The organism is Actinoplanes palleronii, assembly GCF_016862315.1.
Lineage (GTDB): Bacteria > Actinomycetota > Actinomycetes > Mycobacteriales > Micromonosporaceae > Actinoplanes > Actinoplanes palleronii.
The window spans coordinates 56,690-114,080 of the sequence record NZ_BOMS01000031.1; the positions used below are offsets into that span (position 1 = coordinate 56,690).

Annotated in this window: 49 protein-coding genes and 1 pseudogene (2 of these 50 cut by a window edge); 26 read left to right on the forward strand and 24 right to left on the reverse strand. The window is 70.5% G+C overall.

The window, feature by feature from the left end; translation table 11 throughout:
• The 3 genes from Apa02nite_RS11660 to fxsA form a co-directional block, all read right to left on the reverse strand.
• Positions 1–103, reverse strand: the start of a protein-coding gene (locus tag Apa02nite_RS11660) for a putative bifunctional diguanylate cyclase/phosphodiesterase (RefSeq protein WP_203825063.1). 1,577 nt of this gene lie to the left of the window's left edge; the window shows 103 of its 1,680 coding nt (coding positions 1–103); it begins with the start codon at positions 101–103; the stop codon falls past the left edge of the window.
• A 215-nt stretch (positions 104–318) separates the two neighbouring features.
• On the reverse strand, positions 319–1,752 hold the full coding sequence (locus tag Apa02nite_RS11665; protein ID WP_203825064.1) for an aKG-HExxH-type peptide beta-hydroxylase: 1,434 nt from the start codon (positions 1,750–1,752) through the stop codon (positions 319–321).
• A 14-nt stretch (positions 1,753–1,766) separates the two neighbouring features.
• Positions 1,767–1,955 (reverse strand): FxSxx-COOH cyclophane-containing RiPP peptide, encoded by a 189-nt coding sequence (gene fxsA, locus Apa02nite_RS11670; RefSeq protein ID WP_067689041.1) that lies wholly within the window; start codon positions 1,953–1,955, stop codon positions 1,767–1,769.
• Between the two features lie 336 nt (positions 1,956–2,291).
• On the opposite strand from fxsA, the gene Apa02nite_RS11675 reads away from it, so the two are divergent.
• Positions 2,292–2,690, forward strand: a complete 399-nt coding sequence (locus tag Apa02nite_RS11675) for a hypothetical protein (protein WP_239164259.1) — start codon at positions 2,292–2,294, stop codon at positions 2,688–2,690.
• A gap of 19 nt (positions 2,691–2,709) precedes the next feature.
• On the opposite strand, the gene Apa02nite_RS11680 is transcribed toward Apa02nite_RS11675, so the two are convergent.
• The gene (locus Apa02nite_RS11680) at positions 2,710–2,994 is read right to left on the reverse strand and encodes a DUF427 domain-containing protein (protein ID WP_067689050.1); all 285 of its coding nucleotides are present in this window, start codon (positions 2,992–2,994) and stop codon (positions 2,710–2,712) included.
• A 248-nt stretch (positions 2,995–3,242) separates the two neighbouring features.
• On the opposite strand from Apa02nite_RS11680, the gene Apa02nite_RS11685 reads away from it, so the two are divergent.
• Both Apa02nite_RS11685 and Apa02nite_RS11690 read left to right on the forward strand, forming a co-directional pair.
• Positions 3,243–4,379, forward strand: a complete 1,137-nt coding sequence (locus tag Apa02nite_RS11685) for a hypothetical protein (RefSeq protein ID WP_239164260.1) — start codon at positions 3,243–3,245, stop codon at positions 4,377–4,379.
• Positions 4,376–5,794, forward strand: a complete 1,419-nt coding sequence (locus tag Apa02nite_RS11690; protein ID WP_203825065.1) for a hypothetical protein — start codon at positions 4,376–4,378, stop codon at positions 5,792–5,794. Before Apa02nite_RS11685 ends, Apa02nite_RS11690 begins: the two co-directional genes overlap by 4 nt.
• A 235-nt stretch (positions 5,795–6,029) precedes the next feature.
• On the opposite strand, the gene Apa02nite_RS11695 is transcribed toward Apa02nite_RS11690, so the two are convergent.
• The 4 genes from Apa02nite_RS11695 to Apa02nite_RS11710 form a co-directional block, all read right to left on the reverse strand.
• The gene (locus Apa02nite_RS11695; protein WP_203825066.1) at positions 6,030–7,856 is read right to left on the reverse strand and encodes a GAF domain-containing SpoIIE family protein phosphatase; all 1,827 of its coding nucleotides are present in this window, start codon (positions 7,854–7,856) and stop codon (positions 6,030–6,032) included.
• Between the two features lie 291 nt (positions 7,857–8,147).
• Positions 8,148–8,987, reverse strand: coding sequence for a bifunctional DNA primase/polymerase (locus Apa02nite_RS11700; protein ID WP_203825067.1), 840 nt, complete (start codon positions 8,985–8,987; stop codon positions 8,148–8,150).
• Positions 8,988–9,008: 21 nt separating this feature from the next.
• Complete coding sequence (locus Apa02nite_RS11705; protein WP_203825068.1) at positions 9,009–10,019, reverse strand: beta family protein; 1,011 nt, start codon at positions 10,017–10,019, stop codon at positions 9,009–9,011.
• Positions 10,020–10,055: 36 nt separating this feature from the next.
• Entirely contained in the window at positions 10,056–11,351 is a 1,296-nt protein-coding gene (locus Apa02nite_RS11710) for an AAA family ATPase (protein ID WP_203825069.1), read from the reverse strand.
• 94 nt (positions 11,352–11,445) lie between these two features.
• On the opposite strand from Apa02nite_RS11710, the gene Apa02nite_RS11715 reads away from it, so the two are divergent.
• The 6 genes from Apa02nite_RS11715 (at position 11,446) to Apa02nite_RS11740 (ending at position 22,126) form a co-directional block, all read left to right on the forward strand.
• Entirely contained in the window at positions 11,446–11,817 is a 372-nt protein-coding gene (locus Apa02nite_RS11715; protein WP_203825070.1) for a hypothetical protein, read from the forward strand.
• A gap of 1,284 nt (positions 11,818–13,101) precedes the next feature.
• Positions 13,102–13,770, forward strand: a complete 669-nt coding sequence (locus Apa02nite_RS11720) for a hypothetical protein (protein ID WP_203825071.1) — start codon at positions 13,102–13,104, stop codon at positions 13,768–13,770.
• A gap of 313 nt (positions 13,771–14,083) precedes the next feature.
• On the forward strand, positions 14,084–18,307 hold the full coding sequence (locus tag Apa02nite_RS11725) for a PDDEXK-like endonuclease domain-containing protein (protein WP_203825072.1): 4,224 nt from the start codon (positions 14,084–14,086) through the stop codon (positions 18,305–18,307).
• A gap of 339 nt (positions 18,308–18,646) precedes the next feature.
• Complete coding sequence (locus Apa02nite_RS11730) at positions 18,647–20,332, forward strand: EAL domain-containing protein (protein WP_203825073.1); 1,686 nt, start codon at positions 18,647–18,649, stop codon at positions 20,330–20,332.
• A 207-nt stretch (positions 20,333–20,539) separates the two neighbouring features.
• On the forward strand, positions 20,540–20,998 hold the full coding sequence (locus tag Apa02nite_RS11735) for a MarR family winged helix-turn-helix transcriptional regulator (protein ID WP_203825074.1): 459 nt from the start codon (positions 20,540–20,542) through the stop codon (positions 20,996–20,998).
• A 42-nt stretch (positions 20,999–21,040) separates the two neighbouring features.
• Positions 21,041–22,126, forward strand: coding sequence for an S-(hydroxymethyl)mycothiol dehydrogenase (locus Apa02nite_RS11740; RefSeq protein ID WP_067700728.1), 1,086 nt, complete (start codon positions 21,041–21,043; stop codon positions 22,124–22,126).
• Positions 22,127–22,165: 39 nt separating this feature from the next.
• Here the strand turns inward: Apa02nite_RS11740 and Apa02nite_RS11745 are convergent, their stop codons facing one another.
• Complete coding sequence (locus tag Apa02nite_RS11745) at positions 22,166–23,542, reverse strand: MGH1-like glycoside hydrolase domain-containing protein (protein ID WP_203825075.1); 1,377 nt, start codon at positions 23,540–23,542, stop codon at positions 22,166–22,168.
• Between the two features lie 200 nt (positions 23,543–23,742).
• Between Apa02nite_RS11745 and Apa02nite_RS11750 the strand changes: the two genes are divergently transcribed.
• The 5 genes from Apa02nite_RS11750 to Apa02nite_RS11770 all read left to right on the forward strand — a co-directional run bounded on the left by Apa02nite_RS11750 (position 23,743) and on the right by Apa02nite_RS11770 (position 30,741).
• A complete protein-coding gene (locus tag Apa02nite_RS11750) occupies positions 23,743–24,027 on the forward strand; it encodes a hypothetical protein (RefSeq protein ID WP_203825076.1) in 285 nt (94 codons plus the stop codon).
• Positions 24,024–25,130, forward strand: coding sequence for an FAD-dependent monooxygenase (locus Apa02nite_RS11755; protein WP_203825077.1), 1,107 nt, complete (start codon positions 24,024–24,026; stop codon positions 25,128–25,130). The genes Apa02nite_RS11750 and Apa02nite_RS11755 overlap by 4 nt, the downstream gene beginning before the upstream one ends.
• 133 nt (positions 25,131–25,263) lie before the next feature.
• On the forward strand, positions 25,264–27,024 hold the full coding sequence (ctaD, locus tag Apa02nite_RS11760) for an aa3-type cytochrome oxidase subunit I (protein WP_067700737.1): 1,761 nt from the start codon (positions 25,264–25,266) through the stop codon (positions 27,022–27,024).
• 167 nt (positions 27,025–27,191) lie between these two features.
• Entirely contained in the window at positions 27,192–28,580 is a 1,389-nt protein-coding gene (locus tag Apa02nite_RS11765; RefSeq protein WP_203825078.1) for an MFS transporter, read from the forward strand.
• Between the two features lie 1,324 nt (positions 28,581–29,904).
• On the forward strand, positions 29,905–30,741 hold the full coding sequence (locus Apa02nite_RS11770) for an LLM class flavin-dependent oxidoreductase (RefSeq protein WP_203825079.1): 837 nt from the start codon (positions 29,905–29,907) through the stop codon (positions 30,739–30,741).
• A 149-nt stretch (positions 30,742–30,890) separates the two neighbouring features.
• Here Apa02nite_RS11770 and Apa02nite_RS11775 read toward each other — a convergent pair whose 3' ends face one another.
• From Apa02nite_RS11775 to Apa02nite_RS11785, 3 genes are read right to left on the reverse strand one after another with little or no spacing between them, the layout of a single operon-like run.
• The gene (locus tag Apa02nite_RS11775; RefSeq protein ID WP_373872907.1) at positions 30,891–31,436 is read right to left on the reverse strand and encodes a GNAT family N-acetyltransferase; all 546 of its coding nucleotides are present in this window, start codon (positions 31,434–31,436) and stop codon (positions 30,891–30,893) included.
• Positions 31,437–31,440: 4 nt separating this feature from the next.
• Positions 31,441–32,022, reverse strand: a complete 582-nt coding sequence (locus Apa02nite_RS11780) for an isochorismatase family protein (protein ID WP_203825080.1) — start codon at positions 32,020–32,022, stop codon at positions 31,441–31,443.
• Positions 32,023–32,031: 9 nt separating this feature from the next.
• Positions 32,032–33,318 carry a nicotinate phosphoribosyltransferase gene (locus Apa02nite_RS11785; RefSeq protein ID WP_203825081.1) on the reverse strand — a complete coding sequence of 429 codons (1,287 nt, stop codon included), beginning with the start codon at positions 33,316–33,318 and terminating at the stop codon, positions 32,032–32,034.
• Positions 33,319–33,436: 118 nt separating this feature from the next.
• On the opposite strand from Apa02nite_RS11785, the gene clpS reads away from it, so the two are divergent.
• From clpS to Apa02nite_RS11810, 5 genes and pseudogenes are all read left to right on the forward strand, one after another.
• A complete protein-coding gene (gene clpS / locus Apa02nite_RS11790; RefSeq protein ID WP_067700751.1) occupies positions 33,437–33,727 on the forward strand; it encodes an ATP-dependent Clp protease adapter ClpS in 291 nt (96 codons plus the stop codon).
• Positions 33,728–33,747: 20 nt separating this feature from the next.
• Positions 33,748–34,248 (forward strand): DUF2017 domain-containing protein, encoded by a 501-nt coding sequence (locus Apa02nite_RS11795; RefSeq protein WP_067700753.1) that lies wholly within the window; start codon positions 33,748–33,750, stop codon positions 34,246–34,248.
• A 62-nt stretch (positions 34,249–34,310) separates the two neighbouring features.
• A pseudogene (locus Apa02nite_RS11800) lies at positions 34,311–34,810 on the forward strand (M67 family metallopeptidase).
• Between the two features lie 56 nt (positions 34,811–34,866).
• Positions 34,867–35,181: a MoaD family protein gene (locus Apa02nite_RS11805; protein ID WP_203825082.1), complete on the forward strand. Its 315-nt coding sequence runs from the start codon at positions 34,867–34,869 to the stop codon at positions 35,179–35,181.
• A gap of 5 nt (positions 35,182–35,186) precedes the next feature.
• Positions 35,187–36,152 (forward strand): PLP-dependent cysteine synthase family protein, encoded by a 966-nt coding sequence (locus tag Apa02nite_RS11810; protein WP_067700756.1) that lies wholly within the window; start codon positions 35,187–35,189, stop codon positions 36,150–36,152.
• A gap of 15 nt (positions 36,153–36,167) precedes the next feature.
• Here Apa02nite_RS11810 and Apa02nite_RS11815 read toward each other — a convergent pair whose 3' ends face one another.
• Positions 36,168–36,554: a hypothetical protein gene (locus Apa02nite_RS11815; RefSeq protein WP_203825083.1), complete on the reverse strand. Its 387-nt coding sequence runs from the start codon at positions 36,552–36,554 to the stop codon at positions 36,168–36,170.
• Positions 36,555–36,827: 273 nt separating this feature from the next.
• Between Apa02nite_RS11815 and Apa02nite_RS11820 the strand changes: the two genes are divergently transcribed.
• The 4 genes from Apa02nite_RS11820 (at position 36,828) to rdgB (ending at position 40,289) form a co-directional block, all read left to right on the forward strand.
• The gene (locus Apa02nite_RS11820) at positions 36,828–37,574 is read left to right on the forward strand and encodes an MBL fold metallo-hydrolase (RefSeq protein WP_067700762.1); all 747 of its coding nucleotides are present in this window, start codon (positions 36,828–36,830) and stop codon (positions 37,572–37,574) included.
• Positions 37,575–37,638: 64 nt separating this feature from the next.
• Positions 37,639–38,853, forward strand: coding sequence for a glycosyltransferase (locus Apa02nite_RS11825; RefSeq protein ID WP_203825084.1), 1,215 nt, complete (start codon positions 37,639–37,641; stop codon positions 38,851–38,853).
• Between the two features lie 10 nt (positions 38,854–38,863).
• Complete coding sequence (gene rph / locus Apa02nite_RS11830; RefSeq protein ID WP_067700769.1) at positions 38,864–39,592, forward strand: ribonuclease PH; 729 nt, start codon at positions 38,864–38,866, stop codon at positions 39,590–39,592.
• Between the two features lie 82 nt (positions 39,593–39,674).
• Positions 39,675–40,289: an RdgB/HAM1 family non-canonical purine NTP pyrophosphatase gene (rdgB, locus tag Apa02nite_RS11835; RefSeq protein ID WP_067700772.1), complete on the forward strand. Its 615-nt coding sequence runs from the start codon at positions 39,675–39,677 to the stop codon at positions 40,287–40,289.
• Between the two features lie 87 nt (positions 40,290–40,376).
• On the opposite strand, the gene Apa02nite_RS11840 is transcribed toward rdgB, so the two are convergent.
• Positions 40,377–41,015 (reverse strand): TetR/AcrR family transcriptional regulator, encoded by a 639-nt coding sequence (locus Apa02nite_RS11840; protein WP_239164261.1) that lies wholly within the window; start codon positions 41,013–41,015, stop codon positions 40,377–40,379.
• Positions 41,016–41,080: 65 nt separating this feature from the next.
• Here Apa02nite_RS11840 and Apa02nite_RS11845 point away from each other — a divergent pair, with 65 nt between their 5' ends.
• Both Apa02nite_RS11845 and Apa02nite_RS11850 read left to right on the forward strand, forming a co-directional pair.
• Positions 41,081–41,374, forward strand: a complete 294-nt coding sequence (locus Apa02nite_RS11845) for a hypothetical protein (protein WP_067700781.1) — start codon at positions 41,081–41,083, stop codon at positions 41,372–41,374.
• Positions 41,374–42,237 (forward strand): class I SAM-dependent methyltransferase, encoded by an 864-nt coding sequence (locus Apa02nite_RS11850; RefSeq protein WP_203825086.1) that lies wholly within the window; start codon positions 41,374–41,376, stop codon positions 42,235–42,237. The genes Apa02nite_RS11845 and Apa02nite_RS11850 overlap by 1 nt, the downstream gene beginning before the upstream one ends.
• Positions 42,238–42,341: 104 nt before the next feature.
• Here the strand turns inward: Apa02nite_RS11850 and hutH are convergent, their stop codons facing one another.
• From hutH to Apa02nite_RS11900, 10 genes are all read right to left on the reverse strand, one after another.
• Positions 42,342–43,877, reverse strand: a complete 1,536-nt coding sequence (gene hutH, locus Apa02nite_RS11855) for a histidine ammonia-lyase (protein ID WP_203825087.1) — start codon at positions 43,875–43,877, stop codon at positions 42,342–42,344.
• Positions 43,874–45,094, reverse strand: a complete 1,221-nt coding sequence (gene hutI / locus Apa02nite_RS11860; protein WP_203825088.1) for an imidazolonepropionase — start codon at positions 45,092–45,094, stop codon at positions 43,874–43,876. The genes hutH and hutI overlap by 4 nt, the downstream gene beginning before the upstream one ends.
• The gene (locus tag Apa02nite_RS11865; RefSeq protein ID WP_203825089.1) at positions 45,091–46,383 is read right to left on the reverse strand and encodes a formimidoylglutamate deiminase; all 1,293 of its coding nucleotides are present in this window, start codon (positions 46,381–46,383) and stop codon (positions 45,091–45,093) included. The genes hutI and Apa02nite_RS11865 overlap by 4 nt, the downstream gene beginning before the upstream one ends.
• Complete coding sequence (locus Apa02nite_RS11870; RefSeq protein WP_203825090.1) at positions 46,380–47,534, reverse strand: allantoate amidohydrolase; 1,155 nt, start codon at positions 47,532–47,534, stop codon at positions 46,380–46,382. The genes Apa02nite_RS11865 and Apa02nite_RS11870 overlap by 4 nt, the downstream gene beginning before the upstream one ends.
• Positions 47,527–49,167 carry a urocanate hydratase gene (hutU, locus tag Apa02nite_RS11875; RefSeq protein ID WP_373872909.1) on the reverse strand — a complete coding sequence of 547 codons (1,641 nt, stop codon included), beginning with the start codon at positions 49,165–49,167 and terminating at the stop codon, positions 47,527–47,529. Before hutU ends, Apa02nite_RS11870 begins: the two co-directional genes overlap by 8 nt.
• 15 nt (positions 49,168–49,182) lie before the next feature.
• Positions 49,183–50,028 (reverse strand): MurR/RpiR family transcriptional regulator, encoded by an 846-nt coding sequence (locus Apa02nite_RS11880; protein ID WP_067700805.1) that lies wholly within the window; start codon positions 50,026–50,028, stop codon positions 49,183–49,185.
• 539 nt (positions 50,029–50,567) lie between these two features.
• A complete protein-coding gene (locus Apa02nite_RS11885) occupies positions 50,568–55,106 on the reverse strand; it encodes an AAA family ATPase (RefSeq protein WP_203825091.1) in 4,539 nt (1,512 codons plus the stop codon).
• Positions 55,103–55,516: an effector-associated constant component EACC1 gene (locus tag Apa02nite_RS11890; RefSeq protein WP_203825092.1), complete on the reverse strand. Its 414-nt coding sequence runs from the start codon at positions 55,514–55,516 to the stop codon at positions 55,103–55,105. The genes Apa02nite_RS11885 and Apa02nite_RS11890 overlap by 4 nt, the downstream gene beginning before the upstream one ends.
• Positions 55,517–56,009: 493 nt before the next feature.
• The gene (locus tag Apa02nite_RS11895) at positions 56,010–56,444 is read right to left on the reverse strand and encodes an RCC1 domain-containing protein (RefSeq protein WP_203825093.1); all 435 of its coding nucleotides are present in this window, start codon (positions 56,442–56,444) and stop codon (positions 56,010–56,012) included.
• On the reverse strand, positions 56,401–56,742 hold the full coding sequence (locus Apa02nite_RS11900) for an RCC1 domain-containing protein (RefSeq protein ID WP_203825094.1): 342 nt from the start codon (positions 56,740–56,742) through the stop codon (positions 56,401–56,403). The genes Apa02nite_RS11895 and Apa02nite_RS11900 overlap by 44 nt, the downstream gene beginning before the upstream one ends.
• A 512-nt stretch (positions 56,743–57,254) precedes the next feature.
• Between Apa02nite_RS11900 and Apa02nite_RS11905 the strand changes: the two genes are divergently transcribed.
• Positions 57,255–57,391, forward strand: partial view of a hypothetical protein gene (locus tag Apa02nite_RS11905; RefSeq protein ID WP_203825095.1) — the start only. The gene runs 490 nt beyond the window's last position; 137 of the gene's 627 nt are visible here — the first part of the coding sequence; the start codon lies at positions 57,255–57,257; its stop codon lies off the right edge, out of view.

A 57,391-nucleotide genomic window follows, 5' to 3' on the forward strand; every position in this document is an offset into this window, starting at 1 on the left:
CCGCAGCGTTCGCCGCGGGCCACACCAGCAGTACCAGCGAAGCCAAGACAACGACGTCGTCGACGACGCGCCGCATCCGGTCCAACAGTGCTCTGCGAGCCACGATCCACCTCCGGCCGCTCAGATCGGTCCGGTCGCGGCGGGGCTGAGTGATCGGGCCCTAGTTTCGGTCCCGCAACCTGCCGCAAAGCCGCAGGTCAACCGACTTGCAACCAGCCATCGGCGGTAGCGCGTTCCGCTGCACGTGCAGGCGGGATGTCCCGCGGGTTTCGCTGTTTCGGCCCGGATCGTTTCGCGGTTTCGGTCCGCGGGTCCGGCTCAGGCCGAGAGCCAGGCGGCCAGGTCCGCGATGTCCGCTTCGGGCACGGCCAGCGCCGCGGCCCGGACCAGCTCCGGCCGGCGGCGCAGGGCGAGATGCGGCGAGACGAGGGCAAGGCCGCTCCAGACCGTCTCCTCGTCAAGATCCAGACCTGTTTCGTACGATCGGAGCGCGCTCGTCCACCGCCCGTCCAGGCAGGCCAGCTCACCGTCCGGCGCGTCGGCCGGCCGGTCCCCGCGCAACACCGCCCGGATCAGGCGCAGCCGGGCGCTCGGCCGGGCCGCCGGCGCGGTCGCGGTCACCGTGGAGTCCACCGCGGGCGCCGGGTGCCCGGCCCGCCACGCCCCGGCCAGGGCGGTGACGTCGTCTGGGGCGACGGTCAGGTTCCGCAGTCGCCAGCGGGCCCGGTGATCGGCTCGGGCCAGGCCGGCGAGGCGCACCACCTCGGTGTCGACCGGCTCGGTCAGCCAGGGTTCGACCTCGTCCCGCAGTGCGGTCACCAGCCGGGCCCCGGCCGGGGTCAGCACGCCGCCGCCGAGCAGTTCCCCGGCGGTCTCGTACACGGCCACCCGCCAGCGGGCGAACTCGAACGCCGCCTCGGTCCCGCCGGCGCCCCGGGCGAGTTCGGCGCGCCAGAACCGGGTCACGGCCAGGAACGCGTAGACCCCGTGCAGAACGCCGTAGGCGGGTCGCGGGTCCTCGCGCCACGGCGAGTACCGCAGCCCCGCACCCGGCTCGACCAGCTCGAACAGGCCGTGCACCGCGTTCAGGACGCTGTGCTGGGTCTCGTGCAGCAGGGCCACCGCGAGCCCGGCGCCGGTGACCGGCGCGGACATCGCGATCGCGCCGAACGCCTCCGCCGACGTCGCGCTGACCCCCTCGGCGAGCGGATCCGGCCGGGCCGGGACGATCACCCGCAGCACCTCGGTGAGCAGGCCGGCCGCCGCCGGGTGCCCGGTGACCAGGATGCGCCAGGCCGCGTCCAGGCTGGCCCGCCAGTGCGCGACCTCGCCGGGGGCGAGCGGGCCGGTCGGCGCCAGGCCGAGCAGGTGCCGGAACGGGGTGCTGTCGTCCAGGCGGACCGCCAGCGCGCGCCCGGCGTGCGTGACGGTGAGTGGGTGCCCGGCCGGTGCCGGGAGGTCACCGAGCGCGTTCGCCCAGCCGGGTGCACGCTCGGAGCACACGGTGGCCAGGACTCGGGCCGCCCACAGGCCGGTCATCGGATCGGCGGCGCGCGTACCGAAGGCGGCCGCGGTCATCGTGCCGGACCGTACGTACCAAACAGGGTTGTCAGGAACCGCGCGCCGCAGCTGCAGCAAGAGGAGCAGATGGCGGCTCAGCTGCGCTCTGCGCAGCAGGCCGAGAGTGCCGGACGAGGGCCGGCCGGCGCCGAGGTCGGCGAGGTCGGCGTCGGCGATCCGGAACGGGCGCAACGGGAACCGGCCGGTCAGAGCGCCGAGTTGAAGCCGGCGATCTGCTCGCTCGGGCCGGCCAGGTCGTCGGCGAGGCGGCGCAGGCAGTGGGTCAGCGCTGAGTCGTCGCGGGCGACCAGCTCGGCGAGGGTGGAGTCGGAGACGTCGATCATCGCGGATCGCCACTCCGGCGTGGGTCCGTCGTCCGGCTGACTCGTCTCCACGGCACCCCCTCGATCGTGGTCGTCGATGCGTTGCCTGAAGGTTACGACGGTCGTCGGGTCGAGTGAGCGCCGGGAGTCGCTACGGTGGGTGCTCGCGGGAGTGGCGTGGCCGTGATCTCATGGGACGTCATCATCGCAAGTCGGTAACGGAGGGCTAAAACGTGCTGGGTGGAGATCTGGACGCCGGTAGGGCGGCGGATGCGGTCGAGGCGGCCGAGTTGGCCGAAGCCGAGGCTCCGGTGATGCCGGCGGCACCGCCGTTCCCGTCCTTCGCGGCCGTTCCCACGCTGCCGCACCAGGTGCCGGGCAACGGCTTCGAGAGTGGGAGGGACAGCCGTGCACGCTGAACCGGGCCCCCGGCCACGCCTGCCGCAGCGCGGGCCTGCGCCGCTGGTCGAGCAGATGGACAACGCCGAGCTGGCCCGGATGGTCGAGGCCGAGCACCCCTATCGCGGCCGCGCGCTCTTCGAGCTCAACGACCGGGTGGCGACCGACGACGACGCGGTCACCAAGGTGGCGATGCTGACCCGGCTCACCTCGCTGCGCCGGGCGCGGCTCTTCGACCGGGTGTCGCTGGCCTGGTCGGCGATCATCGCGCTGCTGGCCGCGGAGACGACGAACGCCCGGACCGAGGCGTATGCCGCCTTCCGGGCGCTGGATCCCGAGGAGCAGCACGACATGCTGGACTATCTCGAGGTCACCGCGATCGAGGAGGCCCATCCGCGCATCGCGTGAATGGGCCTCGCGAATGGGACTAGATCTCCACCTTCACGTCTTTGCGGAAGGCCACGCGGTCGCGGACCGCTGACGCGTCCGGTTTCGGATCCGGGTAGTACCAGGCGGCGTCCGCCGCCGTCTGTCCCTCGGCTCGCAGCGTGTAGTACGACGCCTTGCCCTTCCAGGGGCAGACGGTGTGCGTGTCGGAGGGGATGAGCACGTCCTCGCGCACCGAGGCTCGCGGGAAGTAGGTATTCCCCTCGAGCACCACGGTGTCTTCGCTCTCCGCGATCACTTCGTCGTTCCAGATGGCCTTCGGCATGTCCCGAACCTAGCGCGCCGTCGGGTTTGTGACTGATATGCGCGTTTTATTCACCTCTCGCGGGTGAAACGTGGTGCGATTGCCGCCGCCGGGTACAAAGATCTACAGTCTCATTCTGTTCAGCCCCTTGTTCAGTCCTCGTTCAGCCCTTTTGTTCAGCCCCGACTCGATCTCCGAAGCCCCGACTCGATCTCTCCGAAGTCCTGACGCGATTTCTCCGTAGTCCTGACGCGATCGGAACGGCTCTGATGACCCGGCTTGACCAGCTGCGCGGCCCTGCCAACAAGGCCAAGCGCCACAACGCGCGGACGATCTCCGCCCTGACCGGCAATCCGGGCTGCGACCGGCGCGCCGTGCTGGACGCGGCCGGCATCGACAAGGTGAAACTCGCCGAGGTGATCGGCTTCCCGGGCCGCTTCGGCCAGTCCCGGTTCGCGCTGACCCGGGGCAACGCGTTCGAGGCGCGGCTGAAGGCCGACGACTGCGCGCTGCTGCGCTCGGTGCTCGGCGCCGGCGACGCCGAACTCGGGTACCAGGACCTCGGCGCGGACTCCGACGACACGCTGGGCGACCGGCACGACCGTACGGTGAAACTGCTCGCCGAGGCGAAGGCGGCGCTCATCGACCACCCGCTGCTCACCCTCGAGGTGGCCGGGCAGACCGTCTACCTCGAGCCGGACCTGGTGGCCTACGCGCACCACGGCCGCCTGCAGGTCGTCGAGATCAAGTCGTTCGCGATCGTCGACGGGCAGGCGGAGAGCGCCAAGGTCTCCGCGGCCGCGACCCAGGCCGCCGTCTACGTGCTCGCGCTGCGCGACCTGCTCGGCCGGCTCGGCATGGACCCGCTGCTGGTCGACCACGAGGTGGTGCTGGTCTGCCCGGAGAACTTCGCGATGCGCCCGATGGCGGTCAAGCTGGACGTCCGCAAGCAGCTCTCCACCCTGCGCCGGCAGCTGTCCCGGCTGGCCTCGGTCGGCGAACTGATCGACGCGCTGCCGCCCGGGCTGACGTTCGACCTGGCCCGGCCGGCCGAGGAGCTGACCGCGTCGCTCGGCGAGGTGACGCCGCGGTATGCGCCGGAGTGCCTCTCCACCTGCGAACTCTCGATGTTCTGCCGGGACGAGGCGACCGGGACGACCGGGTCGCTGGGCCGGCCGGTGCGGGAGGCGCTGGGCGGGATCGAGAGCGTGCACGAGGTGCTGGCCCTCGCGTCCGGATCGCAGGAACCGAGTCCTGACCAGGCCGAATCCGCCGCGCTGCTGCGGACCGCGCTGCGGTTGCGGGAGGAAGCGCTCGGGCCGGGCGCTTCTCTCGGGCCGCCTGCCTCTCTCGGGCCGGGCGCCTCTCTCGGGACGGCCGCCTCTGTCGGGACGGCCGCTTCTTGAGCACGCTCACCGCGCTCGCCCGGGCGCAGGCCGTCGCGTCCGGCCGGGCGCAGCCGATCGCCACCGTGCGCCACCTGCACGTGCACGACCACCCGATGGTCCTGGTCCCGCTCGCGATGGCCGGCGAGGCGAACGCGCCGCTGGCCGCGCTGGCCGGCACCGACCCGGCCAAACCGGAACTGCTCGTGGTCACCCAGCCCCGGGACCGCAACGAGCGGTTCGCCTTCGCCGACCGGCTGGCCCAGCTGCTCGTCGCGTACGTCGACGGGTTCGCCGACGCCACCGAGGACATCCCGATCGACCGGGGCAAGGACGTCCGGACCCGGTACGCCGACGCGCCACAGCTCTGGGTGCCGAACCCGGGCGGCATCGACTTCCTGCGCCTGTTCGGGCGGTCCACCCGGTTCCGGACCGTGGACGGCGAGCACCCGGTGCCGGCCGGTGTGCCGATGCTCGGCCGGTGGCTCACGTTCTTCGCCACCAGCGCCGAGGTGCCCGGCTCGGCGCTGCTGCTCAACGCGGTCCAGGCGCTCGGGCTGCACTGGGCGACCGGGCAGAGCGGGGCCGAGGATGCTCAGCTCGGCGTACTCCTGGCCTGGATCGAATCGGGCGCGGAAGCGGCCCGGGAGGTGGAGAACGGTCCGGTCGCCGGGCCGGACACCGATCCGGACTTCGACAACCGGGTGCTGGCGCCGATGATCGAGCGGAACGCGCCGGAACTGCCCGAGGTGCTGCGCGAGCTGATGCTGCCCACCTGGGACCGGATGTGGCGGACCATGACCCTGCTGCGCCGGCTGCCGGTCGGGGAGCGGGTGGCGACGCGGTGGGACTCGGACAAGGACGTCTACACGGCGTTCGCCCAGCACGTGGCGGAGGGCGGCGCGCCGCAGCCCCGTCGGGACGGCGCGGTCGCCGCGGCCGCGCGGCTGCAGCGGCTGGAGAGCGCGGCCTCCCGGTACGCGGTGCAGCGGGCCTTCGACGACCCGCTGGTGCTGGCCGAGTACCGGCTGGCCGGTGCGGCGTTCGCCGGGACGGTGACCCTCGCGGCGCCGGACCGGATCGACGACAGCGGCAAACGGCCGGTGCTGCGGCCCCGGATCATGGTGCGGACCGCGGAGGTGGTCCGGGTGGAGCCGGGTACGTCGCTGACCTCACCGTCGCGGCCCGGTCAGAAGGCGCGCGTGGTGTCGGTCGCGCCGGCCGGGGTGGCGGGGGAGTCCGACGTGCTGCTGGAGCTGTCCGGAGGGATGGGGCGCAAGCTGGTCGCCGAGCCGGGAAGTGTGCCCGCGGTGGGCGAGCGGCTGATGCTGACCACGCTGAGCGAGGAGTTCCGGCGGAGCGGCGCGCTGCCGGACCCGGCGGAGACGCCGTGGACGCATGGCGGCCCACCGGTGCTCGCCGAGCCACCCCTCTGATCGGCCGCTATCTCCCCGGCCGCTATCTCCCCGGCCGCTATCTCCCCGGCCGCTATCTCCCCGGCCGCTATCTCCCCGGCCGCTATCTCCCTGGCCGCTATCTCCCCGGCCGCTGATGCCTGGCCGCCTTGATCTTGCCGGCGGCTATCTCACCGGCGGATTTGATCTTGTTGGCGGCCTTGACCCACTGCGGTCCTGCCTGTTGCTTTGATCGACTGCGGGCTCGCGCGGCGCCTCAGCCGGGCGCTACCTCGCCGGTCAGCCGGACCAGCAGCAGGGCGATGTCGTCGCTGCGGCGCGGGGCGACCTCCAGCAGCCGGGCGCACAGCTCGTCGCCCGGATAGACCGCGCTGGTCCGGAGCACCTCGGCGAGCCGGGCCACCCCGTCGTCCAGCAGCTGTTCCCGGTCCTCGACCAGGCCGTCGGTGTAGAGCAACAGCGTGGAACCGGGCGGCACATACCGGACCGTGGACGTGCGCGCCTGGTGCGGCGGCAGCCCGAGCAGCGGCTCCGGCGGGATCCACCAGACCTGCACCCGGCCGTCCGGCAGGAGCAGCAGCGGCGGCGGGTGGCCGGCGTTGGCGAAACTTATCGAATACCCCGACCAGGACTGCCGGACCCGGGCCAGCACCGCGGTCGCCGAGGCCGGCACCCGCAGTCCGCACAGCGCCTGGTCCAGCTGGGTGAGCAGGACGCCGGGCTCGTCGTCCCGCCCGTACGCGTTCCCCCGCACCAGGTTCCGCAGCTGCCCCATGGTCGCGGCGGCCTCGATGTCGTGCCCGGACACGTCGCCGACCGCGACCATCACGCTGCCGTCCGGCTGGGCGAACGCGTCGTACCAGTCGCCACCGACCGCGGCACCGTCCTGCGCCGGCAGATAGCGGGCGTGCAGCTCCACCCCGGGCAGCTGCGGCAGCTCGGTGAGCAGGCTGCGCTGCAGCACCTCGGCGACGTGCCGCTGCTCCCGATAGAGCCGGCTGTTCTCCACCGCCAGCCCGGCCCGGCGGCCGATCTCCGCGGCGATGCGTTCGTCGGCGGCGCTGAACGGCGCCCGGTCCGGCCCGTTGACCAGCAGCACCGCGCCCAGCACCAGCCGATGCACCGGCGAGATGATCGGCGCGACCATCGACGAGCCGAGCCCAGCCGCCATCGCGAGCTCCGCGATCTCGGCGTCGGTGAGCTGGTCGCGCAGCTTCGCCGAGCCGTCGAGCCGGCGCACCGGATAACCGCCGTCCCGCCGGGTCGCCCGCATGATCGCCTCAAGGTCGGTACGTGAGCGAGCCGCCAGAGTCGCCAGCCGGGCCATGTCGGCCGCCCGCCCGGGATCCCGGTGCGCCGCGCTGACCTGCGGCGCGCCCTTCGGCTCGTCGGCGTACGTCACCACGCACCAGTCGGCCAGCTGCGCCGTGACGATCCGCCCGAGCCGGCGCATCGCCTCGTCCAGGTCCATCGTCGCGGCCAGCGACTCGGTCAGGTCGGTGAGCAGCGCCAGCTGGTGGTGGGCGGACTCGGCGGCCCGGCGGCTCTCCTCGGCCGTGGCCCGGGCGATCCGCAGGCACACCTCCGACGAGCAGACCTCGGCCAGCTCGGTGAGCAGCGTGATCTCGCTCGGTGTCCACTCCCGGGGCTCGTGGTCCACGGCGCCCAGCGCGCCCACCACGAGCCCGTCCGGGTCGGTGATCGGCACTCCGGCGTACGAGATCGCGCTGAGCTGCTCGATCGACGGGTTGCCGCGGGTCCGCGGGTCCACCCGGACATCCGGAATGATCAGCATTTCGCCGGCCACCACCACGTGCCGGCTGAACGAGTGGGTCAGCGGCATGGTGCGCTCGCTGGCGATCGGCTCGGGCATGCCGACCTGGCCGGCCAGGTACTGATTCTCGGCGTCCACCAGGCAAACCACCCCGAGCGGGGCGTCCACCAGCATGCGGACCAGCATCGCCACCCGGTCGAACGCCTCGTCAGGCCCGGCGCCGCCCAGCCGCCGCACCGAACGCAGGCGCACCGGATCAGCGAGCACACTCTGCTCGGCGTCGCCGATGACGTCCCACTGCAGCACCATCGCCCCCCGGCCGGTCGCCTGTCAGGCTACCGGCGCGCGGCCCATCAGAACCCGCACGTCAGCGACCCGATCATCCGTTTCCGCTAGCCCGATCGGTCACCCTTTCCCCCTCATCCGGGCCATCCCCGCAGCTCAGCCCCCTCCCACACCACCACCCCCACAGTGACCCTCCCCACAACCACCACCCACCCCACCTGTGTCCCCCGCCCCGCCCGCCCGTCAGGAGGCCGGCTGGCTTCCAGGGGTGTCTCGACACCCCGGACACACCCCTCACACCCAGCCCGCCCCCGCTCACGCCGCCCGCCCAGGATTCTCGAAACGATGCCGAACCCCTGCCCGCAGCCCCGACCGGATCGTCCCCTCGATCTCCCCCGGCCCCAGCCCCGCACGCCGCGCCGCGGCCGCCAACTCCCGATGCACCTCCCCGGCGTCGAGCAGCCCCGCCCCCACGAACCGGCCCAGCGCGAACGCCGCCCGGTTCAACGTGTCGTTCCGGCAGCCCACCGCGGCTCGGGCGACCCGATCGGACTCCGCCTCCAGCACAACCTCCGCGTACCGATCGGGGTGGGCGATCGGCTGCGGCGGCGCCGGCGGCGGCCCGGCGATCAGGTCCCGCAGCGGCGCCGGGATGACCGGCAGCGCCGAGCCCGGCCGCCGGATCCAGGTGTACCCGGTCCCGGCCACGTGCCGGGACGGCGGCGCCAGCACATACCCACCGGCGCCGCGCCAGTCCAGTCCGGGCACGAGATGCACCCGGTTGCCGTGACCGGTCGGTTGGAACCACAGGTGGCGGCCGCCCCCGCCGGTCCGCACCTGCGGGCCGGGCGGCATCTCGTCACCGAGCAGGTGGCGCAGCCCGTGCCAGCCCTGCGCCGAGTCGACGTCGGCGACGTCCATGACCACGCCGGTGCGCAGCCCCACGTTGGCCTGCGGCCAGTGCGTCCACCAGAGGGTGATCACATGCGGGTCGGTGCTCGCCTCGGTCAGTCCGTGCCGCAGCCGGGGATGCTTGCCGGGACTGTCGCATCGGGCTCCTCTCGCGCAGGAACAGACACCACCCTGGGCAGGCGTGTGCACCGGCAGCACCGGGATGCCGTGCCGGGCGTACGCGAGGGCAGCCATGAGCGACATTAGAACAAGCGTACGACAAAATCAGGCCTCCGGCAGCGCCCGCAGCACATGGGAGATGTGGTGCGATGTGCTCCATGCGATCCAGCTCGCCGAGCTGCCCGCGCCCCGGGCGGTGCGCGCCCGCCGGGCGATCTCGGCGTCGCCCCAGGAGAACCGGGCGCCCGCGGCCGGCCACTGCGGCGAGGTGACGAGGGCCCGGCACAGGTCGTGACAGCGATCGTCGCTACGGCCGCCGCGCCGCGCCCAGCGATAGATCCACCAGTCCCGGTCGGTGGTGTAGCGCAGCGTCGGCAGCTGCCGGTGGTGCTGCACGCCGAGCCGCCGCACCGGGGACGTCACGCCGTAGTCCGCGTACCCGATCCCGGACTCGTCGAGCCGCGCCCACACCCGCGCGTCCAGCCGGCCCACCGCGACCGGCCGGTCGGTGGGCAGTTCGTCCAGGTTGGGCGGCATCGCGCCGGACGCCACGCTCACCGATCGCCACGGCAGGGTCCGGGCCCAGCGCAGCACCCGGCGGGCCCGCTCCTCGACCTCGTCGGCATGCGACCGGCAGGCGGTCTCGGCCAGATCGATGATCAGGTCGACGTCGCCGTGCTCGAGCGCCGTGGCGGCCAGGATGTGGTCGGTGACGGCGTCGGCCCGCGCCGGATTCCCGGCGTCGACGTGCGGCTGCAGCCGCAGCATCGCCCGTCGCTGATTCATCCGCGCGGCCAGACCGTGGGCCACCAGGCGGCGATTGCTTTCGTACGGCCTCAGCACCGGCATCGTCGCCACTCCCAGCCGGGCCAGCCGTTCCGCCAGGGCCAGGGGCTGCTCCGCCGGGTGGGGTGGCTCCGGCACGTTGCCGAAGTCCAGCGCCAGCACCCCGGTACGTGGTCGCAGCTCCCGGACCAGCGGAACGATGTCGATCGCCGGATCGAGCTCGACGACCGGCGTGACCCGGCCGGCCTCGTCGGGGGAGAGGTGCGCCAGGGCTGCGAACTCGCCTCGACGTGGCCGGAGAATCGGCTGATAAGCCCCTTTGGGCGTCATCGTCCCACGGTAGCCGGATCGACGGTTACCTGTGGGTTACGACCTGTATAAATGCGCGAGCATCGATTGGTTCGCCTCCCATCCGTCCGGGAACTTGACCGGCACGTTGAGGTGCACCGGCTCGGTCGAGGGGTGCGCGTCGAGCAGCTCGGGGATGCCCGAGCGGGCCACCACCACGCAGGCGTGCCGGTGCCGCGAGGTGAGCACGCAGAGCCGGCCGGACTCCAGGTGGAAGGCGGTGGCGTCGCGCCGGCCGGAGAGCGGGTGCAGGACGACGGTCAGGTCGTACTCCCGGCCCTGCAGCCGGTTGGCGGTGTCGACGGTGATGCCGGCCGCCTCCGGGGGCAGCAGCGCACGGATCGCCGCGGCCTGGTCGCGGTGCGCGGCGCCGATCGCGATCCGGTTCGGCGTGAGTGCGCCGGTGCCCGCCTCGGAGCCGGCCATCCCGCCCCGGGCCAGGGCGCGGGCGGCGAGCCGGGCACAGGCCGCGGCGGCCTCCGCGTCGGTACGCACGGTGAACCGGGCCGGCAGCTCGTGCAGCCCCCAGCCGGTTGCCGCGGCGGTGTCCAGCACCTGGTCGAGCGGGTTCTCGGCGGGTCGCTCGAAGTGCAGCGTGCGCTCACCCGGGCCGGTGCCGGAGCGGAAGCCGGTGAACGGATAGAAAGCCTCGGCCACCACCGGCGCGGCGGACGCCGGCAACCGCCAGGACACCGGCAGCCGATGCACCGGCAGCTCCGGGTTGTGCCGCAGCAGCACGGCGACCGCGCTCTGCATCGGATCCCAGGACAGGCCGGTCCAGCGCTCCACCTCGACGGTGGAGAACGGGTCGAGCTGACCGGGATCCCCCACGAACAGCGCCCGCTCGAACCGCGGCGCGACGCGTAACAGCGCGTCCGACCGCATCTGATAGGCCTCGTCGACGATCGCCCAGGGCCAGCTGCCCTCGGTGATGGTGGCCCACTTGGCGGCCGTCCCGATGGTGATCGCCGGCGAGGCGAGATCGGCCACCTTGGCGGCGACCCGGCAACTCGGATGGTCCTTGACCCGGTCGGTGCGCACGTAGTCGACCGCGGACAACCGGCCGACGGTGACCTCGGGGGAGCGCGTGCCGAGCCGCTCGATCAGGTCGTCGACCTGCTCGTTGGTCTGCGCCACGATCATCAGCGGCGCGCCGGTCGCGGCCAGCTCTCCGGCCGCCCTGACCACGAGCGTCGACTTGCCCGCGCCGGGCGGCGAGTCGACGACCACGCCCCGGTGCCGGCCGGAGTGAAGGTCACCGAGCACCGCGGCGATCACGGCGGCGGCCTCCTCGGCCGGGCTGACTGAACTCACCCGGGCACGGTAGCGCGGCCCACCGACAAAACCCCTCCGACGTACGGGGTGCGCCCGCGCCCGGCGCCTTCCACTGGGTACGCTGCGCCCTGTCATGGATCATGGTGAATGGGAGTGGCCGCCCGCCAAACTGGCGGCGCTGCGACTCGGCCGACGGCTGGCCGTACTGGTCCCGGCCTCGCTGCCGCACCGCTGGTCCTTCGTGCACATCGTGCCCAGCGGCGCCCCCGCCGACACCGCGGCGCTCCAGGCCGGCGCGGCCCGCAGCGACCCCACCCGCAGCTTCCTGATCACCCAGTGGGAGTACGAGGCCGACCACCTGGAGGGTTACGACCAGGCCCTGCACCCGGTCCGGATCCGCCACGCCGAGGCAGCCGGCGAGACCGAACTCCTCGCCGTCCTCCGCGACTGGCAACTCCCCCCAGAAGCCTTCAACCACTCCTGGGACACCGTCACCCCCCACTAGCCCAGTTGTAGGTGCGCTCCGCACCGAAAGTCCCCACGCAGCCTGTGTCCGGTCCTTGCGTGGGGAGTTGTGGTGCGCTCCGCACCGAAAGTCCCCACGCTGCGTGTGTCCGGTGCTTGCGTGGGGAGTTGTGGTGCGTTGCGCGCCGAAAGTCCCCACGCAGCCTGCGCTTCGTGCCTGCGCGGGGAGCTTTCTCGGCGGGAGATCTGTGGAGAACGCGCCAGCCAGCGATAACGCGTCGCAAACGGCGCACCGGGAGTCGCCCGGCGCCCCCGCAGTCGGTGACGGCCTGGGCCTGACCGGCAGCTCGATGGTCACTCGCTGTGCTGGCGTTTCGCTTTCTGTACCGCTTCCATTTCCGCTGGCGCGCGTTTCCCGATTCCCGATCGGCATCTCCGGCTCGCCGATCGAAAACGGAACATAATTGCCCGCATCGGTTCGGCGGTGGCACTGAAATGTGCGGAACTGGGAGTTCGCCGGAGAGTGTCCGGCAATTTCTGGCCGACGCGGGGCGCGCGGGATTCTTCGGCGTCGTCCGGCTGGCACTTGACAGGGTGCCTCGAGGAGTCGGACCGGGGGCTCGCCGGGCCTGCCGGGGCGGTTCTTCCGGCACCGGTTCCGCGTCCCCCGGCGGGCGTCGGCGAAGGTCCATTGTGTACCGGAGCAGCGGCTCACGCCGCGCCGTGCGACTCTGCAAGATCGAGATGGGGCCGACGGGGCGAGTGGTTGTTCTGAGAGCGTTTGCAGCGAGTATTTGATCAGAGAACAGATGTTCTGACGGGAATCTGACACTCGGCTGTCTCGAGTTGCGCAGAGGTCAGGGGTTTGCCCGGTTGTCGCGTCCCGGTTCCGGGTGTGTGGATCTCGATGAAAGCGGGATACAGCACTTGGAACGTTTTTCCATCCGCCGCCTCCACTTCGGAGCGGTCCGGCAAGATGATCATTCGGTTCACCGTCGTGCAGGTGGCGGACTGTTTGATCATGGAGGGTGAAAGGATGTTTGCTTCTTCGTCACCGGTCGGAAATAAGTCGGGTGTTGAATATCGGGTGCGGAGGAATAGCGAAGCCGGCCTGCAACTTGCGTGTGCGGTTCGCCGCGCAAGTTGCAGGTTTCGCCTCCTCTCGGCTCGATGCCCCGGCGTGGTGGCTAACCTTTGATCGACATGCGAGATTTCATTCATGCTTGTTTTTATGATCTCGTTGCGGCCCCTTCCAGTCGATCATCGGAAGTGCAACTCTTCTAGCCAGCAGTGACGTCGACATCACGGACGGTGGTGGTGGGGAATGCGTCCAGACGTACTCGTCGGTCCGAGTGATTGGCTGGTCGAACAGTTCGGCGACAAGGTCGCCGACGAGCTGTGGACCCGGGTCCCGGAGGCCCTGAGCACGGCAATCGACCGTGAGGTGCACGCACGCCCGGCCATGACGCAGACCGTGGAGCGCGTGCTGGGCAATCCGCGGTGGCCGTTGCCCTATGAGGAGTTGGTTCTCTTCCTGGGCACGTTGCCGGGTGCCGAGATCATCAGCGTCCCCCGGTCGGTCTATCAGCTGGTCCTGATCAACGGCCATATCGTGGTGCCGTGGTGTTACGGCCAGTCGGCCCGCCTCTCGATGGCGGATGCCGAGGTCGGCCGCTCGTTCGGCCGGCTCGCCCGCGAGTTGCTCGGCCGGTTCGGCCCGCCGTGGCGCCGCTCCCCGGTGGAGTCGCCACTGCCGCTCGACGCGGTCGACGAACGCGAGGTCGCCAAGATCTGCGCGGCCATCGCCCAGATCGACCCCAAGCCCGAGGTGGTCATCGCCGGTTTCGCCGGTGCGCCCAATCTGGGACTGCTCCGCGCCTGCCTCGGCGAGGTCAAGTCCACCGACAACGGCACTCTCTACTGGAGCCACCTCGACGACCTGCCGCTCCCGCCGCCGGTCATCCCGCGCCCCCGGCGCATGCAGTTTCCCTGATCCTCCGCCCGTGGCGGGCCGGAGCCGCCAGGTGGATGCCGCCCGCCGCCCTGGGCGGCGTCCACCGGCTCCACCTCCGGGCCGGTAGCCCCAACCCCGATCGAAAACGGTCAGCCTGCCAAGCACCGCAGGCTGACCGTTTGACGTCCGGGACGGCGGAACGGGCCCGCGTTGCCGTTGGCGTCGATCCGACCGCGGCCCGGAGGCGGGGCGGGGCCGCGGCCCGCGGGATCCGGAAACCCCGCAAGGCCAGGCGGAATCCACCCCCCAACCGCACTCACCGATTGCCGCGACCGCCTCTAGACTTCACCGGATGGAGTCGCCCACGACGATCCGGGACCGGGCTGTCGCGGTCGCCGACTACCTGCTTGCGGTGCGCGCCCAGATGGACCGCCCGGCCCGCACCCTGCCCTCCGACGCCCACTGGCTCGACGAGCTGCCGGCGCATCCGGACTGCCTGACCGGCCCGGGCGCGGACGGCGCCGCCTGGCTGCGGGTCGGCCGCCCTGAGCTGCCTCCCCCGGTGACGGTCCCGGCCGCCCTCCGCCGCCGGCTCCGCGGCGACATCACCGCCACCACCGAACCCACCGCACCACCGGCCGAAAAGAACGAGCCGGCGTCCGTAAAAATGGAGACCGAGGACGACTTCGACACCTGGCGCGACCACACCTGGCGCCCCTGGTCCCTCCGCACCGCCGCCGCCGAGCAGACCCGTGACCTGCACCGCCGTCTCTTCGACCGGATGCATCAGCTGGACATGGCCGCCACCACCACCGAGCTGGTCTGGGGCCACGGCATCCTGGAGACCACGATCGACGGCGCCCGGGTCCGCTACCCCTTGGTCGCCACCCCGGTACTGATCGAATACGACCCGGACCGCGCCCTGATCAGCGTCGCTCCGGCCGGACCGTCCCGGCTGCAGACCGACGCCCTGCACGGTCTCGACGAGCGTCATCTCAGCCAGCTGCAGGGCTTGGCCGGCCCCGGCGGCGTGGTCGAGGTCGATCTCTGGAACGAGCTGGAGCGCCGCGAGTTCTTCGAGCGCGCGCTGACCCGTCTCGGTCACGACCGCTTGGTGGTCACGACCGCTGAGGACAAACCCAAGACCACTTTTGTACGAGATTCTGCCGTTCTCTTCGCCCGTCCCCGCCAGCGTCAGCTCCGCGGTTTCCTGGAGAATCTCCGCAACCGGCTGACCGAGAACCGCGGTACCGAGGGGGTCGGCGCCCTCGCCGCGATCCTGGCGCACGAGCCGAGCCGCCTGGCCATGCCCGACGATCATCCAGAGACCTGGGACCGGGTCGGCGAGCGCCTGCTCATGCCGCTCCCGACGAACGAGGCGCAGGAGTCGATCGCCCGCCGGCTGGCCCAGCACCGGAACGTGGCGGTGCAGGGCCCGCCCGGCACCGGCAAGACGCACACCATCCGCAACCTGATCTGCCATCTGATGGCGAACGGCAAGCGGGTGCTGGTGGTCGCGCAGAAGGAGGAGCCGCTCCGGGTGCTCCGCGACGGCTTGCCGCCCGAGGTGCAGGCGCTCTGCCTCGCGGTTCTCGGCCGCACCACCGACCAGCTCGTGCAGTTGCAGCTGGCCGCGCGGGAGCTCTCCGACCGGGCGGCGACGCTGGACAAACAGGCCGAGGCGCGCCGGGTGGAGCGGCTCACCGCGAGCCTGGAGGAGGCCGAGCACGAGCTGACCCACGCGACGGCGGGCCTGCGGCTGATCGCCGAGAGCGAGGCGACGACGTACCAGATCGGTGGGGTGAGCCTGCTGCCGGCGGAGGTCGGCGCGTGGCTGCGGGAGCGTGCCGCGGCGCACGGCGGCATCCCGGATCCGGTTTCCGGTCCGCCGCCGCTGACCATCGAGGACTTCGCCACGCTGCTCAAACTGTCCGCCCGGCTGACGCCGGAGGATCGTGCGGCGTCGATGCGGCCGCTGCCGGAGATCATGGATTTGCCGCATGCCGCCACGACGGCGGCCCGGCGGGCCGAGATCAGCGCGGCGGAGGAGCGCCTGTCCCGGTTGGCGGACCAGGGCGTTGATTTTGCTTCGGTACGACGTGAGCAGCGCGCCGCGCACCTCGAGCTGGTCAGTGATCTCCAGGAGGCTCATGCCTGGTTGCGCCGCCGCGAGGGCACCTGGACCGACCGCCTGGGCCGGCTGATGGACGACCAGCACTGGCGCGCCATGTGGGCCGATCACGTGTCCACCGTCGCCGGGCTGCTCGACGAGCTGGCGGCCAGCGCCAAGGAGCAGGCCGGGCACCGGGTGGTGATCGGTGACGAGCTGCTCGCCGAGCCGCGCCTGCTGCTCACCCGGCTGGCCGAGATCCGGCAGCGGTTCGCCGCGGGCAAGGGGCTGAACCGGCTGCTGCAGGCCGGGTTGTTCCGGGTCGCCGAACAGATCCGGGTGGACGGCGAGTCGATGCGTACGGCCGAGGACGTCGATCTGGTCGTGGCCCGGGTCCGTCGCGCGCAGGCGCACCGCCGGCTCGGTGACGTGTGGGCGGACTGGGTGGACCGGCTGCGGATCGACGAGCCGACCGGCGGCTGGACCGATCCGGAGGTGTGGGCCGGCGCGCTGCTCGCCGAGGGGGCCCGGTCCCTGGAGTTCGATCTGCGGCGCTGGCCTCCGCTGGTGGAGCGGGTGGCTGCTCGCGTACCCCAGATCGACCTGGAGTCGGACGGCGCGCGACTCGCGGCGGTGGCCGAGATGATGGACGGCGCCGGCGAGGTCTTCGCTCTCGACCAGGCGCACATCGCGGAGCGGACCGTGGCCGAGCGGCTGGCGCCGTGGCCGGAGCTGGCCGAGGCGTGGCAGAGCCTGGACGGGTGGGACGAGGCGGTCGGCGAGGTCCGCCGGGTGGCCCTGCTGCAGCCGGACGTGCTGCGGTTCCACGCCATGTACGACCGGCTGACCGGTGCCGCGCCGGAGTGGGCCGCCCAGATCGCCACCGGGGAGCACCCGGTGGTCTCCGGCCAGGCCTGCCTGGAGGCCTGGGAGTGGCGGCGGGCGCAGACCTGGTTCGACACCGTGATCGGCGACGTCGACCCGGCGGTGCTGGCCCGCCGGGTGGAGCGGGCCCGGGCGAAGATCCGTCGGCTGACCGGTGACCTGGTGGTCGCGTCGGCCTGGCTCGAGGTGGCCCGCGCCCTTGACGACCGGCGGCGCGCCGCGCTGGCCGACTGGACCACCGCCCTCCGCAAGATCGGTAAGGGCACCGGCCGCAGCGCCGCGCTGTGGCAGGCGCACGCGCAGCGGGCGATGGAGTCCGCGGTGAGCGCCGTGCCGGTCTGGGTGATGTCGGTGGACCGGGCGATCGAGCAGTTCGCCGGTGGCGCGAAGTTCGACGTGGTGATCGTCGATGAGGCGTCCCAGGCGGACCTGTTCGCGCTGCCGGTGCTGTCGCTGGCCGAGCGGGCCGTGGTGGTCGGTGACGACCAGCAGATCGGCCCGCAGCTGAGCTTCGTCGGTCCGGTGCAGGGGCTGATCCAGCGGCATCTGTCCGACGTGCCGTCGGCCGAGCACTTCGATCCGGAGTCGTCGCTCTACGACCACGCGGTGCGGCGGTCGCCGGAGCGGATCCTGCTGACCGAGCACTTCCGCAGCGTGCCGCAGATCATCGAGTTCTCCTCGCGGCACTACTACGACAACAAGATCATGCCGCTGCGGGCCGACCGGTCGTCGCTGGTGCCGATCCGGAACGTGCACTGCGCCGACGGGGCCCGGCAGAACCTGCCCGGGTACGGCGACGTCAACCTCGCCGAGGCGGACGCGCTCGTCGACCGGGTCACCAAGATCGTGGCGGATCCGCGGTACGACGGCCGGACGCTCGGCGTGATCAGTCTGCTGAGCCGCAGCGGGCAGGCGAACTACCTGCTCACCCAGATCCGGGAGGCGATCGGGGAGGACGAGATCCAGGCGCGGCGGCTGCGGGTGGGCGACGCGTACACGTTCCAGGGCGACGAGCGGGACGTGGTGCTGGTGTCCATGGTGGTGTCCGACAACGATCAGCGGGTGGCGGCGTTCACCAAGCGCGACTACCACCGGCGGATCAACGTGGCGGCGTCCCGGGCGCGCGATCAGCTGTGGATCTTCCACTCGGTGCGGCCGGCGTCGCTGCTCGCGGATGACGCGCGGGGGCTGCTCCTGTCGTACGCGATGGATGTGCCCGCCGAGAACGCCGGGACCGATCCGGCGGCCCGGTGTGAAAGCGATTTTGAACGGGATGTCCTGCGCCTGCTCGCGGTCCGGGGTCATCGGCCGATCCCGCAGTTCCGGATCGGCGGGTACCGGATCGACTTCGTGCTGAACGCGCCGGACGGCCGGCGGCTGGCGATCGAGTGTGACGGCGACGTTTACCAGGGGCCGGAGCAGTGGCAGAGTGACATGAGCCGGCAGTCGGTCCTGGAACGGGTCGGCAACTGCGTGTTCGTGCGGATCCGGGGCAGCGTCTTCGCCCGGGAGCCGGAGGCGGCGATGCGGCCGGTCTGGCAGCGGATCGCCGAGCTGGAGATCGCACCGGTCGGCGATTGACGCTCACGCATCGCAAGCTTGTCGGAACGTGGTGTGCATGTGGACGGTGCCTTGCGGGTAGGACATCGCACAAGGTTCTCCAGCGAATACTTACAGTGACTGTCCGTCATGGAGTGAGCGACGCTATTTCGGTGGAATTGGGTAGCAAAGCGGTCCGCCGTTCGGTTGTTTCGGTACTCTGGATGGGCGATAATTCCCTGCTCCTGGCCTTGCCCACGGAAACGTCAAAACATTGACTCTGGCGTCCACTGTTACTACGGCCCGGTGACGGGTCGTAATAGGTAAGGGGTCTTTGGTGGCAGCGGGAGCAGCCGTGCGCGAGGGGGGAGGTGTCGGCGGATGACCGTGCCCGAAGAACGGGAACGCTGGGCTGTCCCGTCGACGCCGTTGCCCGAGCAGCGCACGCCGGCCGAGGACCGTGCCGCCTGGTTCTCCTACACCACCGCGAACGATCAGATCGTCTGGTCCGCGGCCCTCTCCGCGTTGCTCGGCCGGGAACCCGCCGAGAAGGAGATGACCCGCCAGGTCCTCGCTCGGTACGTGCACCGCGACGACCAGGCCGTCGCGCTGGGCGCCATCACCGAGGCCTGGACCACCCGGGTCACCGTGCGGGCCACGCTGCGGCTGATGCGCAACGACGGCGGCTGGTTCGACGTGGACTGCCGGCTGGAGCCGATGATGAGCCCGGACGGCACGGTCCGCGGCATCCGTGGCACGGTCCGGGACGTCACCAGCCGGGAGCGCGCCCGCCGCGAGGACGCCCGGCTCACCCGCCGCGGCGAGACCGTCCAGTCCTCCCTGGTCGAGCCGGACCCGGCCACCGGGCTGCTGACCCGGGCCCGGTTCGCCGACGAGATCGACCGCGCCCTGCGCCGCGCCGCCGGTGCGCTGCTGGTGCTGCGGGTGCAGGCCGAGGAGGCCGGCGACGGCGGCGAGGGTGTGCGCCCGGAACGCAACGCCGAGCTGCTGCACCAGGCCGCCCGGCTGCTGGAGGACCGGATCGGCCCCGATCAGCTGCTCGGCCGGGTCGGGCCGAACGAGATCGCCGTGCTGCTCGCCGCGGCCGGCTGGTCGTCGGCCCGCAAGCAGGCGGCCACGCTCGTCGAGGCGCTGCGCGCGGAGACCGGGGCGCGGGCCTGGGGCGGCCTGGTCCGGTTCCGCACCGACGCCGAGGCGGGCAGCCATGACCTGCTGATCGACGCCGAGCAGGCCTGGCGGCAGTCCCGGGAGACCGACCAGCAGATCACCCTGGTCGCGCACCCGGTGCCGGCCCGGGACCGGCAGGGGTCGTACCGGAACCGGGTCGCCGACGCGCTCGGCACCGACCGGTTCACGCTCTACTCCCAGCCGATCCTGGAGCTGCAGACCAACCGGGTGACCCGGCACGAGCTGCTGCTGCGGGTGCTGGACGAGGCGGACGGCCCGCAGTCGCCGATCCAGGTGCTGGACACCGCGGAACGGCTGGACGCGGTCTTCGACATCGACCTGTGGGTGGTGGAGCGGGCCATGCGGCTCGCCGCCGAACAGCCCGAGATGGGCCTGCAGATCAACCTGTCCGGCCGCTCGGTCGGCGACCCCCGGCTCACCGCCGAGGTGGAGCGCCTGCTGACCCAATACCAGGTGAACCCGGAGCAGCTGACCTTCGAGATCACCGAGACCGCGCTGATCGGCAACCTGAGCGAGGCCCGCCGGTTCGCCGACCGGATCCGCGACCTGGGCTGCTCGCTGGCCCTCGACGACTTCGGCTCCGGGTACGCGTCCTTCCGCTACCTGCGGCTCTTCCCGATCGACCTCGTCAAGATCGACGGAGAATACGTCGTCGACCTGGTCGACAACCCGCAGGACCAGGTGCTGGTGCGGGCGCTGGTGCAGGTCTGCCAGGCGTACGGGATCCACACCGTCGCCGAGTTCGTGCAGGACGAGGCGACGCTGCGGATGCTCCGGGAGCTGGGTGTGGACTACGTCCAGGGATACCTCATCGGCCGTCCGTCACCCGTCGTTCCGGGCCGTCTGCCGAGCGCCTGAAAGGTGATGTTCTAAGACCCAGAGGTACACGACGCCGGAACCGGCCGAGGCCCCCCAGCCAGCCGGTTCCGGCGTCGTGTCGGGGTAGAAAGTCCTCGGACAGCGTACTCGCTGAAGTTCACGTAAGTCGATCGATTCGATGACCCACCGTGGAATGCTGTCCGCCCGGCCCATCCCGGACTGTCCGAACGCTACTAACCTTCCAGCATGAGTGAGCCCCGCTGGTTGACCCAGGAGCAGCAGGGAGCTTGGCGGCAGCTGGTTGAAGTGCTGGTCAAGGTGCCGGCGGCACTGGAGACACAACTGCAGCGGGACGCCGGGCTGACCCACGTGGGTTACCTGGTGATGATGACCCTGTCCGAGCACCCCGAGCGCCGCCTGCCGATGAGCCACCTGGCGAAGCGGGCCTGCGCCTCGCTCTCCCGGCTCTCGCACGTGGTGGCGCGGCTGGAGGAGAAGGGCTGGGTCCGGCGCGAGCGCGACCAGGTCGACGGCCGGGTGCAGATCGCGGTGCTCACCGACGAGGGGTATACGAAGGTGGTGGCGACCGCGCCGGGGCACGTCGAGACGGTCCAGCAGCTGATCTTCGACCGGCTGTCCCCGGCGCAGGTGTGCCAGCTCACCGAGGTGGCCGAAGCGCTGCTGCGGATTCCGCCCGCTCCATAGTCTTGATCTGACCGTTCGATGGTGAAAGGTGCGTGCGGGAACATGAGTCAGCGGGTTCAGGGCGTGATCGCCCGGGAGAAGGGCAAGCCGGTCGAGGTGACCACGATCGTGGTGCCGGACCCCGGGCCGGGCGAGGCCGTGGTGCAGGTGAAGACGTGCGGGGTGTGCCACACCGACCTGCACTACCGCGAGGGTGGGATCAACGACGACTTCCCGTTCCTGCTCGGCCACGAGGCGGCCGGCGTGGTCGAGTCGGTCGGCGCCGGGGTGACCGACGTGGCGCCCGGCGACTTCGTGGTGCTGAACTGGCGCGCGGTCTGCGGCAACTGCCGGGCCTGCAACAAGGGCAAGCCGCAGTACTGCTTCAACACCCACAACGCCACCCAGAAGATGACCCTGGAGGACGGCACCGAGCTGTCCCCCGCGCTGGGCATCGGCGCGTTCGCCGAGAAGACGCTGGTGCACGCCGGCCAGTGCACGAAGGTGGACCCGGAGGCCCGGGCGGCCGCGGTCGGCCTGCTCGGCTGCGGCGTGATGGCCGGCCTGGGCGCGGCGATCAACACCGGCGGGGTGACCCGTGGCGACTCGGTCGCGGTGATCGGCTGCGGCGGGGTGGGCGACGGCGCGGTGGCCGGTGCGGCGCTGGCCGGAGCCACCACGATCATCGCGATCGACACCGACGACCGGAAGCTCGAGTGGGCCAAGGGCTTCGGCGCCACCCACACGATCAACGCGCGTGAGCACGACGTGGTGGAGCGGGTCCGCGAGCTGACCGGTGGGTTCGGCGCCGACGTGGTGGTCGAGGCGGTGGGCCGGCCGGAGACGTACAAGCAGGCCTTCTACGCCCGCGACCTGGCCGGCACCGTGGTGCTGGTGGGCGTGCCCACCCCGGACATGACCGTCGAGCTGCCGCTGCTCGACATCTTCGGCCGGGGCGGCGCCCTGAAGTCCAGCTGGTACGGCGACTGCCTGCCCAGCCGGGACTTCCCGATGCTGACCGAGCTCTACCGGCAGGGCCGGCTCGACCTGGACGCGTTCGTCACCGAGGAGATCCCGCTGGACGGGGTGGAGCAGTCCTTCGCCAAGATGCACACCGGTGAGGTGCTGCGGTCGGTCGTCGTCTTCTAGTTCTTCTCCGCTTTTACGCGGTTTGGAGTGAGCGGGCTTTTAGGCGGCTTTGGAATAGGCGGGCGCCGACCTGTCGGCCAGGAGATCGAGGCACAACGCCGCGGTCCAGCTGAAGGTCGGCGCTCCCAGGCCCTCCCCGGTCTCCGGGTGGAAGTACTCGTAGTGCCCGTGCTCGTGCACCAGGCGCAACATGGCCCGGCGCAGCTCCTCCGCCTCACCGCGCAGCCCGTGCACCAGCATCCCGCGGCGCAGCAGCCAGTTCACGTTGATCCAGACCGGGCCGCGCCAGTAGCGACGGGTGTCGAAGGTGGCCGCGGTCCGGTCCGCGCTCGGCGCCGGCAGGCCGAACCGCTCCGACCGGGCCTCCTCCATGATCGCGGTGACCCGGTCGGCGGGCAGGTCCGGCAGCATCAGCGGCAGCAGACCGCTCACGCAGCGCGCCGGGCTGAGCCGGCCGGTGCGGGCGTCCCGGGCCCGGAACGTACGGGTGACCGGGTCCCACAACCGCCGCGCGATGGCCGCGGTGATGTCCCGCGCCCGGTCCCGGTGCCGCCGCGCGTCGCCGGTCAGCCCGAGCACCCCGGCGATCTGCGCGAGGGCCAGCTCGGCGGTGCCCAGGATGCTGTTGAACGCCGGGCACTCCACCGCGAACGGGTGCCGCTGGGTCAGGTCGGTGTCGGAGTACCCGCCGTCCCGGTAGTTGCGGACCAGGCCGATGTACCGGGCGTAGTCCAGGTCGGTGGGCCGGTGCGCGGCGTGCGCGACGGCCAGGTCCCGGCGCGGGAACCGCTCCAGCAGGGCGAGGTCGGCCGGCACGTTGCCCAGCGCCTCGTCCCAGGCCGGGCTGTTGTCCAGCCCGGACTCCCACGGGTGCACGATCGAGGCCAGCCCGCTGCCACCGGCGTCACGCCGGTCGGTCAGGTACTCCTGCTGCGCCACCAGCCGCGGGTACAGCCAGGCCAACGCGGTACGGGCCTCGCTCACCCCGCCCGCGCCGTGTGCCGCCGCGTGCCGGTAGACCTCCCAGGCGGCCAGGGCGTGCAGCGGCGGCTGGACGATGCCGGTGCTGCCGCGGGCCCGGCGACCGGCGTACGCGGGCACGTTCCAGAACCCGGGCCCGGGGAAGTAGTCGTCCTCGGCGGTGGCCGGGTCGAAGACGATGTGCGGCACCCGGCCGTCCGGCCACTGCGCCTCGAACAGGCTGCGCAGGTCACGCCAGGCCCGGGCCGGGTTCACGAAGGCCAGGCCGACCGCGATGAACGCGGTGTCCCAGCTCCACTGATGCGGGTACAGGCGCCGGGACGGCACCATGTGGTCACCGGACCAGTTGGTGTCCAGCACCCGCGCGGCGGACTGCCACAACTCGGCGGAGGGATCGGAGACGGCGACGGGGGGCGACGGCGGATAAGGGTGCATCTGGTCTCGGGGCCCTTTCCACTGCGGTCGCCGGTAGACCCCCGCCATCGGGCGCGCCGCGGTGCTTCTGAACGAACTGCCGGTTGCATCTTCGGTACCGCGGTTGCGACGGATGTCACCGGGGTGCCTCAGATCACGTCCGGGCCATCCTCGATTCTGCCCGGCCCGGGAATGTCGTACCCCGGTGGTTGGCTGTCGGCATGCCGTCGCTGGTGTTCCTTGCGCAATTCCCGGGTCTGCCCGTCGCCGTTCCGGCGGCCGGGGTCCGCCGTGTCATCCGCGCGCGCCGCGCCGTCGCGCTGGCCCGGGCGGGCCGCGCGTTCGCCACTGTGGAGGTGCCCGGCAGCGTGACGCCAAACCGGTCGACAGCATCGAGCTCCCCGCAAATCGGATTCGATGTTGATCGTGGGTTTCCTGTGACGGTGGCGCGCGGTAATGTTCTGGCTCCGACGCGTATCCATCGACAGGAAGGCGTTGGCCGATGACGCTGCGCATCCTCGTGGTCGGCGCCGGCATTGCCGGCTTGTCCGCGGCCCGGGGTCTGCGAGTCGCGGGCTTCCGACCGGATGTGGTGGAGGCGCTGCCCGCCACCATGAGCCCCAGTGCCGGGATCTATCTGCCCGGCAACGCCTCCCGCGCCCTGCGCCTGCTCGGCCTCGACGTGCCGTTGCGCCCGCTGGGTGACCTGATCTTCCGGCATGTCTTCCTGGACGCCCGCGGCCGCGAGCTGTTCGAGATGGACGTCGCCGCGCTCTGGGCGGGTGTCGGCGAGTCCCGCGCGCTGTCCCGATCGGACCTGCAGCAGGTGCTGCTCACCGGGGTCGGCGGCGAGGTGCGCTACGACACCGAGGTGCGCGACCTGCAGATCGTCGAGGGCGCCGCCAAGATCGAGTTCGCCACCGGCGCCATCGCGGAATATGACCTGGTCGTCGGCGCTGACGGCCGGCGCTCGATGGTCCGTGACCGGATCGGTCTCGGCGGACCGGCCACCCCGACCGGGCAGATCGTCTATCGCGCGGTCGTCTCCGGCGGCCCGCCGCTCACCGACTGGACGGCGGTGCTCGGCCGGCGATCGCAGTTCGTCGCCATGCCGATGGGCGGCCGCAAGATCTACGTCTACGCCGACGAGACCGCACCGGACTCTCCCGACCCGGCCGACCCGCGCGAGCGGCTGCGCGAGGTGTTCGGGTCGTTCGGCGGCCCGGTCCCGGCCATCCTCGACCGGATCGAGAAGGTGTCCGTCGCCCGGACCGACGAGGTGGTCCTGCCGGCCTGGTCGCAGGGCCCGGTGGTGCTGGTCGGTGACGCCGCGCACGCCACCGCGCCGACCCTGGCACAGGGTGCCGCGATGTCCTTCGAGGACGGCTACGTGCTCGGGCAGGAGCTCCGTCAGGCAGATGGGGACATTCCGGGCGCGCTGCGAGCCTATGAGGATCGCCGCCGGCCGCGCTGCGTCGACGTCCGGGATCGCACCCGGGAACGGGACCGCGCCAGGGACGTGCCACCGTCCCTGCGGGACCCGATGCTGCGCCGCCGTGGTCTCCGGATCTTCACCGACCACTACAAGGGCCTCGTCGCTTCGGTGTGACGCTGCTGTTCGTCCTAGGTGGCCCTTTGGTCACCCCGCGAAGGTCGAAGGTCGGCGGGGGACTATTCTGCCAGCGAGGTACGCCTGATCATTGGTGTGCCGAGTGGGACGAACGAGACAACGGAGGCAATTCGTGACGACCGTTGCGCCGTCGCCGATCGCGACCCGTCCATATCCGGTCAGGCGGCAGGTAAAGGGTTCGGCGTTCGCCCGAATCCTGCGCACGACGGACGCGAAGCAGATCGGGATCATGTACATGATCACCGCCTTCGTGTTCTTCCTACTGGGCGGCCTGATGGCGCTGCTCATGCGCGCCGAGCTGGCCCGGCCGGGTATGCAGTACCTGTCGCCGGAACAGTTCAATCAGCTCTTCACCATGCACGGCACGATCATGTTGCTGTTCTTCGCGACACCGATCGTGTTCGCGTTCGGCAACTACATCGTGCCGATCCAGATCGGCGCGCCGGACGTGTCGTTCCCGCGGCTGAACGCGTTCGCCTACTGGCTCTACGTGTTCGGCGGCCTGATCACCATCGGCGGGTTCCTCACCCCGGGTGGCGCGGCCGACTTCGGCTGGTTCGCGTACACGCCGCTGAGTGACTCGCTGCACTCGCCGGGCGTCGGCGGGAACATGTGGGTGGTCGGCCTGGCGATCTCGGGTCTGGGCACGATCCTCGGCTCGGTGAACCTGATCACCACGATCCTGACCCTGCGCGCACCGGGCATGACCATGTTCCGGATGCCGGTCATGGTCTGGAACATGCTGGTCACGGCGCTGCTGGCGGTGATGGTCTTCCCGTTCCTGGCGGCCGCGCTGTTCGCACTCGCCGCCGACCGCGTCCTCGGTGCGCACGTCTTCGACGTGGCGACCGGCGGGCCGATGCTGTGGCAGCACCTCTTCTGGTTCTTCGGGCACCCCGAGGTGTACATCATCGCCCTGCCGTTCTTCGGCATCATCACCGAAGTCATCCCGGTCTTCAGCCGCAAGCCGCTCTTCGGCTACAAGGGCCTGGTCGCCGCGACGCTGCTGATCGGCGCGCTGTCGATGTCGGTGTGGGCGCACCACATGTTCGTCACCGGTCAGGTGCTGCTGCCGTTCTTCAGCTTCCTGAGCTTCCTGATCGCGGTGCCGACCGGCATGAAGTTCTTCGTCTGGATCGGAACGATGTGGCGCGGCCAGATCAGTTTCGAGCCACCGATGCTCTTCGCGATCGGCTTCATGGTGACGTTCCTCTTCGGTGGTCTGTCCGGCGTGCTGCTGGCCTCACCGCCGATCGACTTCCACGTCTCCGACTCGTACTTCGTGATCGCGCACTTCCACTACGTGCTCTTCGGCACGATCGTGTTCGCGGTGTTCTCCGGCATCTACTTCTGGTTCCCCAAGATGTTCGGCCGGTTCCTCGACGAGCGCCTCGCGAAGGTGCACTTCTGGCTGACCTTCGTCGGCTTCCACACCACGTTCCTGGTGCAGCACTGGCTCGGCACCAAGGGCATGCCCCGCCGGTACGCGGACTACCTGCCGACCGACGGCTTCACCACGCTGAACACGGTCTCCACGATCGGCTCGTTCATCCTGGGCCTGGCCACGCTGCCGTTCCTCTACAACGTGTGGAAGTCCTACCGGGTCGGCCGGGTCGCTCTCGCCGACGACCCGTGGGGCCACGGCAACTCGCTCGAGTGGGCGACCAGCAGCCCGCCGCCGCTGCGCAACTTCGACAGGATGCCGCGGATCCGCTCCGAGCGTCCGGCCTTCGACGTGAAGTTCCCGGAGCTCGCCGCCGGTGACAACCGCGGGCTCGCCGGTCCGCCGGAGGGTGGTGCCCGCCCGCTGACCTCGGAGTCGGACGGCGGCGCTTCCTACCAGGAAGACACCGCGAGCAACAAGGATCACTAGGTTCTCCCGACACGGCCCGCACTCCACTCGGAGTGCGGGCCGCTTCGTTTTCCGGACTGTTACCGGCGTTTTACGGACAACGTCGGGTTATGGACGTGAGCTGCCTTAAAGCCGGTGGTTTCTGTCGTACCCCTGGGGCAGGATCGGCGGCGGAGGTCAGGATCGTCATGTTGCTCAAGCCTTACCGGGAAACGCTCGCACTGCCCAAGATCCCGTCGCTGCTCGTGGTCGCGACGCTGGCGCGGATCCCCATCGCGGCCGCCGCGGTGGTGCTGACGCTGCACGTCGTCACCGATCTCGGCCGCGGTTATGGCGCGGCCGGCCTGGTCGGCGCGGCGGCGACGGTCGGCGGCTCGCTCGGCGCCCCGGTGATGGGCCGGCTGATCGACCGGCGAGGGCTCCGCCCGGTGCTGGTGCTGACCACCGTCGCCGAGGTGATCTATTGGCTGGTGGCGCAGGCGTTGCCGTATTGGGCACTGCTGCCGGTCGCCGTGGTCGGTGGCTTCCTGGCCCTGCCGGCCTTCTCGGTGGCCCGGCAGTCGATCGCCGCGCTCACTCCCGAGTCGCATCGGCTGCCCGCGTTCGCCCTCGACTCGATGACCACCGAGCTGTCGTTCATGGCCGGCCCGGCCCTCGGCGTGCTGATCGCGACGAGCGTCGCCGGCCCGCGCGCCGCCATGCTGACCCTTGCCGTCGGCATCCTGCTGGGCGGCATCGGCCTGTGGCTGCTCAACCCGCCGATGCGGGCCCCGCACGAGGCGCCCGTCTCGGCCGGTGAGCGGGTTGCCCGGCGGGATTGGCTCAAGCCCCGGTTCGTCGCCATCCTGGCTGTCACGATGGCCGCCACCCTGGTGCTGGCCGGCACCGACGTGTCCGTGGTCGCCGTGCTCCGGGAGTCCGGCGAGCTGGGCTGGAGCGGCCTGGTGATGTCGCTGTGGGCACTGTTCTCCCTGATCGGCGGCTTCGCCTACGGCACGGTCCGGCGCGGCGTGCCGCCTCTCGTGCTGTTCGCCCCGATGGCGTTGCTGACCATCCCGGTCGGCATGGGCGGCTCGCAGTGGTGGCTGCTGGCGCTGCTGCTGATCCCGGCCGGCGCGCTCTGCGCCCCGACCATCACGGCCAGTTCCGCCGCGATCAGCAACATGATCCCGGCTGCGGCCCGCGGCGAGGCGATGGGCCTGCACAACTCAGCGCTGACCGTCGGCGTCGCCCTGGGCGGCCCGCTGGCCGGCCTGGCCATCGACTCGTTCGGCCCGAAGTGGGGCTTCGCCGCCGTCGGCATCGTCGGCGCCTTGGTGGCCCTGGCCGTCCTCCCCGCCGAACTCCGCCGCCGCCGCGCCGACCCCACCACCTCTCCCACCCCAGCGGCACCCCGACCCGCCTCGCCCAGCCAGGCAGCGTCTCCAACCACCCCACCCGCCCCGGCTGCAGTCATATCCGCCCCTCCCAGCCCAGCGGCACCCCCAGCCACCCCGCCCGGCCCCGCAGCGCCCTTGACCACCTCACCCGCCCCGGCGGTCGCCGCATCCGCCGCACCGGGCCCAGCGCGCCCCTAGCCCCCTCGCCTGTCCTGGCGGCGCCCTTGACCACCTCACCCGACCCGGTGGTCGGCCGCATCCGTCGTGCCGGGCCCAGCGCGCCCGTAGCCGTGTCGCCTGGCTGGGCAGGGCCCTCAGCCGCCTTGCCGTGCCTGGCTGCGGGCCTGTGACTGTCCGGCGCTGCCTCTGTTGCTGTCGAGGCTGCCTCGGCGGACCCGTCCCGGCCGTTCCCGCGAAGTGGTTGCGGCCGAGCGGTGCCGGGGTGACCTGTTCGGCCTGACCGGATTTGTGTAAGGCGGCCTCGGACCATCCGGCCCGCGGCTGTCTTGCTTGCTGCTCTGCCGGGTGCCCGTTCCCGCGTGATTGTTCTGGCTGCTGAAGCTGTCCGACCCCGCGATCTGGCCCCGTTCCGTTGAATGACGGCGGGTAAAAGGCGAGGAATTCTTCATGTATGAGAAAACCTCTTGGTAAATGCGGCTTTTATTAGCATCTAGCAACCTCTGGAAACCAGCCCAATGGGTGATCGATGAAGTGCATCTCTGCTTGACCGGGCAGGACCCCGCGCCTGCTCGCCCTGTTTGCGCGGCGCGCGCCGCTCATCGCCCTATCCGCCCTATCAGTGCGGCTAGTTCCGCTCACCTCGCTGGTCTTGCTCGGCCCGCTCGGCTTGGTGGTTCCTCTGGCTCCGCTCACCTCGCTGGTCTTGCTCTGCCCGCTCGGCTTGGTGGTTCCTCTGGCTCCGCTCGCCTCGCTGGTCTTGCTCCCTTCTCTCGATTTTGGTGACCTCCGAAGGGCGGTATGTGCTCGCGATCCCTGATCGCGTGCCTCCACCGCCCCCGGGTGGGCGGTGGACGTCCGCATTCAGGGATTGCGTGCTCCTGCCGCCCCTCTCAGCGTTGATCGCGTGTTCCTGCCGTCCCATCGGTGCTGGTCGCGTCCTTTCGCCGCCCGCTCAGCGTTGGTCGCGTGTTCCTGCCGTCCCATCGGTGCTGGTCGCGTGCCCTTGCCGCCTTCCCAGCGCTGGTCGCGTGCTGCTGCCGTCCCATCGGTGCTGATCTCGTGCTGCTGCCGCTCTGGGCCGGGTTGGACGCGTGTCGCTGCTGTGGTTGCTCTTTGCTTGATGCGACCCCCGGCACCAGCCGAGCCGGCATGGCCGTGGGCAGTGGTGGACCGGGCAGGGAAATCGGTTGGGGGGAGGGGCTCGGGCTGGGTAGGTTCAGTGCGGAACTCCGAATCTTCGGGCCCTGGGAACGTGTCGCAGATGGGTCCGAGACCTCGCCGATGAGCGGGGAGGAGGTGGCGACGTCAGTTCTCGCTGCCTGCTGTTCGAGGAGAAAGTTCCATGGAAATCGGTATCGGCCTGCCCATCAGTGACCCTGCCCGCCTGCTGGAATGGGGCCGCCTCGCGGAGGAGCACCGGTTCGCCACCGTGGCCCTGCTGGATCGCCTGGCCTACGACAATCCGGAGCCGCTGACCGCGCTCGCCGTGCTGGCCGGTGCCACCACCCGGATCCGGCTGCAGACCGAAGTGCTGCTCGGACCGCTGCGTTCGACGCCACTGCTGGCCAAGCAGGTCGCCACCCTGGACCGGATGTCGGCGGGACGGTTCGTGCTCGGCATCGGGGTCGGTGGCCGGGCGGACGATCACGAGATGGCCGGGGTGCCGATCACGCGCCGCGGCCGGATCCTCGACGCTCAGCTGGGGGAGTTGCGGAGCATCTGGCGTGGTGAGGAGTACCGGGGCGCCCGGGTCGGGCCGCTGCCGGTCACGCCGGGTGGGCCGCCGATCCTGATCGGCGGGTTCGCGCCGGAGGCGTTGCGGCGGGTCGCCCGGTTCGCCGACGGGTTCATCTGTGCGGCGCCGTTGAGCTGGGCGGCGGGCTTGGTTCGTACCGTGCGGGAGCAGTGGGCGGAAGCGGACCGGGACGGCCGCCCGCGCCTGGTGTGCCAGATCAACGTCGCGGTCGGTGACGCCGGGACGGTCGAGCGGGGACGCCGCGCGGTGGCCGATTATTACGCCTTCACCGGGCGGCCCGGCTGGGGTGAGCCGCTCAGCGATCCGGCGCTGATCGCCGAGACGGTGGCCGCTTATCGCGAGTTCGGCGCCGACGAACTGGTCCTGTACTGCTACGGCGACAACCCAGCCCAGATCGAGACCCTGGCCGAAATCGCCCACTGACCGCCGCCGAGACGGTCCCGGCGGCCCACGTGGCCTGCCGGGCCCGCCTCCGCGGTCCGGAGATCAGGTGGTCCGGAGGTCAGCAAGCAGCGGGCGACGCTGCCTGATGCGGGGCCGCCGTTCGATTCTGATCGGCCGAATCCGACAGGTCAGAACTCCAGGTACATCACGTGCAGGCCGACTCGGCCGAGCGTCGGGTGCTCGAAGGCGCGCGGCACCGTGCCGATCACTGAGAAGCCCAGGCGGCGGTAGACCTGCACGGCGCCGGCGTTCGACTCGGCGACCGCGTTGAACTGGATGCCGGCGTAGCCCTGCTCCCGTGCCCAGTCGATCGCGAAACGGCACAGCGCGGTGCCGACACCCTGGCCGCGATGACCGGCCGCGACCATGAAGCTCGCAGTGGCGACGTGTGCGCCGGGCCCGGCCTTGTTCGGGCCCATCTTCGCGGTGCCGGCGATGCGTCCGGCTTGTGGATTTTCCGGTACGGCAGCAGCCCCCTCAGCCACCACCGTCAGCCCCGGCGGCCGCTCCAGCCACGTCCCGCGCGCCTCCGACTCGGTCATCGCCGGGTCGTACGTGAACGTGTCCCCGTCCCGCACCACCTGCCGCACGATCGGCCACACCTGCGCCCAGTCGGCCTCCACCACCGGCCGGATCACCGACTCCGCCCGGCTGGACAGCTCAGATCGCGTCACCGGATCACGCCGGGTCGACGATCGGCGCGCCGGTGACACCGACCGACGCGGCCCGGAACTGCTCCAGGGCGGCATCGGTGGTCGCCCTGGCCACCCCGGCGGTCAGCTCGAGCACCACGGTCGTCGCGAAGCCCTCGGCGGCCGCATCCAGCGCGGTCGCGCGTACGCAATGGTCTGTCGCGATGCCGACCACCTCGACCTCGGTGACGGCCCGGTCCCGCAGCCATCCGGCGAGGGTCTCCCCGGCCTCGGTGTGACCCTCGAACCCGGAATACGCCGCCTTGTGCTCGCCCTTGTGGAAGACCGCCTCGATCCGGTCGGTGACCAGCTCGGGGTGGAAGTCGGCGCCGGACGAACCGACCACGCAGTGCTCCGGCCAGGTGTCGACGTAGTCGGGGTGCGTGCTGAAGTGCGCGCCCGGATCCACGTGGTAGTCCTTGGTGGCGACCACGTGGTCCCACCGCTGGCCGGCCCGGTCGAGCACCAGCGAGATGCCCTTGGCGACCGCGGCGCCGCCGCCGACCGCCAACGAACCACCCTCGCAGAAGTCGTTCTGCACATCCACGATGATCAGCGCGCGTGACATCGAGAGCCCCTAAGCCGTGGGAATGATGATGACCGGAAGAGCCGGGTCGCCCGCGGAGAGCTTGAGGCCCTCCCACGGGATGGAGATCAGGCACTGCCGGAGGTGTTCGCGGGACTCCTGCAGGCTGGGGCGGTGCTGCGGCTCGCCGGAGGCGATGTACGTCCGCTGCAGCAGCCGGTCGTTGGCTTTGTGGTCGGGCACACCCTGGGAGACGATGATCTCCTCGATGGCGGTGCCGGTGGGTTTGTGCCGGCGCACCGCGGTCTTGCGGCCGCCGACCGTCGCCTTGTTCTCCGAGCGCTTGACGACCGGGCGGCCGGCCACCTCGACCAGCTTGTAGACCAGGCCGGCGGTGGGCGCTCCGGAGCCGGTGACCACCGCGGTGCCGGCGCCGTACATGTCGACCGGCTCGGCGGCGAGCGTGGCGATCGAGTACTCGTCCATGTCGCCGGAGACGATGATCTTGGTTTCGGTCGCGCCGAGCGAGTCGAGCAGCTCGCGGGAGTGCTGGGCCAGCACCGACAGGTCACCCGAGTCGATCCGGACGGCCCGCAGGTCGGGCCCGGCGACCGCGATCGCGTTCCGGATGCCCTGGGTGATGTCGTACGTGTCGACGAGCAGCGTGGTGTTCTTGCCGAGCGCCGCCACCTGCGAGGCGAACGCGGTCGGCTCGTCGTCGTGCAGCAGCGTGAACGCGTGCGCCGAGGTGCCGGTGGTCGGGATGCCGTAGGCCCGCCCGGCCGCGAGGTTGGAGGTGGACGCGAAACCGGCCAGGTACGACGCCCGGGCGGCGGCGACCGCGGCCTGCTCGTGGGTGCGCCGGGAGCCCATCTCGATGATCGGGCGGCCACGGGCGGCGGTGACCATCCGCGCGGCGGCGGCCGCGATCGCACAGTCGTGGTTGAGCACCGAGAGGATCAGCGTCTCCAGCACCACGCACTCGGCGAACTTGCCGGAGACGGTGAGGATCGGCGAGCCGGGGAAGAACAGCTCGCCCTCGGCATACCCCTCGACCTCGCCGGTGAAGTGGTAATCCGTCAGCCAGGCGGCGGTCGACTCGTCGACCACGCCGGACGAGCGCAGGTAGTCGATCTCGCCCGCGTCGAAGCGGAACTCGGCGATCATGTCGATCAGGCGGTCGGTGCCCGCGACCACGCCGTACCGCCGGCCGGTGGGCAGGCGGCGGGCGAAGACCTCGAAGACGCATTGCCGATCCGCGGTGCCGTCCTTCAAGGCGGCACTGATCATGGTCAGCTCGTAGTGGTCGGTCAGCAGGGCCGGCGCGATGGTCTCCACGGCCCCACCCTATTGCGCCGAAGGTGACAGTGCGGTGACAGCCCCGGGAAGGGACCTTCGACCTGCGGTTCGGCGCTCCGATTCACGGGTACGGCCGAACCGGTGGCACCATGGGTGCATGGCGTCTCCTCAGGTTGCTCCCGTCGAAACGCCGGAGATCGAGGAAGTCCCGGCGGAGGACCGACCTTGGGTGACCATCGTCTGGGACGATCCGGTCAACCTCATGTCGTACGTGACCTGGGTCTTCCAGAAGCTCTTCGGGTACAACAAGGAAAAGGCCGAGAGGCTGATGATGGACGTGCACACCAAGGGCAAGGCGGTGGTTTCCACCGGCGCCCGGGAGCGCATGGAGATGGACGCCAACCAACTGCACGGATACGGTCTTTGGGCAACTGTGGACCGAGCCTGACAAAGCGGGTGGGGAAGAGCATGTTCCGACGCAGCGGCGGTCAGTGTGTGGCCACGTTCGCGCACGATGAAGTGCGTGTCTTGCGGAAAGTGGCCGCCGAGGTGGTGGGTCTGCTGACCGACGGGATGGATCACACCGATCCGGTGGTCTCCCGATTGTTTCCGGACATCTATCCGGACAAGCCGGAGGACTCGAGTGAGTTCCGGCTGTACACCGAGGGCGATCTGATGACCGCCAAGATCGACCAGGCCGGCGCCATCCTGGCCGCGCTCCCGGACGAGGGCGAGGGCGAGGTGCGCCTGGACGGCGAGGCCGCCGAGGCCTGGCTGCGGGCGATCAACGACGCCCGGCTGGCGATGGGCACCCGCCTCGACATCCAGGCCGACACCGATCTGGCCGAGGAGCTCGACGACGCGGTGCTGGAGGATCCCGGTTCCAGCCGGGTGTTCCAGCTGTCCGTTTATGCCTACCTGGGATACCTCCAGGAGTCCCTGCTCAACGCGCTCCCGGAGATCAAGTAACCGCAAGGAGTGTGTGCCTCGCCACGCTCGGAGCGACGAAATACTTCGGTAATGTGAACGGTGTGCTGACCATCGACAGTTCGATCGTGCGTGCGATCGTCGCCCACGCCCGCCGGGACCACCCCGACGAGGCCTGCGGCGTGGTCGCCGGCCCGCTCGGCACGGACGTGCCGGCCCGGCACATCCCGATGGACAACGCGGCGCGGTCGATGACGTTCTACGAGTTCGATTCGATGGAGCACCTGCGGGTGTGGCGCGAGATGGATGACAACGACGAGGAGCCGGTGGTCATCTACCACTCGCACACCGCGACCGAGGCGTACCCGTCCCGGACCGATGTCTCCTTCGCCGGCGAGCCGAACGCGCACTATCTGCTCGTCTCGACCCGTGAGCCGGATTCCGACGAGATCCGTTCGTTCCGTATCGTGGACGGTGTGGTGACCGAAGAAGAGGTCAACATCGTGGATGCAACGGTGAAGTCGTGAAGGTGAGTGTCGTGCAGTCGTACATGTTCGGGCAGAGCCCGGCGTCGGTGTTCTACGAGTGTTGCCGGGTCCGCTAGACCCCGACCTCAGCACCCGCCTGCCCACATCTCGACTCTCTAGGAGCATGACGACCATGGCTATCGAAGTCCGCGTTCCCACCATCCTGCGCAACTACACCGGCGGCGCGAAGATCGTCGAGGGCGCCGGCGACACCCTCTCCGGCCTGATCGACGACCTGGACGCCAAGCACAACGGCATCAAGGGCCGCCTGATCACCGCCGAGGGCGGGCTGCACCGGTTCGTCAACATCTACGTCAACGACGAGGACGTCCGGTTCCTCGGCGCGCTCGAGGCGAAGCTGAACGACGGCGACTCGATCACCATCCTCCCGGCGGTTGCCGGCGGCGCCCTGGGCTTCGCGGCCGCCGCCGCCCTGCTCGGGCGCTAGCCCCGATGGCTCGCTACGAGAGCCTGCTGGACGCGTGCGGGGGCACGCCGCTGGTCGGCCTGCCCCGTCTCTCCCCGGTGGTGCCCGAAGGGGCGCCGCCGGTGCGGCTCTGGGCCAAGCTCGAGGACCGCAACCCGACCGGCAGCATCAAGGACCGCGCCGCGCTCTTCATGGTGCGCGAGGCCGAGGAGTCCGGGCATCTCCGCCCGGGCGACACCATCCTCGAGCCGACCAGCGGCAACACCGGCATCGCCCTGGCGATGGTGGCGAAGCTGCGTGGGTACCGCCTGGTCTGCGTGATGCCGGAGAACGTCTCGGTCGAGCGGACCCAGGTCCTCCGGATGTATGGCGCGGAGATCATCTTCTCGCCGGCCGCCGGCGGCTCGAACCAGGCGGTGGCCACGGCCAAGCAGATCGCCGCCGAGCATCCGGACTGGAAGATGCTTTTTCAGTACGGCAACCCGGCGAACGTCCGCGCGCACTACGAGACCACCGGCCCCGAGCTGCTGCACGACCTGCCCACGGTCACGCACTTCGTGGCCGGCCTGGGCACCACCGGCACCCTGATGGGCACCGGGCGGTTCCTCAAGGAGAAGGTCGAGGGCATCCAGATCGTCGCCGCCGAGCCGCGGTACGGCGAGGTGGTCTACGGCCTGCGCAACATCGACGAGGGTTACGTCCCCGAGCTGTACGACGCGAGCGTCCTGGACCGCCGGTTCTCGGTCGGCACCCGGGACGCCGTGCTGCGGACCCGCCAGCTGGTCGAGGTCGAGGGGATCTTCGCCGGCTTCTCCAGCGGCGCGATCCTGCACGCCGCGCTGGCGGTCGCCCACGAGGCGGTCAAGGCCGGTCGCCGGGCCGACGTGGCGTTCGTGATCGCCGACGGCGGGTGGAAGTACCTCTCCACCGGCGCGTACGGCGGCACGTTGAACGACGCGGAAGAGGCCCTCGAGGGCCAGCTCTGGGCCTGATCCGCCTCGGCCGGGTCAGTAACGGACGGCCAGCAGCAGGGCGCCGAACATCGGCGGCGCCGCGCTGAGCAGCATGATCCACGGCAGGGTGCGCTGGTGGACGGCGAGGAACGCGCCGGAAGCCAGCCCCACGCTGAACATGGTCAGCATCGCGAGCGCCGGCAGGTACCAGCCCGGCGCTCCGTTGAAGACCGCCACCAATGCGTACAGGCCGACACCGACTCCGGTGAGACCGAGCATTGCGCAGTACCCCGCCATCGCGAGCACTCGTGTCGAATCGGGTGCCGGATCGTCTTCCGCCGGGAACCGGAACACCGCGGGCTCCAGCTCCCACGACGGTTCGAAGGGCATGATTTCGGGTAACGCACGCCGGGAGATACTGGCGGGCTCGACCACGGTCACGTCGCCTCCATCGGATCGCTTTCAGGTACTCACTCAGAGCAACGCGGAGGGCTTACCGGACGTGACGGTGGAAATGGTGACGACCGAGGTCACAGCGGCTGTGACGTGCGTTGTCGATTTAGCGACAAATCGATCAGTTGTTAACGTCAGGCAGTGGTCAGCGCGTACGCTTCGCACCGTGATTGACTGGTCTGACAAGTCCAGCGCAGACCGGTCGGGCGGGGCGTGGACGACCCAATCGTGGCCGACCCAGTGTGAGTCAGAGGGACCCGCATGCGACTAACCGTTCTCGGTTGTGCCGGGAGTTTCCCCGGCCCCGAGTCGGCTTGTTCGGCCTATCTCGTGGAAGCCGAAGGATTCCGGCTGCTGATCGACTTCGGGTCGGGAGCGCTCTCCGCCATGCAGCGGTATTCCGACATGCGCGCCGTCGATGCGATCCTGCTCACCCACCTGCACTGCGACCACATGCTGGACGCGTGCACCTACGTCGTGGTCCGGCGCTACGACCCGGCCGGCCCGCTGCCGCCGCTGCCGATGTACGCGCCGATGGGCGCCGCCGAGCGGATCGCCGCCGCGTACAGCGCCGAGGGTGAGCCGGTCGACGACGTCTACACGTTCTACGGCCTGCAGCCGGGCACGTTCCCGATCGGGCCGTTCCAGGTCACCGTCGACCGGGTGAACCATCCGGTGGAGACGTACGGCGTCCGCATCGAGCACGGCGGTCACGTGCTGGCCTACTCCGCGGACACCGCGCCCTGTGAGGCGCTGCTGCGTCTGGCGGCCGGCGCCGACCTGTTCCTCTGTGAAGCCAGTTACATGGACGGCGTGGTCAATCCGCCCGATCTGCACCTGACCGGCGGCGAAGCGGGCGAGGCCGCCACCAAGGCTGACGTGGCGAAGTTGCTATTGACCCACCTTGTCCCGGCCTGGGCCAGTGAGGCCTCTATTGTGGAAGCGGCCGGGGCCGCGTACGCGGGACCGGTCGAAGTCGTCCGCCCGGGTGCCAGATACGATCTCTGAGCCGGTACGGGGGCGAGATCGGCTTGCACCGCTGCACCTCGTGTCGTGACTTTGGAGTTGTTGCATGCGCATCGTTCGCCTGGCCAACTTCGTCACGGTCCATACCGGCGGGCTGCGGACCACCCTGCGCGAGCTCGGCAAGGGCTACAAGAAGGCGGGCCACGAGCCCGTCCTGATCATTCCCGGCCGTACGTTCAAGGACCAGCAGGTCCGCCAGGGCCGGGTGATCACGCTGCCCAGCGCGCAGATCCCACGGACCGGCGGCTATCGCGTGATGGCCGGGCGACGTGACCTGATCAAGCTGCTGGACAGCCTGAAGCCGGACCGGATCGAAGTCTCCGACCGCACCACGCTGCGCTGGACCGGCACCTGGGCCCGGCAGCGCGGGGTCCGGTCGATGATGGTCTCCCACGAGAGCCTGGCCGGCCTGCTCGGCGTCTGGGGCATGCCGAAACGCGACGCCCTTGCCGACCGGTTCAACCGCCGGACCGCGGAGGCCTTCGACACGATCGTCTGCACCACCGCGTACGCCGCGGCCGAGTTCCGCCGCCTGGGCGTGCCGAACCTGGTCGAGGTGCCCCTCGGCGTCGACCTGAACACGTTCCACCCCAGCCGGCAGGACCCCGCGGTGCGCGCCCGTTACGCCCGCCCCGAGGAACTGCTCATCGTCTACGCCAGCCGGCTCTCCGCGGCGAAGCGTCCCGAGCTGGCGGTGGACACGGTAGCGGCACTGCGCAACGGCAAGTCGCCGGCGGTTCTGGTGGTGGCCGGTGAGGGCCGGCGACGAGCTGCGCTGGCGTACCGGGCGGCGCGGCTACCCGTACGATTCGCTGGTCACATCGCCGACCGCAAAGCTGTCGCCGCGCTGCTCGCCTCGGCCGACGTCGTCCTCGCGCCCGGTCCGGTGGAGACCTTCGGTCTCTCCGCGCTGGAGGCGCTGGCCTGCGGCACCCCCGTGGTGGTCGACCAGCAGAGCGCGCTGCCCGAGGTGATCGGCGACGCCGGGATAGCGGTGCCGGGCAACCCCGACGCGTTCGCCGACGCGGTCTCCCGGCTGATGGACCGGCCCGCGGACGAGCGACGGGCCGCCGCCCGCGCCCGCGCCGAGCAGTTCAGCTGGTCGCGCTCGGTCGAGGGCTTCCTGGACGCGCACGACCTGCATCCGGCCGTGGCGCCCGCACCGGCTCCGGCGCCCACACTGATCCGCCCGGCGGTCCCGCGGCCGCGTCTGGTGCGCGATGCTGGGGCGGACGAAGCGGGCACGCCCCGTTACGCATAGGGTTGGGGACATGGCGCGACCCGACGGCCGAGCGGCCGACCAGCTGCGACCGGTGACCCTGACCCGGCATTGGAGCATCCACCCCGAAGGTTCGGTGCTGGTGGAGTTCGGCAACACCCGTGTGCTGTGCACCGCCAGCGTCACCGAGGGGGTGCCCCGCTGGCGCAAAGGCTCCGGCCTGGGCTGGCTCACCGCGGAGTACGCGATGCTGCCGCGCGCCACGAACACCCGTGGTGACCGGGAGAGCGTCAAGGGCAAGGTCGGCGGACGTACCCAGGAGATCTCCCGCCTGATCGGCCGCAGCCTGCGGGCCTGCATCGACCTCAAGGCGCTCGGCGAGAACTCGATCGTCCTGGACTGCGACGTGCTGCAGGCCGACGGCGGCACCCGGACCGCCGCGATCACCGGGGCCTACGTCGCCCTGCACGACGCGGTGACCTGGCTGGCCGGGCGCAAGGCGCTGGCCGGCAAGATCGACAAGGTGTTGCACACCTCCATCCAGGCGATCAGCGTCGGGATCATCGACGGCGAGGCCCGATTGGATCTTCCGTACGAGGAGGACGTCGCGGCCGAGGTCGACATGAACGTGGTGTGCACCGGAGCCGGAGACTTCGTCGAGGTCCAGGGCACCGGTGAGAACGGCGTGTTCCGCCGCGCCCAGCTGGACGAGATGCTCGACCTGGGCGTCCGCGGCTGTGCCGAGCTGGCTGTCGCGCAGCAGAAGGCGCTAGCGGCATGATCGACTGCACCGAGCGGCACCACGCCGCACCGGCCCACGGCCTCGCAGGCGAGGGCCAGGAGAGCATGCCCGGGTGTACAGCGTGAGCGCCCGGCTCCTCCTTGCCACCGGTAACAAGAAGAAGCTCGTCGAGCTGCAGCGCATCCTCGACAACGCGCTCGGCCTGAGCCAGATCGAGCTGATCGGCCTGGGTGACTTCCCGGACTACCCGGACGTGCCGGAGACCGGCCTCACCTTCGGCGAGAACGCGCTGATCAAGGCCAGGGAAGGCGCCAAGCGGACCGGTCTGCCGACCGTCGCCGACGACTCCGGCCTGGCGGTGAACGCGCTCAACGGCATGCCCGGCGTGTTCAGCGCCCGCTGGTCCGGCGGCCACGGCGACGACGCGGCCAACCTGGACCTGGTGCTGGCCCAGATCGGCGACGTCGGCGACGAGCACCGCGGCGGAGCGTTCGTCTGCGCGGCCGCGCTGGTGCTGCCGAACGGCCGGGAACACCTGGTCGAGGGCCGCCAGACCGGCCGGCTGCTGCGTGCCCGGCGCGGCGAAGGCGGCTTCGGCTACGACCCGATTTTCATCGGCGACGGCCAGGACCGCACCAACGCGGAGCTGAGCCCGGCCGAGAAGGACGCGATCAGCCACCGCGGCAAGGCATTCCGCGAGCTGGCCAAGGTCATCTCCAAGGAACTGCCCCGCTAGATCTTTTCCTGACCCGCCCACGAGCCGTTCCGCAAGGCTCGTGGGCGGGTTTGACTTTGCCCCGGTCCTGACGTCGCAGCGGGGCTGTCAATCGGAGGGTGTGGTCAGGGAGGCGGTGACGGTGGTGACGAACCACTGTTCGAACTGGGGGGCTGACCAGCCTCGCTGGGTGATGAGCCAGTCGTAGTTGCGGATGTCCTGTGCCAGCCACAGCACGTCGGCGGCCTGATCCTGGCTGATGCGGATCTCGCCGGTCTCGGTCAGGTCCGCGGCGAACATCAGCATGCCCTGGCGGCGTTCCTCGAGATTCTTGCGCCAGATCGCCGCGGCGTCGGCGTCGGCGGTGGCGGCGCCGGCCAGCGCCACCATCACGCGAGCCTGCCGGGCGTGCACCTCGGCGAGGTGCCGGGCGTAGCGGGCGAGCTTCGGGCGCAGGCCGGTCAGCGCGCGAATGTCGCCGACGAACGACCGGTCCGGCATCGCCACCTGCTCGTCGTCGCCGACCAGGGTGACGTCGACCAGGTCGGAGAGCAGCTGGCGTTTGCTGCCGAAGACCGCGTACACCGTCTGGACCGCGACGTCGGCCTCGGCGGCGACGGCGGTGAGCGGGGTCGCGGCATAACCGGGGTCGACGAACAGCTTGGCAGCGGCGTCGAGGATCGCTCGCCGGGTCTGCCGCGCCTGTTCCTGACGCCTCGGCGACACATATCGGCGGTTGACAGCCACCGGTGCAGCGTAGTGCAATATTGGATAGAGCTTCACTCTATTCACTAAAGCCATAGGTGGTCGATATGCCGTTCGGCGTCGTTCAGGACATGCCCGGAGTCACCGAGCAGGAGTATCGGCAGGTCGAGAAGCACCTCGGCCCGGACCGTCCGCCGGGCCTGCTGGCCCACGTCGCCGGTCCCTCGGAGCAGGGCTGGCGGATCATCAACGTCTGGGCGGACGAGGCGGCGTTCCGGCGGTTCCAGTCGGAGCGTCTGGTCCGTGCCGCGGGCCTTGCCGCTCAGGAGGGTGGCTTCGACCCGACCAAGGCCGCCACGTTCCGGTCGGCCAGCGTCGACGGTGCCGAAATGCCGTTCTGATGGTGGACGCGTCCGCGCTGCGTGCCCGCAACGCGGTCTTCTGGGAGCAGGCGGCGCCCGGCTGGATCACCCATGCCGACTGGCAGGACGAGATCGGCCGGCCGCTGGGTGCCGCGGCACTGGACTGGCTGCGGGTGCGGCCCGGGGAACGGGTGCTGGACGTCGGCTGTGGGTGTGGCGGCACCACCGCCGAGCTCGCCGGGGCGGTCGCGCCGTCGGGCAGCGCGGTGGGCCTCGACATCGCCGCGGCGATGGTGGCGGCGGCGCGGGCCCGGTTCACCGGGCCGGGCCTGCGGTTCCTGGCCGGCGACGTGGAGACCCTGGATCGAGTGCCCGGTGCGCCGTTCGACGCCGTGCACTCCCGGATGGCGTTGATGCTCTTCGCGGATCCGGTTGCCGGGCTGGCCACGATCCGGCGGTCGTTGCGCGCGGGCGGACGGCTGGCCGCGACGGTGTTCCGCGACGGCGGGGTGAATCCGTGGCTGCCGGCGGCCATGCTCGGCGCGGCGCCGTCGCTGGGCGCGATGCCACCGTTGCCGATCGGGGACGAGCCGGGGCCGTTCGCCTTCGCCGACCCGGCAAAGGTGACCGGCTTGCTCACCGCAGCGGGCTTCACCGACGTCGCGGTCGTCGCGCAGGACGTCACGCTCGAGGCGCCGGACGATCCCGCAGCGGTCGCCGCCTGGCTGATCGAGATCGGTCCCGCAGGTGCGGCCTACCGGGCTGCAGATCCGCCGGCCCAGGCAGCTGCCCGGGCCGGCACGGCACGGCTGCTCGAACGGTTCCGCACGGCCGGTGCCGGCTACCGACTACCGGCCGGCTGCTGGCTGATCACGGCGACGAGCCCCGGTCCCGCCGGGTAGGGCGGGGAGCAAGCTGCCTACCCTGACCGGCCCGAGGCCCCGGCCCGAGGCCCGGACCTAAGGCTGGGCGCCGGGCCCGGAAAAAGGGAGAGAGGGAAAGCGGATCAGAGCGGCGCGCCGATGGCTGCCTCGATGGTGGCGCGGAGCGCCGGACCGGCCAGGACCGTGCGGGTCTGCTCCAGGACCGGGGCCAGGAAGATGTCCGGCCCGGGCTTGCCCGCGAACGGCTCCACCGCCTCCACCGCGGCCCGCCCGGCCGGTGACGGAGTGATCGGCGCGCGCAGCTGGAGGCCCCGGACCGCGGAGAGCAACTCCACGGCCAGCAGGCTCGTCAGGTTGTCCAGGACAGTGCGGAGCTTCTTGGTGGCCGCCCAGCCCATCGAGACGTGGTCCTCCTGCATGCCGCTGGTCGGCAGCGAGTCGACCGACGCGGGGGACGCCAAGCGGCGGTTCTCGGCGACGATCCCGGCCGCGGTGTACTGGGCGATCATCAGGCCCGAGTTCACGCCGGCGTCCGGGGAGAGGAACGGGGGCAGGTCACGGCTGCGGGTCACGTCCAGCAGCCGGTCCACCCGGCGTTCGGAGATCGCGCCGACCTCGGCGGCCGCGATGGCCAGGAAGTCGGCGGCGAAACCAAGGGGCGCGCCGTGGAAGTTGCCGGTCGACTCGACGCGGCCGTCCGGCAGCACCACCGGGTTGTCGACGACGGAGATCAGCTCGCGGCCGGCTGTCACCCGTACAAAATCGAGGGTGTCCCGTGCCGCACCGGCGACCTGGGGCGCGCAGCGGATCGAATAGGCATCCTGCACCGCGTGTGCCAGGTCATCCCGGTGCGAATCCATGATCGCGGAGCCCTGCAGCAGCCGGTGGATGTTGGCGGCCGAGGCGGCCTGCCCCGGGTGCGGCCGGATCGCGTGCAGTTCGGGCAGGAACGGCCGTTCCGAGCCGAGCATCGCCTCGGTGGCCAGCGCCGCGGTCACGTCCGCCATGGCGAACAGGTGCGCCGCGTCAGCGATCGACAGCAGCAGCATCCCGAGCATGCCGTCGGTGCCGTTGATCAGCGCGAGGCCCTCCTTGGCGGCCAGCTCCAGCGGGCGCAGCCCGGCGGTGTGCAGCGCCTCGGCGGCGGAGGCCCGGCCGCCGTCCTTGCCGACCACCCAGCCCTCGCCGAGCAGCACGATCGCGCAGTGCGCGAGCGGGGCCAGGTCACCGGAGGCGCCCAGCGAGCCGTGCTCCGGCACCCACGGGGTGATGCCGTGGTTGAGCAGGTCGACCAGGCCCTGTGCGAGCACCGGCCGGACACCGGAGCGGCCCATCGCCAGCGACCGCACCCGCAGCAGCATCATCGCCCGGACCACCTCGCGGGGCATCGGCGCCCCGATCCCGGCGGCGTGCGAGCGGATCAGCGCGTGCTGCAGCTCGGCGCGGCGTTCCGGAGCGATCGAGGTGTTGGCGAGCGCGCCGAAGCCGGTGGACACGCCGTAGACCGGGCGGCCGGAGGCCTCGATGCCGTCCACGATGGCGCGGCTGGTCGCCATCGCCTCGATGGCGGCGGGGGAGAGTTCGACCTTGGCGTCGTGGCGTGCCACGGCGAGCACGTCGGCGGGTTCGATCCCAGTGGGCTGAACGATAACGGTCATAAGGGCACTCCGTCGTGCATGCGGTTGATAGCGGTGGGGAAAGCGACCCGGCCGCCGCTGATCACGGTGCGGATCAGCGGCACGCCCGGCCGGTAGGCCAGGTGCAGGTGTGACGGCGCGTCCAGGATCAACAGATCCGCCCGGGCGCCGACCTGGATCACGCCGATGTCGTCGCGGCGCAGCGACTGGGCCCCGCCCGCGGTCGCGGCCCGGACCGCCTCGGCCGGCGTCATCCGCATCTCCCGGACGGCCAGCGCGATGCAGAACGCCATCGACGAGGTGTATGACGATCCGGGGTTGCAGTCGGTGGCGAGCGCGAGCGACACCCCGGCGTCGAGCAGCCGCCGGGCGTCCGGATAGGGCGACCGGGTGGAGAATTCCGCGCCGGGCAGCAGCGTGGCCACGGTCCGGCTCCAGCCTTCATGGCACATGCAGGCGACGGTCACCGAGGCCAGCGCGTCGACGTCCGCGTCGCTGAGGTGCGTGCAGTGGTCCACGCTTGCCGCGTCCATCTCGACGGCCAGCTGGACGCCCGGGCCCGGCCCGAGCTGGTTGCCGTGCAGCCGCAGGCCTAGGCCCATCGCCTTGCCGCACTCCAGGATGTTCCGCGCCTGATCTTCGTCGAAGGCGCCGCGCTCGACGAAGACATCAACCCATTTTGCGTACGGGGCGGCAGCCGCCAGCATCGGCCCGCAGATCAGCCCGACGTACTCGTCCGCGCGGCCCTGGTACTCGGCCGGCACGACGTGTGCACCGAGGAACGTGGTCTCGCTGGTGAACTCCGACGCGATCCGCAGTGAGCGGGCCTCGTCCGTGACGTTCAGGCCGTACCCGGATTTGATCTCGATGGTGGTGGTGCCCTGCCGTAGCGCCTCGCGCACCAGGCGACCCGCATTGTCGCGGAGTTCCTGGTCGCTCGCGGAGCGAGTGGCGCCGACCGTGGTCCGGATCCCGCCCCCGGTGTACGGCTCGCCGGCCATCCGCGCGGCGAACTCCGGCGCGCGGTCCCCGGCGAACATCAGGTGCGCGTGGCTGTCCACGAAGCCGGGCAGCACCGCGGCGCCGCCCGCGTCGATCCGCTCGTCGGCGTCCGGCGCCTCGGTGGCCGCGCCGACCCAGGCGATCCGTTCGCCGTCCAGCACCACCGCGGCGTCGCGGGTCAGGTGACGGGTGCCGTTGGTGAACAGCTCGCCGATGTTGGTGATCAACAAGCTCATGCCAGCACCGCCGCGATCGTCGAGGTCAGATCCCGGGGTACGTCCATGGTCAGGTGCCGCCCCCCGGCCACGATCACCCGGCCGTCCACGATCACGTCGGTCACGTCGGCCGCCGTCGCCGCGAAGATCATCCCGGCCGGGTCGACCCCGGCCGTCCGCGCGCTGGACAGTGACACCGCGACCAGGTCGGCGCGCTGCCCCACCGCGATCTCCCCAGCGTCGGCCCAGCCCAGCGACGCGTGCCCGGTACGGGTGGCCGCGGCCAGCAGCTCACCCGCGCCGAAGTGCCCGCGCTGCCGGGTGGACAGCCGCTCGTCCAGCTCCACGGCGCGGGCCTCCTCGAACAGGTCGATCACCGCGTGGCTGTCGCTGCCCAGGGTGAGGAACGCGCCCGCGTCGGCCAGCGCCCGGGCCGGCCCGATCCCGTCGGCCAGGTCCCGCTCGGTGGTCGGGCAGAGGCAGACGTACCGCCCCGCCAGCAGGGCGCGATCGTTGTCGGACAGGTGGGTGGCGTGCACCGCGGTGGTCATCGGCTGCCAGACGCCCATCCGGTCGAGCAGCTCGGTGGGGGAGCAGCCGTGCACGGCCTGGCACTGCTCGTTCTCGGCCGGCTGCTCGGAGAGGTGCACGTGCACCGGCAGCCCGTCGGTGCGCTGCGCGAACGTCGCCATCCCGTCCACTGGCACCGCGCGTACCGAGTGCAGCGCCGCCCCGATCCGCGTTCCGGCGCCGCCGCGCAGGGCGCTGAACCGCTCGTACCAGCCGTCGTAGTCACCGTCGCCGAACCGGCGCTGCACACCCTCCAGGGGCTTCCCGTCGACGCTCGAGGTCAGGTAGACCGTGTCGAGCAGGGTGATCCGGATGCCGGCCTCGGCGGCCGCCGCGGTCAGGGCGTGACCCATCGCGTTCGGGTCGGCGTACGGGGTGCCGTCCGGTCCGTGGTGCAGGTAGTGGAACTCGCCGACGCAGGTGATCCCGGCCAGGGCCATCTCGCCGTAGACCGCCTTGGCCAGGGTGAAGTAGCTGTCCGGGTCGAGCCGGCCGGCGACCTGGTACATCAGCTCACGCCAGGTCCAGAAGCTGCCACGGTCGCCGTGGGTGCGGCCGCGCAGGGCCCGGTGGAAGGCGTGCGAGTGCGCGTTGGCGAGCCCGGGCAGAACGAGGCCGGGGAGTCTGATGCCCGTAGTACCCGGTTTTACCGCGGAAAATCGGCCATCAGTGACTTCTATCTGGACATCTTGCGCAACGGTCCCGCCGACCCAAGCGTATTCGGCCAGGTAGGTGGTCACGTCAACGACTCCAGCACTTGCGCCAACGCCTCGACCCCGGCCGCACAGTCCTCGTCCGAGGCGCTCTCGGCCGGCGCGTGCGACACCCCGGTCGGGTTGCGGACGAAGAGCATCGCGGTCGGCAGGTGCGCGGAGAGCACCCCGGCGTCGTGCCCGGCACCGGTCGGCAGGATCGGCGCGTCACCGAGCAGCACGGACAGCCGCCGGGCCAGCTCGGTGTCGAAGGCCACCTCGGCGGTGACCGACTCGGCGACGACCGAGAGCTCGGTGCCGTCCACGCCGGCCCGCTCGTTGGCCCGCTTGAGCACCGATTCGAGCAGCCGGTCGAGCGTCGCGGTGTCCGCGGCCCGGGCGTCCAGCCAGCCGCGGACCAGCGACGGGATCGCGTTCGTGGCGTTCGGTTCGGCCTCGACCCGGCCCATGGTGGCGTGCGCCCCGGTCAGCCGGGCCTCCTGGTTCGCGGAGAGCACGGTGTGCGCGAAGGTCAGCATCGGGTCGTGCCGGTCGGTCATCCGGGTGGTGCCGGCGTGGTCGCCGGTGCCGGTGAACTCCATCCGCCACCGGCCGTGCGGCCAGATCGCGCTACCGACCCCGACCGGGACCTCGAGCGCGCGGCCCTGCTCGATGTGCAGCTCCACAAACGCAGCGAGGTTCTCGATCGGCGCTGACTTGCCGGTCGGCAGGGACCCGAGCGCCTCGCCGAACGTGACCCCGTCCCGGTCGGTCAGCGCGGCCGCCTTCTCCGGCGTGATCATGCCGGTGAGCAGGCGAGAACCCAGGCAGGGTACGCCGAACCGGCCGCCCTCCTCCTCCACGAACGCCCCGATGGCGATCTTGGCGCCCTTTTTCACTTGGTCGACCGCCAGAAAAGCGCTGACGATGCCCAGCGGCCCGTCGTAACCCCCGCCGTGCGGGACCGAGTCGAAGTGCGAGCCGGTCAGCACCGTCCCCGGCGCCCACGGCTCGTCGCACCAGGCGAACAGGTTCCCGTTGCCGTCCTCGGTCACGGTCATCCCGCGCCGCTGCGCCTGGCCGCGGAACCAGTCGCGCAGGGTCAGCTCGGGCGGCGTCAGGGCGTACCGCAGGTAGCCGCCGCTCGACGCCCGGCCGATCTCGGCGATCTCGGCCCAGAGGGCGGCGAAGTCACTCATCGCGCATCGGGATCTGCACGCCGGGCGCGGCTTCCGACTCGTACCCGGCGTCCACGTGCCGCAGCACACCCATCGCCGGGTCGTTGGTCAGCACCCGCTCGATCTTCTGACCCGCCAGGGCCGTCCCGTCGGCGACGCACACCTGGCCGGCGTGGATGCTGCGGCCGATGCCCACCCCGCCACCGTGGTGGATCGAGACCCAGCTCGCCCCGGACGCCGTGTTGACCAGCGCGTTCAGCAGCGGCCAGTCGGCGATCGCGTCCGACCCGTCCAGCATCGACTCGGTCTCCCGGTACGGCGAGGCCACCGACCCGGAGTCCAGGTGGTCCCGGCCGATCACCAGCGGTGCGGACACCTCGCCGCGCGCGACCATGTCGTTGAACTTGACGCCGGCCTTGTCCCGCTCGCCGTACCCCAGCCAGCAGATCCGGGCCGGCAGCCCCTGGAAGGCGACCCGCTCGCCGGCCAGCTTGATCCAGCGGGCCAGGGGCTCGTTCTCCGGGAACAGGTCGAGCACGGCCCGGTCGGTGGCGGCGATGTCGGCCGGGTCGCCGGAGAGCGCGGCCCAGCGGAACGGCCCCTTGCCCTCGGCGAACAGCGGCCGGATGTAGGCCGGCACGAAACCCGGGAAGTCGAACGCCCGCGCGTACCCGGCGAGCTGGGCCTCACCGCGGATCGAGTTGCCGTAGTCGAAGACCTCGGCGCCGGCGTCCAGGAAGCCGACCATCGCCTCGACCTGGGTGGCCATGCTGGTCCGGGCCCGCTCGGTGAACTCCTCGGGCTTGGTCCGCGCGTATTCCAGCGCGTCCGCGGCCTCCACCCCGATCGGCACGTAGCTGAGCGGGTCGTGCGCGCTGGTCTGGTCGGTCACGATGTCGATCTCGGCGCCGCGGCGGAGCAGCTCGGGGAAGACCTCGGCGGCGTTGCCGACCACGCCGATGGAGAGGGCCGCCCGCGCCGTCTTGGCCTGCCCGGCCCGCACCAGGGCGTCGTCCAGGGAGTCCGCGATCACGTCGAGGTACCGGTTGTCGACCCGGCGCTGCAGGCGGGTGCGGTCCACGTCGACGACCAGGCAGACCCCGCCGTTCATGGTCACCGCGAGCGGCTGCGCGCCGCCCATGCCGCCGCAGCCGCCGGTCAGCGTGACGGTGCCGGCCAGGTCGCCGCCGAACCGCTTGGCGGCCACCGCGGCGAACGTCTCGTAGGTGCCCTGCAGGATGCCCTGGGTGCCGATGTAGATCCACGAGCCGGCGGTCATCTGTCCGTACATGGTCAGCCCGAGCTGCTCCAGCCGGCGGAACTCCGGCCAGGTCGCCCAGTCGCCGACCAGGTTCGAGTTGGCGATCAGCACGCGCGGCGCCCACTCGTGCGTGCGCAGCACCCCGACCGGCTTGCCCGATTGCACCAGCAGCGTCTCGTCGTCGGAGAGCAAGTCGAGCTCACGGACGATGGCGTGGAAGGAGGGCCAGTTCCGGGCCGCGCGGCCGGTCCCGCCGTACACCACAAGATCTTCTGGCCTTTCGGCCACCTCCGGGTCGAGGTTGTTCATCAACATGCGCTTGGCAGCTTCTTGCGGCCAGCCCATTGCGGTGTACGCGGAACCGCGCGGGGCACGGATCTCCATCGTCGTCATCTCCCTCTGCAGGTCCTAAACCACGAAGACGTTCCGGCGGGTGGCGGACGCCTCGAACTCCTCGAGACGGCTCTGCACCGCCTCGGGTGCGGCGTCGCACATCGCCTCGAGCAGCACCATGGCCATCGCCATCGGCCCGGTGTGCAGGTCGAACACGAGCTGGGTGCCGACCGCGGCGGGCAGCACCACGTCGGCCGTGTCGGCGATCGGGCTGACCGCCGAGTCGGTGATCGCGACCACGGCGAAGCCGGCGGCCTTGGCCTCGCGGACCGCCTCGACCGACTCGCGGGGGTAACGCGGCAGCACGATCGCCAGCATCGCACCGGCGCCCGCGGCGCGGGCCTGATCCAGCCGGTCCTGTAGCCCGGTACCGCCGGTGTCCAGCACCCGCACGTCCGGGAAGACCTTGCTGGCGAAGTACCCGAAGTACCCGGCGAGCGGCGCGGCGGCCCGCAGGCCCAGCACCGGCAGCGGCCGGCTGGCGGCGAGCAGCGCCGCGGCGGCACGGACGTCGTCGAGCCGGTGCAGGTCGTCGGCGAGCCGCCGCAGGTGCTCGGTCTCGGCCAGCACCGCACGCTGGATCGTGTTCTGCCCGGCCGGCTCGCTCGGCGCGTCCGAGGAGAGCGCGCGCAGCTCGCGGCGCAGCGCCGGATAACCGGAGTAGCCCAGAGCCATGGCGAACCGGGTCACCGACGGCTGGCTCACCCCGGCCAGCTCGGCCACCTCGGCCGCGGACAGGTAGGCCGCCTTCGCGGCGTGCTCGACCAGGCAGTGCGCGATCCGCCGCTGAGTCGGAGTGAGGCGTGCCCCCTGAAACAGGTCGAGCACCCGTTCCGCCGTCCTGACCACTCCGTCATTCACGCCGCCAGCCTATGCATAAAAACTTTCAGGCACCAGGCCCTGGCTGGTTCCTGGGGTGCAACTTTTCGTTCTAGTTGGCCGATTTTAAGGATAGTTGGCCGATGGCGCGCTGAGTTACATCGAAGGTGTTCGCTGGAGTTCGTTTTGGTGGCCTCTGGGTGCAAGGATGTGGCAGCGGCTCCAGGCTGAAGTAGCTTTACGTGAGCGCCAGATTGAGTCGCTCAAGTAGAGTTGAAGCTTCCAACGACCCTGTGGGCTGTGCTCTCCCACTCATTGAGGTCTTCTCAGCACGGGCTGCAGGGCGTTTGCGTTCTCGCGGAGGGACGCCTGAAGGGGTCCATGCAGTGAGTGGCATCTGTAGAAGCGATCGGAGCGGGTTGAAGCTCTCAAGATGACATGGAGTTTTCTGGGACTGCACAACACCGAGGACCCCACCCGCCGATGGCGTCATCTCTGATCTCTGCACTGACCGTGACAAACGCCGGCACCGACACGGCGCATCCGTCGGTGACCGCGGCGGGCACCTGGCCGCCGTGAACTCAGCAGGCGGCTGCGAGCTCCGTGTCTGGGAGATACCGGCTCCTGTCGTCGTTCGACAGTTTCGGCCCGGCCAGCAGACAGGCATGACCTACTGGGTCGGCGTGAATGGCAGCCAGGCGGGAGATGTCCCACACGTCCGCTGGCCCGTCCAGGCCACTCAGCAGCAGACTCCCGTCGTCAGCAGCTAACTCGACACCGTTGACCGGGCTTCCGTGGTCGATCCGTGCCAGAACCGCCGGCCGGTCAGGATCGGTGACGTCCCAGATGATCGCGGTCCGGTCGTTGCCGCCGGTGACGAGTATCGTTCCCGTGTCATTGAACGCTAAGTCCCGGACCACGCTGGTGTGCTCCTTCAGTCGGGTGATCAGTTCGATCCGGTCGTCATCTCCGATGCGCCAGAGACGGACGAAGGGATTTTCGCCGACGGTCGCGAAGACTCCGCCGGCAGGATGCAATGCGGCAGTATTGGCGCCTCCTCCGACTTCCTTCCTCTCGTGGAGCAGGCGGGGACGTATCGGGTCGGAGAGGTCGTAGGCAACTACACGGGAAGCATCCTTGAAGACTCCGCGGTGGCCGTCCCGGGTGACCGCTGTGACGTCCACGATGTTGTCTGTCTTGTCCAGCAGCATCGGCTGCTCACCGACGCTGTACAGCAGGGTCGTGCTGTCGTTGTCGGAATCGTGGCCTCGGTAGACCACGATCTTCTTGCCATTGGCGACGAACCGGGTTTTCCAGCCGGTCGTTCCCGGTATGGCTGCGATGAATCGGGGGCTGGTGGGCTGACCGAAGTCCCACAATGTCACCGGCCCCCCTGCCGGACCGCTGACGTCGCAGTCGATCATCGCAACGATCCGCTGGTCGTGGACGGCTGAAACGCAGCCGCGTAACTGTTTGCCGAGCGCAGGGTTCAGCCTGATGTCGGTTCCGTCCGGGCGAAGGACGTGGACGCTGGCGTGGGGTCCGGAGAGCAGAACCATCGGGGTTTTTGTGCCGACAAAGGCGGGCGGGCTCAAACCGATCTTCTGCCTGAGCACTCCGATCTGGGTTGGTGCCGCCGTGCTGACACGCCACAGTCGTACGGTGACGTCGTTGCCCCCGCTGGCAAGTGAGGTGCCGTCCGGGGAGAAGGCGAGCGCACCGACGCCCTGCTGGTGACCGCGCAGGTCCAGTTGGTAAACGGCCCGGCCGGACCGTTCGATGTTCCACAGTTTGACGATGCCGTCGGAGGCCGAGGTGGCCAGGCGGGTGCCGTCGGCGTTGCATACCAGGTCGAACACGGTGTCGGTGTGCCCGATCAGATCCGTAGAGCGCCCGGGATGCCGGGGGTCGGTGATGTCTCGCACGTGAGCTTTCCCGCCCCCGCCGGCGTAAGCGAGCAAGGTCCGGCCGTGGTTGTGGCAGATCGCCGCGTCGCTCTGACCGCCCGCGGAGTTCGCGAAGGTACTGATGGTTTTGCCGCCGCTGACCTGTCGGAGCTCAACCGAATCCTCGGACCCTGCCGGGCTGTCGTAGGGGTCGCCGTAGGCGATCACGGCGGTCTTCCCGTCCGGGGTCAGCGCCAGCGTCTGTGGCTCGCCGTCGCCTGTGAAGTAGGGCGACGGCTGGGTAGAGGGGGCGAACGGAGGCTCCCATCCAGGGATGCGGCGCGGATGGTGCAGATCGGTGATGTTCCAGGCGCTGATGGAGGCCGGGTCGCTTTCTGCGACCAGCAGTGTCGTGCCGTCGGAACTCAGGGCCATCCGAGACAGAAAGCCGTCGAGCGGCAGGGTGCCGGTCCAGGACGGGTGGGTGGGGTCGTCGATGTTCCAGAAGGTGAGCCCGGCTCCTCGGCCCGGTACTGCCCGGTGCCCCCGGTCGTTGCTGATCACCACGAGGGTATGCGCGTCCCGGAACGCCACCCGAGCGCGGATTTTGGACTCGTGGACCGGTGCGCCGATCACGGCGACCCTGGTGCGGGTGACCGGGTTCCAGAGCATGACGGCACCGTCTCTGGCTCCGCTGGCGAGCAGCTGACCGGAGGGTGCGTATGCGACGGAGGTCACTGGGTTCAGGTGCCCGGTGAGCACACCGTCGTGTCGGGTTTGGATCATCGTGTCGATCAGGCCAGTGCGTGCGGTGTTGTTCGCCGGGTCACGCGCTATCGCCTCCAGGCTCAGCCGGATTGAGACGTCGGGGCGGGTGTCACGTAGTAGTTCGGCCTCGGCGATCAAGCCGCGGCTGTCGGACGCGGCGGTGATCTGTCTCTGGGCGAGGTTTGCCCGCTGCAACTTGACGCCGAGGCCGCCAGCGGCAACCAGCAGCACCGCAAGGATTCCGGACAGGACCCGGAACCGCCGGGAGGTGCGTTGCACCGCTGCTTCGGCGGCCCGTCGCTCCTCCTCGCTGGCGGCGATGAAGTCTTTTTCGGTGGGCGTTAGCCGGCGGGCAGGGCGCTGCAACACGGCGCGGGCGTCGGCGAGCACGGCGCCACGGATCAGCGCGTCCGGGTTGCGGTTCTTGTTCTGCCACAGGTCGGCTGCCTCGGTGAGGCGCTGATGAGCGAGCAGCCCGGTGCGGTTACTGTGGAGCCACTCTTGCAGCCGGGGCCAGGCACGAACGAGAGCCTCGTGAGCGACCTCCGTGTGGTGGCCGTCGATGGTGATGAGCCGGGCGTTGTCGAAGGCGTCGAGAGCCGCTTTCAAGTGCGAAGACTGCGCGGTGTCACCGTCGGCGAACAGGTCGGTCAGCCGCACCCGTCGCCGAGTGTCGGCCCTGCCGTCGCCGGCATGAACCAGGCTGAGCATCAGTTCCCGAGCCGCGTCCTGCCCCTGCTGCCCGAAGCGGTCGCTGAGGTTCTTGTATGTATCTTCGGCGCTGTTAGCCACAGCTTCCAAAATCCCGCCGGTGGCCTGGTAGCCGGCCAGGGTTAGTTTCGCGCGTCCGCTGCGTAGCCACGTCTGTCGCAGGGCGTAGGAGAGCAGTGGCAGGCTCGGAGCCTGAGCGGCCTCACCATCCGTGTCGGGGTCCCGAGCGTTGAGGTCTCTGAGTAGCAGTTCGGGCAGACCTGGCTCGACGGCCAGACCGGCCAGCTTGGCGGGTTTGTCGATCGCCTGCCGCAGTGACGCGACGTCCATCGGCCCGACTAGGATCTGGCTTCCCAGCGAGGGCGCGAGAAGAGGGAGCGCCGCACAGTGTGCGTAGAAGTCGGCCCGAACACCGACGACAAGGATCATCGGCTTGCCTAGGCCGCAGAGCCGGCCGAGTACCTCCAGGAAACGCTTCTTGACCGCGCCGTTCGGCGTGACGGTGAACAACTCCTCGAACTGGTCCACGACGAGGATGAGCCGGTCGTCTTCGCCGAGCGCCGACTCGACCAAGTCGCTGAATGCCGCGGTGTCCTTGCAGGCTACCGCGACCAGCTCGCCGGCGGCTCTGCCGGTGAGGCCCTGCAACTGGTAGGCGAGCGATGCGAGCGGATCCTCTTTGGGGGTCATCACCTCGACAGGCCAGCGATGCGCGCCGGAGATGCGTAGCGCGCCGTTGCGTATTGCGGGAACCATGCCGGCACAGAGCAACGACGATTTACCGGCGCCGGAGGCGCCGATCACGACAAGGGGAGCGTTGTTGAAGAACCGTTCGGCCACCGCCTGGATCAGCCGGTCCACGAGTTGCTCGCGGCCGAAAAAGTAGTCCGCACGAGCGTCGCTGAAGGGTTGGAGGCCCGGGTACGGGCATTCCGCGTCGGCGGTGGTGGGTTCGTCGACTGGGAATATCGGGACCCTGTATGCAGGGTTGGGCGCGAGGATCAGCCGGCCGGCTCTTCCGCTCTGCTGCAGGTGCGGGCGCGGCACGCCCGGTGGAAGCTCCCTGACCAGGTGCTCGTAGGCGGAGGCAACGGTGAGCCGGGCCGGTCCGAGAGGGTCTCCGGTGTTGAGCATGTTGATGAAGGCGCCACTGAACGCTGGGTATGGCTCGTCGGGTAAGATCAGCGCGGCCTCCTCTCCCGCTGCGGAGGCGAGCAGACAACCGCCGCGTATGTAGGTCATCCCGAATGCGGCTACGGCTGCGGCGCCAGGCGGGTTGTTAGCTCGGCCCGAGAAGCAGCAGTCCAAGACCACGACGATGGACTTGGCTCCGCACGCGCGTAGAAGCGTGCGCACCTGCGCGTACGCGAGGCCGGTGTATCCGACGCTGTCACCGCCGTCGGTGGTGTCCGAGGTGGCCAGATACAGTTCCTCGCCGCTGATAAGCCCGTGCCCGACGTAGTAGAGCAGGAAAACCTCGGTAGCGGCTCTTGCGGCGGCTCTGATGCCGTCACCCAGCTCGCGCGGGTCCGCCGGGTCCAGTAACGGGATGATCTGCTCGCCGTTGACGCCGCACCGCTCGATGAAGGCCTGGCGTAGCGCTACGAGGGTGTCCTTCACTTGGGGTACGTCGACGATGGGGGTTACGTCGCTCTCAGAAGCGGTGGATGTGGGGTAGACGCCGCGGCGATGGGTGCCGGTGCCGGCAAGGACGATCCGCGTGCCGGGGCTGCTGAGGTCGGGAAGTCCGATCACCGTTGGGTGCCGTCGGCCGGCGGCGTTGTGGGGAGGGCTTCGGTGGGTGTGTCGCCGTTGATGAAGCGGGCGGTGTCGGCGACGAGTGCGCGGATCTCGTCGGCGTTGCGCAACCGGATGTTGGTGGCAGTGATCTCGTAACTGGATCCGTCTGCTCGGGTGATTTTGACCGTGCAGTTCCCGGTCCGCCGTCGGATCCACGAGATTAGGGCCGAGGCTGTCGCCGAGACTGTTGCCGTGACCGCGCCTTCTGGGCCGATCACGACGGTGAGTATCTCTGTCAGAAGGCCGAGTTCTCCTGTCTTGGGCTCGCCGGGCTTCGGCGTGGCCCGCCCTGCGCCCTCGTCGTTGTTGAGCCAGGAGCACAGCGAGTCGGCGCCTTCATTGATCTCGAAAGTTATCCTGATCACAGGACATTGATACACCCGCTGGTTCTTTCGCGTTCAGTCCGGTCGTCGGATAGCGACTTCGGATTCACCCGGCCGTGTCAGGCGATGCGTCCCGCTGGGGGCGGCCGAAAGCGCCATCGCACACCTCAAATCGTGGAAAGTCCTCAAGACGGGCTTCCGGTGGTTCCTCGAGAAGTTCCCTGCCGAGTTACGGAAGGTAGCGAGACTGGAGGTTTCCAAGTGCATGGTCCGCCGGTCTCATCCTTAATGCTTTCGGGAAGTCCTCGTGGGACTGGCCCCGTAGCAGTAACGCGGTGGATTGCCAGGGAGGTCCTGTCGATGGCCAGCGAGGATAAGCCGGAGCGAGTGAGGATCATTACCGCGCAAGCTTGGAGAGTACCGGCAGCCGAACGACGGGGAACTTCCCACGGCCCCGGGCACGGTGGCGGCCGCCCAGCCCGGCCAGGCCCCGGTGAGGGACGGCGCCGGACGGCCGCAGCGGGCAGGGCCCGGGTCAGGAAGCCACGATCGACGTGGTGCCGTTACCGGCGTCCAGCACCGACACCGTGCGCCGGTACAGGATCCCGGTCATCTGGATCGGGTTCGGGCTGGTCCGGCCGGTCACGTCACCGGTCGCGGCGACCAGCTGCCGGCGCTGTTGTTGCCCCAGCAGAACCCGGCGTTGTCGGTGGTCAGCGCGCATGAGTAATACATGCGCCGCGGTCAGCGTCGCGACGGTCTTCGCGCCCAGCAGCGTCGCCGCGGTGGACACGTCAGCCGGGGTGTTACGCCCGGCCGTGGTCCCGTCACCGAGCTGGCCGTACTGGTTGCTGCCCCAGCAGAACATCCGCTGGGACTCCAGCGCGCACGCATACGCGCTGCCGGCGGTGACCGTCGTGGTCGTCTTACCGGCCAGGCCGGTGGTCGTGACGACCGCGGCCGGGGTCATGACCCGGGCGATGCTGGCGCCGTTTGCCGACCTGTCCGGAAGCGCCCAGGCCCCGGCAGTACGCGGCACTCGACGACGCGGCGAAAGTGAAAAGCTCCTCGGCGGTGATCGACGTGGCGGTGCGGGGCAGGCCGGTGACCGTGAACGGGACCGACGCGGTCAGCGAGCTGTTGCCGAGTTGGCCCTGGCCCGTCGAACCCCAGGCGTACGCGGCACCGGAAGCGATAGCGCATGTATGCGAGGTGCCGATGGCGAGCGCGGTGACGGTCTTGCCGATCAGGACACCGCTGGCGTACACCTGTGCGGGAAGTGGGCAGTGTTGAACCGAACCCATCATCGTGGGTCGTGAGTCGACAGTGCCGCACCAGGACGTTCGTTGCCGATGTCGTGGCAGTTCTGTCGCTGGACGCCCTCGGTTCAGTCGGCACCGGACCGTTACGGTTTGTGTAACCGTCTCTGACGGTGTTGGCTACCGTTGTCTATGTGAGAGCGCATGGGGCAGCGGGTGTCCAGTGCAGTGACGGCCTGACGGTTTGTCCCACGGGCCGCAGACCGCCACGTGAGGGTCGTGGACTCGGTGCGGTGTCGCCACTGGTGAACGGTAGTGATTGCGGAGAGTGGGCAGTCTCGAACCGAACACATCATCGTGTCATCACGTCGTCTGTGACCAGCCGATACGTCGCTGTTGCAAATCGGAACACCGGGCAACGTATGACGGATGGGGTGACGTCCTCCCCGGGTTGGTTGCCCGACCGGTTCGGTGAACCCGGGGTGGTGTCCCTCGTGACGGTTGGAAGCTAACGTGATGACATGCCGGACGCTTTGACCCGCAGGCCTCTTCCCGACTTTCTCCAGACCGAGCTGGATCAGTTGACTGCTGAGCTGGAACGGCTGGGCGAGGAGAAGGTGACGCTGGAGGAGCGAATCGGCTCGCTTCGCGACAAGGT

Coding starts and splice junctions, on each gene's coding strand:
- Apa02nite_RS11680 (WP_067689050.1), bottom strand. CDS start 2,994: ATGCCGAAGGCCATCTGGAACGACGAAGTGATCGCGGAGAGCGAAGAC.
- Apa02nite_RS11685 (WP_239164260.1), top strand. CDS start 3,243: ATGACCCGGCTTGACCAGCTGCGCGGCCCTGCCAACAAGGCCAAGCGC.
- Apa02nite_RS11695 (WP_203825066.1), bottom strand. CDS start 7,856: ATGGTGCTGCAGTGGGACGTCATCGGCGACGCCGAGCAGAGTGTGCTC.
- Apa02nite_RS11700 (WP_203825067.1), bottom strand. CDS start 8,987: ATGTCGCTCATGGCTGCCCTCGCGTACGCCCGGCACGGCATCCCGGTG.
- Apa02nite_RS11705 (WP_203825068.1), bottom strand. CDS start 10,019: ATGACGCCCAAAGGGGCTTATCAGCCGATTCTCCGGCCACGTCGAGGC.
- Apa02nite_RS11715 (WP_203825070.1), top strand. CDS start 11,446: ATGGATCATGGTGAATGGGAGTGGCCGCCCGCCAAACTGGCGGCGCTG.
- Apa02nite_RS11720 (WP_203825071.1), top strand. CDS start 13,102: ATGCGTCCAGACGTACTCGTCGGTCCGAGTGATTGGCTGGTCGAACAG.
- Apa02nite_RS11725 (WP_203825072.1), top strand. CDS start 14,084: ATGGAGTCGCCCACGACGATCCGGGACCGGGCTGTCGCGGTCGCCGAC.
- Apa02nite_RS11730 (WP_203825073.1), top strand. CDS start 18,647: ATGACCGTGCCCGAAGAACGGGAACGCTGGGCTGTCCCGTCGACGCCG.
- Apa02nite_RS11735 (WP_203825074.1), top strand. CDS start 20,540: ATGAGTGAGCCCCGCTGGTTGACCCAGGAGCAGCAGGGAGCTTGGCGG.
- Apa02nite_RS11740 (WP_067700728.1), top strand. CDS start 21,041: ATGAGTCAGCGGGTTCAGGGCGTGATCGCCCGGGAGAAGGGCAAGCCG.
- Apa02nite_RS11745 (WP_203825075.1), bottom strand. CDS start 23,542: ATGCACCCTTATCCGCCGTCGCCCCCCGTCGCCGTCTCCGATCCCTCC.
- Apa02nite_RS11750 (WP_203825076.1), top strand. CDS start 23,743: ATGCCGTCGCTGGTGTTCCTTGCGCAATTCCCGGGTCTGCCCGTCGCC.
- Apa02nite_RS11755 (WP_203825077.1), top strand. CDS start 24,024: ATGACGCTGCGCATCCTCGTGGTCGGCGCCGGCATTGCCGGCTTGTCC.
- Apa02nite_RS11765 (WP_203825078.1), top strand. CDS start 27,192: ATGTTGCTCAAGCCTTACCGGGAAACGCTCGCACTGCCCAAGATCCCG.
- Apa02nite_RS11770 (WP_203825079.1), top strand. CDS start 29,905: ATGGAAATCGGTATCGGCCTGCCCATCAGTGACCCTGCCCGCCTGCTG.
- Apa02nite_RS11780 (WP_203825080.1), bottom strand. CDS start 32,022: ATGTCACGCGCGCTGATCATCGTGGATGTGCAGAACGACTTCTGCGAG.
- clpS (WP_067700751.1), top strand. CDS start 33,437: ATGGCGTCTCCTCAGGTTGCTCCCGTCGAAACGCCGGAGATCGAGGAA.
- Apa02nite_RS11795 (WP_067700753.1), top strand. CDS start 33,748: ATGTTCCGACGCAGCGGCGGTCAGTGTGTGGCCACGTTCGCGCACGAT.
- Apa02nite_RS11805 (WP_203825082.1), top strand. CDS start 34,867: ATGGCTATCGAAGTCCGCGTTCCCACCATCCTGCGCAACTACACCGGC.
- Apa02nite_RS11810 (WP_067700756.1), top strand. CDS start 35,187: ATGGCTCGCTACGAGAGCCTGCTGGACGCGTGCGGGGGCACGCCGCTG.
- Apa02nite_RS11820 (WP_067700762.1), top strand. CDS start 36,828: ATGCGACTAACCGTTCTCGGTTGTGCCGGGAGTTTCCCCGGCCCCGAG.
- Apa02nite_RS11825 (WP_203825084.1), top strand. CDS start 37,639: ATGCGCATCGTTCGCCTGGCCAACTTCGTCACGGTCCATACCGGCGGG.
- rph (WP_067700769.1), top strand. CDS start 38,864: ATGGCGCGACCCGACGGCCGAGCGGCCGACCAGCTGCGACCGGTGACC.
- Apa02nite_RS11845 (WP_067700781.1), top strand. CDS start 41,081: ATGCCGTTCGGCGTCGTTCAGGACATGCCCGGAGTCACCGAGCAGGAG.
- Apa02nite_RS11850 (WP_203825086.1), top strand. CDS start 41,374: ATGGTGGACGCGTCCGCGCTGCGTGCCCGCAACGCGGTCTTCTGGGAG.
- hutH (WP_203825087.1), bottom strand. CDS start 43,877: ATGACCGTTATCGTTCAGCCCACTGGGATCGAACCCGCCGACGTGCTC.
- hutI (WP_203825088.1), bottom strand. CDS start 45,094: ATGAGCTTGTTGATCACCAACATCGGCGAGCTGTTCACCAACGGCACC.
- Apa02nite_RS11870 (WP_203825090.1), bottom strand. CDS start 47,534: ATGAGTGACTTCGCCGCCCTCTGGGCCGAGATCGCCGAGATCGGCCGG.
- hutU (WP_373872909.1), bottom strand. CDS start 49,167: ATGACGACGATGGAGATCCGTGCCCCGCGCGGTTCCGCGTACACCGCA.
- Apa02nite_RS11895 (WP_203825093.1), bottom strand. CDS start 56,444: ATGACCCCGGCCGCGGTCGTCACGACCACCGGCCTGGCCGGTAAGACG.